Source organism: Streptomyces sp. BoleA5 (assembly GCF_000373665.1).
Lineage (GTDB): Bacteria > Actinomycetota > Actinomycetes > Streptomycetales > Streptomycetaceae > Actinacidiphila.
The window spans coordinates 226854-280479 of the sequence record NZ_KB892124.1; the positions used below are offsets into that span (position 1 = coordinate 226854).

General features: G+C 73.0%; 58 protein-coding genes and 1 pseudogene (1 of these 59 running past the window's edge). 23 read left to right on the forward strand and 36 right to left on the reverse strand.

Annotated features, from left to right (window positions below; translation table 11 throughout):
- The first annotated feature begins 337 nt into the window (after positions 1–337).
- On the forward strand, positions 338–790 hold the full coding sequence (locus B085_RS45975; RefSeq protein ID WP_018562474.1) for a hypothetical protein: 453 nt from the start codon (positions 338–340) through the stop codon (positions 788–790).
- Here the strand turns inward: B085_RS45975 and B085_RS0130875 are convergent.
- Positions 738–1052 (reverse strand): hypothetical protein, encoded by a 315-nt coding sequence (locus tag B085_RS0130875; protein WP_018562475.1) that lies wholly within the window; start codon positions 1050–1052, stop codon positions 738–740. The genes B085_RS45975 and B085_RS0130875 overlap by 53 nt on opposite strands.
- Before the next feature lie 82 nt (positions 1053–1134).
- On the opposite strand from B085_RS0130875, the gene B085_RS44320 reads away from it, so the two are divergent.
- Positions 1135–1470, forward strand: a complete 336-nt coding sequence (locus B085_RS44320; RefSeq protein WP_018562476.1) for a YkvA family protein — start codon at positions 1135–1137, stop codon at positions 1468–1470.
- A gap of 23 nt (positions 1471–1493) precedes the next feature.
- On the opposite strand, the gene B085_RS0130885 is transcribed toward B085_RS44320, so the two are convergent.
- The 3 genes from B085_RS0130885 to B085_RS0130895 all read right to left on the reverse strand — a co-directional run bounded on the left by B085_RS0130885 (position 1494) and on the right by B085_RS0130895 (position 5108).
- Positions 1494–2951, reverse strand: coding sequence for an ATP-binding protein (locus B085_RS0130885; protein ID WP_018562477.1), 1458 nt, complete (start codon positions 2949–2951; stop codon positions 1494–1496).
- Entirely contained in the window at positions 2948–4606 is a 1659-nt protein-coding gene (locus B085_RS0130890) for an FAD-dependent oxidoreductase (RefSeq protein WP_018562478.1), read from the reverse strand. Before B085_RS0130890 ends, B085_RS0130885 begins: the two co-directional genes overlap by 4 nt.
- A 145-nt stretch (positions 4607–4751) precedes the next feature.
- Positions 4752–5108: a DUF427 domain-containing protein gene (locus tag B085_RS0130895; RefSeq protein WP_018562479.1), complete on the reverse strand. Its 357-nt coding sequence runs from the start codon at positions 5106–5108 to the stop codon at positions 4752–4754.
- 173 nt (positions 5109–5281) lie between these two features.
- Between B085_RS0130895 and B085_RS0130900 the strand changes: the two genes are divergently transcribed.
- Positions 5282–5785 carry a helix-turn-helix transcriptional regulator gene (locus tag B085_RS0130900; RefSeq protein WP_026251624.1) on the forward strand — a complete coding sequence of 168 codons (504 nt, stop codon included), beginning with the start codon at positions 5282–5284 and terminating at the stop codon, positions 5783–5785.
- 414 nt (positions 5786–6199) lie between these two features.
- Here B085_RS0130900 and B085_RS0130905 read toward each other — a convergent pair whose 3' ends face one another.
- Positions 6200–6913, reverse strand: a complete 714-nt coding sequence (locus B085_RS0130905) for an SDR family oxidoreductase (protein WP_018562480.1) — start codon at positions 6911–6913, stop codon at positions 6200–6202.
- Positions 6914–6983: 70 nt separating this feature from the next.
- Between B085_RS0130905 and B085_RS0130910 the strand changes: the two genes are divergently transcribed.
- Positions 6984–7799 (forward strand): helix-turn-helix transcriptional regulator, encoded by an 816-nt coding sequence (locus tag B085_RS0130910; RefSeq protein ID WP_018562481.1) that lies wholly within the window; start codon positions 6984–6986, stop codon positions 7797–7799.
- Between the two features lie 331 nt (positions 7800–8130).
- Here the strand turns inward: B085_RS0130910 and B085_RS0130915 are convergent, their stop codons facing one another.
- From B085_RS0130915 to B085_RS0130930, 4 genes are all read right to left on the reverse strand, one after another.
- Complete coding sequence (locus tag B085_RS0130915) at positions 8131–8967, reverse strand: endo alpha-1,4 polygalactosaminidase (RefSeq protein WP_018562482.1); 837 nt, start codon at positions 8965–8967, stop codon at positions 8131–8133.
- Positions 8968–9055: 88 nt separating this feature from the next.
- On the reverse strand, positions 9056–9322 hold the full coding sequence (locus B085_RS44325) for a hypothetical protein (protein ID WP_018562483.1): 267 nt from the start codon (positions 9320–9322) through the stop codon (positions 9056–9058).
- 176 nt (positions 9323–9498) lie between these two features.
- A complete protein-coding gene (locus tag B085_RS50200) occupies positions 9499–9657 on the reverse strand; it encodes an MFS transporter small subunit (RefSeq protein WP_018562484.1) in 159 nt (52 codons plus the stop codon).
- Positions 9654–11045, reverse strand: a complete 1392-nt coding sequence (locus tag B085_RS0130930) for an OFA family MFS transporter (RefSeq protein WP_026251625.1) — start codon at positions 11043–11045, stop codon at positions 9654–9656. Before B085_RS0130930 ends, B085_RS50200 begins: the two co-directional genes overlap by 4 nt.
- Before the next feature lie 359 nt (positions 11046–11404).
- Here B085_RS0130930 and B085_RS0130935 point away from each other — a divergent pair, with 359 nt between their 5' ends.
- Both B085_RS0130935 and B085_RS0130940 read left to right on the forward strand, forming a co-directional pair.
- Positions 11405–12934, forward strand: a complete 1530-nt coding sequence (locus B085_RS0130935; RefSeq protein ID WP_018562486.1) for a GMC family oxidoreductase — start codon at positions 11405–11407, stop codon at positions 12932–12934.
- 46 nt (positions 12935–12980) lie between these two features.
- Positions 12981–13199: pseudogene (locus tag B085_RS0130940) on the forward strand (GNAT family N-acetyltransferase); the annotation flags it as partial.
- An 86-nt stretch (positions 13200–13285) separates the two neighbouring features.
- On the opposite strand, the gene B085_RS0130945 reads toward B085_RS0130940, so the two are convergent.
- Complete coding sequence (locus B085_RS0130945) at positions 13286–14149, reverse strand: chitosanase (RefSeq protein ID WP_018562488.1); 864 nt, start codon at positions 14147–14149, stop codon at positions 13286–13288.
- 241 nt (positions 14150–14390) lie between these two features.
- On the opposite strand from B085_RS0130945, the gene B085_RS0130950 reads away from it, so the two are divergent.
- A complete protein-coding gene (locus B085_RS0130950) occupies positions 14391–16538 on the forward strand; it encodes a SpoIIE family protein phosphatase (protein WP_018562489.1) in 2148 nt (715 codons plus the stop codon).
- A 66-nt stretch (positions 16539–16604) separates the two neighbouring features.
- Here the strand turns inward: B085_RS0130950 and ykgO are convergent, their stop codons facing one another.
- On the reverse strand, positions 16605–16727 hold the full coding sequence (gene ykgO, locus B085_RS0130955; protein WP_018562490.1) for a type B 50S ribosomal protein L36: 123 nt from the start codon (positions 16725–16727) through the stop codon (positions 16605–16607).
- Between the two features lie 117 nt (positions 16728–16844).
- On the opposite strand from ykgO, the gene B085_RS0130960 reads away from it, so the two are divergent.
- The gene (locus B085_RS0130960) at positions 16845–17363 is read left to right on the forward strand and encodes a DUF1003 domain-containing protein (protein WP_018562491.1); all 519 of its coding nucleotides are present in this window, start codon (positions 16845–16847) and stop codon (positions 17361–17363) included.
- On the opposite strand, the gene B085_RS0130965 is transcribed toward B085_RS0130960, so the two are convergent.
- Entirely contained in the window at positions 17358–17684 is a 327-nt protein-coding gene (locus B085_RS0130965) for a hypothetical protein (protein ID WP_018562492.1), read from the reverse strand. The genes B085_RS0130960 and B085_RS0130965 overlap by 6 nt on opposite strands.
- Before the next feature lie 23 nt (positions 17685–17707).
- The gene (locus B085_RS0130970; RefSeq protein ID WP_018562493.1) at positions 17708–17899 is read right to left on the reverse strand and encodes a hypothetical protein; all 192 of its coding nucleotides are present in this window, start codon (positions 17897–17899) and stop codon (positions 17708–17710) included.
- A 208-nt stretch (positions 17900–18107) separates the two neighbouring features.
- Between B085_RS0130970 and B085_RS0130975 the strand changes: the two genes are divergently transcribed.
- Positions 18108–19874, forward strand: coding sequence for an ABC transporter ATP-binding protein (locus tag B085_RS0130975; RefSeq protein WP_018562494.1), 1767 nt, complete (start codon positions 18108–18110; stop codon positions 19872–19874).
- An 82-nt stretch (positions 19875–19956) separates the two neighbouring features.
- On the opposite strand, the gene B085_RS0130980 is transcribed toward B085_RS0130975, so the two are convergent.
- Positions 19957–20193 (reverse strand): hypothetical protein, encoded by a 237-nt coding sequence (locus tag B085_RS0130980; RefSeq protein WP_018562495.1) that lies wholly within the window; start codon positions 20191–20193, stop codon positions 19957–19959.
- Between the two features lie 282 nt (positions 20194–20475).
- Between B085_RS0130980 and B085_RS0130985 the strand changes: the two genes are divergently transcribed.
- On the forward strand, positions 20476–21675 hold the full coding sequence (locus B085_RS0130985; protein ID WP_018562496.1) for a PP2C family protein-serine/threonine phosphatase: 1200 nt from the start codon (positions 20476–20478) through the stop codon (positions 21673–21675).
- Positions 21676–21910: 235 nt separating this feature from the next.
- On the forward strand, positions 21911–22069 hold the full coding sequence (locus B085_RS50205; RefSeq protein ID WP_179279708.1) for a hypothetical protein: 159 nt from the start codon (positions 21911–21913) through the stop codon (positions 22067–22069).
- Positions 22070–22192: 123 nt separating this feature from the next.
- On the opposite strand, the gene B085_RS52025 is transcribed toward B085_RS50205, so the two are convergent.
- Entirely contained in the window at positions 22193–22483 is a 291-nt protein-coding gene (locus tag B085_RS52025) for a DUF5990 family protein (protein WP_420706631.1), read from the reverse strand.
- 236 nt (positions 22484–22719) lie between these two features.
- Here B085_RS52025 and B085_RS44330 point away from each other — a divergent pair, with 236 nt between their 5' ends.
- Both B085_RS44330 and B085_RS44335 read left to right on the forward strand, forming a co-directional pair.
- On the forward strand, positions 22720–23628 hold the full coding sequence (locus B085_RS44330; protein WP_018562497.1) for a squalene/phytoene synthase family protein: 909 nt from the start codon (positions 22720–22722) through the stop codon (positions 23626–23628).
- Between the two features lie 296 nt (positions 23629–23924).
- Positions 23925–24827 (forward strand): MHYT domain-containing protein, encoded by a 903-nt coding sequence (locus B085_RS44335; RefSeq protein ID WP_018562498.1) that lies wholly within the window; start codon positions 23925–23927, stop codon positions 24825–24827.
- 56 nt (positions 24828–24883) lie between these two features.
- Here B085_RS44335 and B085_RS44340 read toward each other — a convergent pair whose 3' ends face one another.
- From B085_RS44340 to B085_RS0131025, 6 genes are read right to left on the reverse strand one after another with little or no spacing between them, the layout of a single operon-like run.
- On the reverse strand, positions 24884–26200 hold the full coding sequence (locus B085_RS44340; protein ID WP_018562499.1) for a vWA domain-containing protein: 1317 nt from the start codon (positions 26198–26200) through the stop codon (positions 24884–24886).
- Positions 26190–27092: an AAA family ATPase gene (locus B085_RS0131005; protein WP_018562500.1), complete on the reverse strand. Its 903-nt coding sequence runs from the start codon at positions 27090–27092 to the stop codon at positions 26190–26192. Before B085_RS0131005 ends, B085_RS44340 begins: the two co-directional genes overlap by 11 nt.
- Positions 27089–28045 (reverse strand): XdhC family protein, encoded by a 957-nt coding sequence (locus B085_RS0131010; RefSeq protein WP_018562501.1) that lies wholly within the window; start codon positions 28043–28045, stop codon positions 27089–27091. Before B085_RS0131010 ends, B085_RS0131005 begins: the two co-directional genes overlap by 4 nt.
- A complete protein-coding gene (locus tag B085_RS0131015) occupies positions 28042–30420 on the reverse strand; it encodes an aerobic carbon-monoxide dehydrogenase large subunit (RefSeq protein WP_018562502.1) in 2379 nt (792 codons plus the stop codon). Before B085_RS0131015 ends, B085_RS0131010 begins: the two co-directional genes overlap by 4 nt.
- Complete coding sequence (locus tag B085_RS0131020; protein ID WP_018562503.1) at positions 30417–30908, reverse strand: (2Fe-2S)-binding protein; 492 nt, start codon at positions 30906–30908, stop codon at positions 30417–30419. The genes B085_RS0131015 and B085_RS0131020 overlap by 4 nt, the downstream gene beginning before the upstream one ends.
- A gap of 5 nt (positions 30909–30913) precedes the next feature.
- Complete coding sequence (locus B085_RS0131025) at positions 30914–31804, reverse strand: FAD binding domain-containing protein (protein ID WP_018562504.1); 891 nt, start codon at positions 31802–31804, stop codon at positions 30914–30916.
- Positions 31805–31963: 159 nt separating this feature from the next.
- Between B085_RS0131025 and B085_RS0131030 the strand changes: the two genes are divergently transcribed.
- The 3 genes from B085_RS0131030 to B085_RS0131040 all read left to right on the forward strand — a co-directional run bounded on the left by B085_RS0131030 (position 31964) and on the right by B085_RS0131040 (position 35053).
- Positions 31964–32923, forward strand: a complete 960-nt coding sequence (locus B085_RS0131030; protein ID WP_018562505.1) for a LysR family transcriptional regulator — start codon at positions 31964–31966, stop codon at positions 32921–32923.
- A gap of 141 nt (positions 32924–33064) precedes the next feature.
- Entirely contained in the window at positions 33065–33907 is an 843-nt protein-coding gene (locus B085_RS0131035; protein ID WP_018562506.1) for an SRPBCC family protein, read from the forward strand.
- Between the two features lie 9 nt (positions 33908–33916).
- Entirely contained in the window at positions 33917–35053 is a 1137-nt protein-coding gene (locus B085_RS0131040) for an XdhC family protein (RefSeq protein WP_018562507.1), read from the forward strand.
- A 92-nt stretch (positions 35054–35145) separates the two neighbouring features.
- Here B085_RS0131040 and B085_RS51530 read toward each other — a convergent pair whose 3' ends face one another.
- The 6 genes from B085_RS51530 to B085_RS45980 all read right to left on the reverse strand — a co-directional run bounded on the left by B085_RS51530 (position 35146) and on the right by B085_RS45980 (position 40599).
- The gene (locus B085_RS51530; protein ID WP_018562508.1) at positions 35146–35277 is read right to left on the reverse strand and encodes a hypothetical protein; all 132 of its coding nucleotides are present in this window, start codon (positions 35275–35277) and stop codon (positions 35146–35148) included.
- A gap of 262 nt (positions 35278–35539) precedes the next feature.
- Positions 35540–36106, reverse strand: a complete 567-nt coding sequence (locus B085_RS0131050; RefSeq protein WP_018562509.1) for a cysteine hydrolase family protein — start codon at positions 36104–36106, stop codon at positions 35540–35542.
- Positions 36107–36318: 212 nt separating this feature from the next.
- On the reverse strand, positions 36319–38169 hold the full coding sequence (locus B085_RS0131055; RefSeq protein ID WP_018562510.1) for a CHAT domain-containing protein: 1851 nt from the start codon (positions 38167–38169) through the stop codon (positions 36319–36321).
- Positions 38166–38579, reverse strand: a complete 414-nt coding sequence (locus B085_RS0131060; RefSeq protein ID WP_018562511.1) for a hypothetical protein — start codon at positions 38577–38579, stop codon at positions 38166–38168. Before B085_RS0131060 ends, B085_RS0131055 begins: the two co-directional genes overlap by 4 nt.
- A 140-nt stretch (positions 38580–38719) precedes the next feature.
- On the reverse strand, positions 38720–39871 hold the full coding sequence (locus B085_RS0131065; protein ID WP_086020757.1) for a glycoside hydrolase family 64 protein: 1152 nt from the start codon (positions 39869–39871) through the stop codon (positions 38720–38722).
- A gap of 227 nt (positions 39872–40098) precedes the next feature.
- Positions 40099–40599 carry a GNAT family N-acetyltransferase gene (locus B085_RS45980; protein WP_018562513.1) on the reverse strand — a complete coding sequence of 167 codons (501 nt, stop codon included), beginning with the start codon at positions 40597–40599 and terminating at the stop codon, positions 40099–40101.
- Between the two features lie 642 nt (positions 40600–41241).
- Here B085_RS45980 and B085_RS0131075 point away from each other — a divergent pair.
- Positions 41242–42135, forward strand: a complete 894-nt coding sequence (locus B085_RS0131075; RefSeq protein ID WP_018562514.1) for an aminoglycoside phosphotransferase family protein — start codon at positions 41242–41244, stop codon at positions 42133–42135.
- A gap of 120 nt (positions 42136–42255) precedes the next feature.
- Here B085_RS0131075 and B085_RS47590 read toward each other — a convergent pair whose 3' ends face one another.
- The 3 genes from B085_RS47590 to B085_RS0131090 all read right to left on the reverse strand — a co-directional run bounded on the left by B085_RS47590 (position 42256) and on the right by B085_RS0131090 (position 44148).
- On the reverse strand, positions 42256–42549 hold the full coding sequence (locus B085_RS47590; protein WP_078620147.1) for a DUF4240 domain-containing protein: 294 nt from the start codon (positions 42547–42549) through the stop codon (positions 42256–42258).
- Positions 42550–42867: 318 nt separating this feature from the next.
- Positions 42868–43284, reverse strand: coding sequence for a hypothetical protein (locus B085_RS0131085; protein WP_037732844.1), 417 nt, complete (start codon positions 43282–43284; stop codon positions 42868–42870).
- Between the two features lie 627 nt (positions 43285–43911).
- Positions 43912–44148: a DUF5133 domain-containing protein gene (locus tag B085_RS0131090; protein WP_018562517.1), complete on the reverse strand. Its 237-nt coding sequence runs from the start codon at positions 44146–44148 to the stop codon at positions 43912–43914.
- Between the two features lie 119 nt (positions 44149–44267).
- On the opposite strand from B085_RS0131090, the gene B085_RS0131095 reads away from it, so the two are divergent.
- Positions 44268–44603 (forward strand): DUF3040 domain-containing protein, encoded by a 336-nt coding sequence (locus B085_RS0131095; protein ID WP_018562518.1) that lies wholly within the window; start codon positions 44268–44270, stop codon positions 44601–44603.
- A gap of 208 nt (positions 44604–44811) precedes the next feature.
- Here the strand turns inward: B085_RS0131095 and B085_RS0131100 are convergent, their stop codons facing one another.
- Positions 44812–45051, reverse strand: a complete 240-nt coding sequence (locus tag B085_RS0131100; protein WP_018562519.1) for a WhiB family transcriptional regulator — start codon at positions 45049–45051, stop codon at positions 44812–44814.
- 386 nt (positions 45052–45437) lie between these two features.
- Between B085_RS0131100 and B085_RS0131105 the strand changes: the two genes are divergently transcribed.
- On the forward strand, positions 45438–46217 hold the full coding sequence (locus B085_RS0131105) for an alpha/beta hydrolase family protein (protein WP_234018700.1): 780 nt from the start codon (positions 45438–45440) through the stop codon (positions 46215–46217).
- 50 nt (positions 46218–46267) lie between these two features.
- Here the strand turns inward: B085_RS0131105 and B085_RS51730 are convergent, their stop codons facing one another.
- Positions 46268–47203 carry a hypothetical protein gene (locus tag B085_RS51730; RefSeq protein WP_018562521.1) on the reverse strand — a complete coding sequence of 312 codons (936 nt, stop codon included), beginning with the start codon at positions 47201–47203 and terminating at the stop codon, positions 46268–46270.
- Between the two features lie 179 nt (positions 47204–47382).
- Here B085_RS51730 and B085_RS0131115 point away from each other — a divergent pair, with 179 nt between their 5' ends.
- The gene (locus B085_RS0131115) at positions 47383–48576 is read left to right on the forward strand and encodes a damage-control phosphatase ARMT1 family protein (protein ID WP_018562522.1); all 1194 of its coding nucleotides are present in this window, start codon (positions 47383–47385) and stop codon (positions 48574–48576) included.
- Between the two features lie 12 nt (positions 48577–48588).
- Here B085_RS0131115 and B085_RS0131120 read toward each other — a convergent pair whose 3' ends face one another.
- Together B085_RS0131120 and B085_RS0131125 are read right to left on the reverse strand one after the other, a co-directional pair.
- Positions 48589–48879 carry a DUF6295 family protein gene (locus B085_RS0131120; protein ID WP_018562523.1) on the reverse strand — a complete coding sequence of 97 codons (291 nt, stop codon included), beginning with the start codon at positions 48877–48879 and terminating at the stop codon, positions 48589–48591.
- Entirely contained in the window at positions 48879–49616 is a 738-nt protein-coding gene (locus B085_RS0131125) for a dienelactone hydrolase family protein (protein ID WP_018562524.1), read from the reverse strand. The genes B085_RS0131120 and B085_RS0131125 overlap by 1 nt, the downstream gene beginning before the upstream one ends.
- A 169-nt stretch (positions 49617–49785) precedes the next feature.
- Between B085_RS0131125 and B085_RS0131130 the strand changes: the two genes are divergently transcribed.
- Positions 49786–49983, forward strand: coding sequence for a hypothetical protein (locus B085_RS0131130; RefSeq protein ID WP_018562525.1), 198 nt, complete (start codon positions 49786–49788; stop codon positions 49981–49983).
- Positions 49984–49999: 16 nt separating this feature from the next.
- Here the strand turns inward: B085_RS0131130 and B085_RS0131135 are convergent, their stop codons facing one another.
- Complete coding sequence (locus B085_RS0131135; RefSeq protein ID WP_018562526.1) at positions 50000–50272, reverse strand: DUF1905 domain-containing protein; 273 nt, start codon at positions 50270–50272, stop codon at positions 50000–50002.
- A gap of 296 nt (positions 50273–50568) precedes the next feature.
- Between B085_RS0131135 and B085_RS0131140 the strand changes: the two genes are divergently transcribed.
- The gene (locus B085_RS0131140; protein ID WP_018562527.1) at positions 50569–51327 is read left to right on the forward strand and encodes an IclR family transcriptional regulator; all 759 of its coding nucleotides are present in this window, start codon (positions 50569–50571) and stop codon (positions 51325–51327) included.
- A 98-nt stretch (positions 51328–51425) separates the two neighbouring features.
- The gene (locus B085_RS0131145) at positions 51426–52562 is read left to right on the forward strand and encodes a PP2C family protein-serine/threonine phosphatase (protein ID WP_078620149.1); all 1137 of its coding nucleotides are present in this window, start codon (positions 51426–51428) and stop codon (positions 52560–52562) included.
- A gap of 47 nt (positions 52563–52609) precedes the next feature.
- Here the strand turns inward: B085_RS0131145 and B085_RS44355 are convergent, their stop codons facing one another.
- Positions 52610–53626 carry the 3' end of an ATP-binding SpoIIE family protein phosphatase gene (locus tag B085_RS44355; protein ID WP_063741104.1) on the reverse strand. 1422 nt of this gene lie beyond the right edge of the window, so only the last 1017 of its 2439 coding nucleotides appear in the window; its start codon lies off the right edge, out of view; it ends in the stop codon at positions 52610–52612.

Genomic DNA, 53626 nt, shown 5'->3' on the forward strand with positions numbered 1-53626 from the left:
TTTCCGAGGAGTCAACAGTTCGACGGGGGCTTCAGGTACTTGCGCCGCCGTGACCTGCGGGGAGTCGAATGTGTTCGGGACTTGAAGTGGACCGGCCTCATCCGGCCCCGCGATGCGTTCCGCACCGATCCTGACGTGAAGTCTTGACGGCACCGGGCCCGCTCGGTTGACTGCCGCCGCAGCGGCCGCAACCGGCTCGGGTACCGCGTCCGGCCGCTGCCGCCCGCATGCCCTCCGCCCCCTCGTGCCCCCCGTCCTCCGGCGTCCGGGCCCACGTCGAGCAGAAGGACCGACTCCACGGGTCCCCCAGATGATCTTCACGGGTTAGACTCCGCGGGTGTCCGAACTCCGCACACTGGTCCTCGGATTCCGGCAGGCGATCGTCGACTGCCCCGACCCGGGCCTGGTCTCCCTGGAGCGTTTCCCGCACGGCTCCTGCGGGGACGCCTCGATCCTCCTCGGCCAGTACCTGTACGAGAACGGGCAGGGGGTGTGGACGTACGTCAGCGGGTGGGAGGACCGTGCCACCCACGCGTGGATCGAGAAGAACGGCCTGCGCGTCGACATCACCGCCGACCAGTTCGACGGGGTCGACACCCCGGTGATCATCGCCTCGGGAGGCGGCTGGCACGACCGCTTCACGGTCGACCCCTCCGCCTCCCACGGCGCCCTCATCGACGTGCGCCAGGACTTCGCCCGACGCGAACTGCGCACTGCCTACGAGCGGTTGACGGCGGTCATCCGGCGGCATCGGCCGGGAGCGGATGGGGCGCCACCAGCCTGCGCATGACCGCGGGCTCCAGCGCCGGGTTCGCCGCCGCCCGGTGCGCGGGCGAGGAAGCTGCGGGTGTACCTGTCGGGGTGGCGGACGACGGCGTCGACCACGGCGTCCGGCAGCGCCCGGTCGCGGCACAGCACCATCCGTGCCGCCGGCGACCGTTGGTGAGCAGCCGCAGCAGGACGTCGTCGGGGGCCGCGGGATTGAGCGCCAGGCCGGCGAGCCGGCGTGCGGGCAGGCCTGCGGTCTCCCAGATCTCCTCGGGCGTGATCATGTAATCTGTGCTTCCTTTCCGCAGGGGCTGGGCACCGTTTCCGCGCACACCGGCCGGGTACACGGGATCGCAGGAGGCAGACATGGACCTGGGTGACTGGTCGACCACGGCCCTCGTGATCGCCGCGGTGGCGGTCGTGGTGATGCTCGTGGTGGCCGTCGTGCTCGTGGTGAAGATGGCGCGCATCCGTACCCTGCTGCGCAGCGCGGACGTACCGCGCTCGGGCAAACTGGCCTTCTGGGCGGGGCTCGTCTACCTGGTCTGCCCGGTGGACCTGCTGCCCGATCCGATCCTGATCGACGACATCGGTGTGCTGCTGCTGGCCCTGCGCTCGCTCAAGAGCGCGGCCGACGGGCAGCTGCCCGTCGGCCGAGACCGTGCGCGGACCCTTCCCAAGTCCAAGAGCCCGGTGGCCTGACCCCCCTCCGCCCGGGGGAGGGTTCAGCCCGTCAGTTCCGCGTCCCCCGGTTGCGTCTCGGGCTGTGCGACCGGCAGGCACACGGTGAACCGCGTGTCGCCGGGGGCGGACTCGACGCGGATGTCGCCGTGGTGCTTGTTGACCACGATGCGATACGAGATGTCCAGGCCCAGCCCCGTGCCCTCACCCACCGGCTTGGTGGTGAAGAACGGTTCGAAGATCCGCGGCCGGATCTCCGGCGAGATGCCGGGGCCGGTGTCGCCCACCTCCACCACCAGGCGGTCGGCGCCGTCCCAGGAGCTGCGCAGCGTCAGGGTGCCCGAACCGCCCATGGCGTCCAAGGCGTTGACGATGAGGTTGGTCCACACCTGGTTGAGCTCGGCACCGTACGCCTGGATCTGCGGCAGGCTGCGGTCGTACTCCTTGACGACCCGCACCCCACCGGGGATCTTCGCCTGGAGCATCGTGAGCGTCGCGTCGAGCAGCGCGTGGATGTCCACCGTCTGCTGCGGGGCGCGGTCGAGCTGCGAGTACTGCTTCGCGGCCCCCACCAGTCCGGAGATCCGGGTGACGGCGTCGTCGATCTCGCCCATGAGCAGTTCGGTGTCGAGGGTGTACGTGAGCCAGCGGATCGCCGCCTCCAGCCGTTCCTCACCGACCGTGTCGACCACGGAGTCCAGCCATTCGGCGTCCACACCGCCCGCTACCAGCGTCGAGGCGAGTTCCCAGGAGCCGTTGACGCTGTGGTCGTCGAGCCAGTCCGTCAGCTCGTCCTCGGCGTCGGCCGCGTCCAGCGCCGACCGCTCGGGCGCCGACGCCATGCGCTTGATCGCGGCGTCCTGCAGCTCGACCAGCTCGTGCAGCTGCCGGGTGTCGAGCCGGCCGTCCGCGATCATCGCCAGCTTGTGCCGCATGCCGGTCACCCGGTCGCGCAGCGCCGAGGTGGCCCGCACCGCGGCGGCTGCCGGGTTGTTCAGCTCGTGGGTGAGCCCGGCCGACAGCGAGCCCAGCGCCAGCAGCCGCTCGCGCTCCCCGATGATCGTGTTCTGCTTGCGGTAGCCGAAGAACGCCCCCTCCAGCAGGTGCACCGCCATCGGGAACCACCGGTGCATCGCCCCGGCGAACTCCTCGGCCGGGAGCAGGAAGAACTCGCAGTCGGTCACCGCCTTGAGCGAGTTGGGGTACGTCTGCTCGACGCGGTCCCCGAGGTACGCCTGCGTCGCACCGGCGTACACGCCCCGCTGGTCGGTGCGGTTGACCTCCACCACGTCGCCGTGGACGAGCCGGCCCAGCGACACCGTGCCGCTCAGCAGCACGTAGAAGCAGGTCGCCGGATCGCCCTCGGCGTAGACGGGGCTGTTCGCCGGGATCCGCTCCACCCGGCCCTGCTCGCTCAGCCAGCCCAGTTCCTTCTCGCCGAGCGACTCGAACAGGAACAGGGTCCGCAGCTGCTCGGGCCCGAGCCGGTCCGTCGTGGTCACTGCGCCTCCAGATAACGGTGCACCAGGGATACGGCCATCGCGCCCTCGCCGACCGCGGAGGCCACCCGCTTGACCGACTCCGCCCGTACGTCGCCGGCGGCGAAGACGCCCGGCACGCTGGCCTCCAGGTGGTACGGGTCGCGGGGGAGCGGCCAGCCCGCCGGCCGCCTGCCGCCGGCGATCAGGTCGGGGCCGGTGATCACGAAGCCGCGCCGGTCCCGCTCGACGACGCCCTCCAGCCAGTCCGTGCGGGGTTCGGCGCCGATGAAGACGAACAGGAACGAGGCGTCCACGGTGCTCACGTCGCCGGTCTTCGCGTCGCGGAGCATCAGCTGTTCCAAGTGGTCGCCGCCCTTGCCGCCGACGACCTCCGTGCAGGGGCGGACCTCGATGTTGCCGATGGCGGCGATCTGGTCGATCAGGTACTGCGACATCGAGCGCTGCAGGTCGGCGCCCCGGATCAGCAGATGCACCCTGCACGCGTTGCGGGAGAAGTAGACGGCGGCCTGCCCGGCCGAGTTGGCCCCGCCGACGATGTATACCTCCTGGCCCGTGCAGTTCATGGCCTCGGTCATGGCCGAGCCGTAGAACACCCCGGCGCCGGTGAACTCCGCGAGCCCCGGCGCTTCGAGCCGGCGGTAGGACACCCCGGTCGCCAGTACCACCGTGTGCGCCGCGATGGACGTCCTGTCGCCGAAGGACAGCACCCTTCCGCTGCCCGCCGCCTGCAGCGCGACGACCTCCCGGGTGCTGAGGATCTCCGCTCCGAACTTCGTCGCCTGGCGGCGCGCCCGGTCGGTCAGCTGGGCGCCGGAGACGCCGTCCGGGAAGCCGAGGTAGTTCTCGATGCGGCTGCTCTGCCCCGCCTGGCCGCCGGTCGCCCGGCGCTCCACCAGGACCGTGCGCAGGCCCTCGGACGCGCCGTACACCGCCGCGCCCAGCCCCGCGGGACCGCCGCCGACCACCACCAGGTCGTAGAAGTCGGAAGCCGGAACCGTACTCAGCCCCACGTGGGCGGCGAGCTCGGCCTCCGTGGGCCGCAGCAGCGTCGTCCCGTCGCCGGTCACCACCAGCGGCACGTCGGCGGAGGTCAGCCCCGCCGCGTTCAGCAGCTGCTCGGCCTCGGGCTCCTCCGCGGGCAGCCAGCGGTAGGGCACCAGGTTGCGGGTGAGGAAGTCGCGCACCTTGAACGAGGGTGCCGACCAGCGGTGGCCGACCACGCGGGTCTCGGACGCCGTCGGGTCGGGCGTGGCGATCCACGTGTCGAGCAGGGTGTCGATCACCGGGTAGAGGTTCTCCTCCGGCGGGCTCCACGGCTTCAGCAGGTAGTGGTCGAGGTCGACGATGTTGATCGCGTCGATGGCCGCGCTGGTGTCCGCGTACGCCGTGAGCAGCACACGGCGGGCGAGCGGGAACAGGTCCATCGCCGCCTCGAGGAACTCCACCCCGTTCATCTGCGGCATACGGTAGTCGGCGAGCATCACCGCGAGCTGTTCCCCTCGCAGCTTGATCTCCCGCAGCGCGCTCAGGGCCTCGTCCCCCGAGGTGGCGCGCACCACCCGGTAGCGGTCCCCGTACCTGCGGCGAATGTCCCGGGCCACGGCACGGGAGACTGCGGGATCGTCGTCGACGGTCAGGATCGTCGGATTCGCCATGTGACCATCATTGCTCCCCGGCGGCCGTCGTGCGCAGCAAACCGAACAGTCGTGCCTCAAGTGGGGCATGGGGCGCCGGCACATGCCCCGGGCATGGTCGTCGATGTGGTGACGGACGGTGCGCCGACGCGCACCGTCCGGCCGGTCAGGCCTCCTCGACCGCGACCTCGGCCACGGTGTCGTAGAAGGAGAGATGACCGGCGATCTCCGGCACCGACGGCAGCGGCTCCTCGTAGAACCAGGCGACGTCGTTGCGGTCGCCGTACGACCAGTAGGAGGCGACGCCCTTGTAGGGGCAGGTGGTGTTGGTGTCGCTGCCGCGGAAGAGCGCGAGGTCCACGTCCTGCGGCGGGATGTAGTAGCGCACCGGCAGTCCGGTCTCGTGGACCAGGACCGGCCGCCGGGTCTCGGCCACCACCTTCCCGTCGATCCTGACCGTCACGTGCTGCGTGCCGGGTACCGCGTCGACGCGGTGACCGCGCCGGTTGTCCGTGGGGGGCATGGGCTTCCCTTCCTCGGGTCCGTCCGGACCCCTTGCAACGGCGGCGGTGCCGCCGCACATTCCCCTCGCGCCCCTCCGGTGACGACGGGGGTCCCCCGCATGCACGCATCTGCGTGACTCCGGCGGCGGTCCCCCGTTGGCCCTTCAAGATCACAGTGAAGGAGGACCGCCCGATGAGCACCCGCCGTCACCAGAAGGGCCGCAAGCACCGCACGGTCAATCGCACGCCGAGGCCCGTCGCCCCCGTCGGAACCGCCGTGACGGGCGCCACGGCCACCCCGCCGGCCTCGCCCGACTCGCCCGCCCCGTCCCGCACCGCGGCAACCGTTCCCGTCCCCGCTCCGGCCGCGCCCCCGGCGACGTCCCCGGACCGGTCGGCCGCGGTCCCGACGGTCCCGCCCCCGGCTGTCGCCCCGGCGCCTGCCGCGGCCGCCGTGCCGCCTCCCGCCGGGCCCCGCCCCGATGTGTCGGGCCCGGAGGAGTCCGGCCTCGCCCGTACGGCTCTCAAGACCCTCCAGCAGCTTCGCGCGGCCGGCCGCGACGGGACGACCATCGACGCCCTCAGCGCCAGCGTCGGCTACCAGCCCGCCACCATCGTGCGGCACATCGACAGCCTCGCCGCGCACCACCTGGTCCACCAGCGCGACGGCCGCTGGTACGCCGTGACGACCTCATGACCCCGGGCGTGGCGGGCGGCCGGTGGCCTGTTCCCCGCGGACCGGGCGCCCCCGGTCGTCCCGGGGGTCCACCACGGTGAACCCCCGGCTCCGGTGGAGCCGGTCGCCGCCGTCCGCCCCGCCCGCAACGACCGTGCCGGCGCGTCCGCGGCCCTGGACCAGGCCGTTTCTTTCGGATCACCTCGCCGAGAGGATGAAGATGGCCGCGACGTGGAGTCCGGTCAGGTAGATGGCGGCGGTCTTGTCATGGCGAGTGGCCGGACCGCGCCATTGCTTGAGGCTTTGATGTACCGCTCGACGGTGTTGCGGTGCTTGCAGGCGTCGCGGTCGAAGCCTGGCGGCGGCCCGCCGCCTCGGCTGCCGCGGCGTTTGTGGTTCGCGGCTGGGACACCCGTCCTCGGCGCCGCCAATGACTCACCAGGGCACGGGCGTTCCGTCCCAGGAGAAGAAGCCACCGGTGGGGCCGTCGTCCGGCAGCAGGGCCAGGCGGAGGGCACCCTGCGCGGCCTCGGCCGGGTCACCGCCGGCAGCGGCGGCCCGGGGGTTGAGATCAGTGGCCCGCAGGCCGGGGGCGAGCGCGTTGACCTTGAAGCCGTCCTCGGCCAGCGTCTGGGCGTAGAGGACGGTGAGGGCATTGAGAGCGGCCTTGGACGACCGGTAGGCGGCGGCGCCGCTTCCCGGGGTGAACTGGGGGTTGGGGGTGGTGCTCCAGTTCAGCGACGCGGTGCCACTGGAGATGTTGACTATGCGCGGACTCGGGGACCGGCGCAGGGCGGGCAGGAAGGCATTGGTCACTGCCACCACCCCGAACACATTGGTCTCGTATGTGCGCCGGTACTCCTCGACGCCGGTGTCGGTCGGGGGAGCGAGTGACGGCGAGATGCCGGCGTTGTTGACCAGCACGTCCAAACGGTCCATCCGAGCCGCGGCCTGTGCGACGGCGGCGGGATCTGTCACGTCCAGGACCAGCAGACGGGCCCCGGCTCCGATCTCCTCGACGGCCCGCTGCCCGCGCCCGCGGTCACGGGAGCCCACGTACACGGTGAGGCCCTCGGCAGCGAGCAGCTGGGCGATACACTTACCGATGCCCTTGTTTGCACCGGTGACCAGAGCTGTGCGTTCGTTCATGGCAACCACACTTCCCTGGTCGTGGGTGCCCTGCCAGGGACAGCCTGTACCAGGCAGTGGAGGAGGCGACATGGCGCGGCAGGAGCTGGCGCACTACCTGCGGGACCGCCGGGCGGCCCTGCGTCCATGCGAGATCGGCCTGGCGGAGACGGGCACCGACCGCCGCACGCCGGGTCTGCGCCGCGAAGAGGTGGCGGAGCTCGCCCACATGTCGGTCGACTACTACACGCGGCTGGAGCAGGCCCGGGGGCCGCGGCCATCGGCCCGGATCCTGGACGCGCTGGCCCGCGCGCTGCGGCTCACGCCGGCCGAGCGCAGCCATCTGTTCCGCCTGGCGGGTTCGAGCGCGCCGCCTGGCATCAGCGCCGTGCGGCGGGTGCGCCCGCACGTGGCCCGGATGCTGGAGCGGCTGCCGGAGACCGGTGCCATCGTCACTGACGCGGCGTACGACGTCGTCACCTGGAACCCCCTGGCCCGAGCACTGCTCGGCGCCGACCTTGGAGGCGGGACGACGAACCTGGCCCGACGCCGCTTCCTGGGCCAGGGGCGGACGTACGAGAGCTCCAGCGCCGAGGAATTCGGGCACATCGTGGTGGCGCGGCTGCGCCGGGCCGCGGACCGCTACCCGCATGACCCGCTGCTGGCCGCGCTGCTGGCCGAACTGCACGCCGGCAGTGAGGAGTTCCGGCAGATCTGGGAGGCGCGCCCGGTCCACGCTCCCGGGCATCGCACCAAGACCCTTGACCATCCAGAGGTCGGTGCGCTGCGGTTGAACTGCGACGTCCTGCTCGTGCCCGAGGATGACCAGGAAGTCGTCCTGATGACGGCCGACCCCGGATCACCTGCCGTGCGGGCCCTGCGCAGGCTGGCCACGCAGGCGACCTGAAACGAAGGATGCGCACAGGTCCCACCAACGCCTCACAGAGCATCGCAACTCAAGATTCACCGGGCCTGTGCCCACCTTGCTGCCGAGGCTTTCCACGCCGCTTGTTCGCGCGGGCTCCAAGGCGAACTCGACTGCGCTGTCGCGGTCGACTCCACGATCGTCCGGGCTCATCAGCACGCCGCCGGGGCACGTCGAAAGGGGCTCTCCCGGCGAGCCGAATCCGAGCCCCCGGACGGTCTTGCGCCGGTCGCGGCCATCTTCATCAACGGCCTGGCCAGGGCGGGAGCCTCGCCGCCCCGGCCGGTCCCGCTGCGGGGCCGCCTCGCTCCGGTCAGCAGGTACGGAAGAGGTGGCCCGGCTCCCCGGCGGGCGCGACGTCGCGGTCGCGGAGCACGACCGCGAGGCGGGCGCCCCAGCGGCGGCAGGTCGCCGTGAAGTCGGCCGCGTCGTAGGCCACGACGAGGACGCGGTCGTCGTACGCGGCGGCGTACCGCCCGCACTCGTCGAACTCGCCGCACTCCTCGGCGACCGCGAAGTCGAAGCCGATGGCGGACCGCTGGGGGAGGAGTTCGGTGGTGTTCTTCTGCCCGACGGCCAGCCCCGCGGCGTGGGCGCGTGAGGCGAGCAGCCGGGCGAACGCGGCGTTGTCGGCGGACGTGAGCAGCCCGTCGGAGCGCTCGAAGGAGTCGAGGTTGTCCGGCTCGACCGCCCGGAACCCGCGCTCCGCGCAGTCGTCGATCCACCCGCCGACGACCTCCGCCAGTGCCTCGCGCTTGGCGGCGGTGGAGGTGTCCAGCAGGGCCTCGTCCCACTCGTCGTCCACGACCAGTCCGCCGTCCTCGTCACGCAGCAGCAGGCCGGGGTCCCGGGCGCGCCACGTGGACAGCTCGCCGGGCTGGGCCTGGAAGGCGTTGACGTAGCAGACGGAGTACACGCCCGGGGCGGGCTTGTCCGTGCGGTCGCGGGAGACCACCCGCACACCGCCGGGCGGCGGGTAGCCGCCGCCGATCTGGTAGTCGAAGGAGGCCCCGGCCCGCGGCGGCACGACGCGCGGGCCCGCGGACGAGCCGTCGCCGCTGCCGCATCCCGCCGCCGGAGCGAGGGCCGCCACGACCGCGAGCAGGGCGGCGACGGCACGCGGCGCCGGAGACGGGTCGGAGAGGGGCACACGCGCTCCTGGACGGCGGAGGCCGGACGGGGGACCGCCATCCTCCCGTCCGGCCTCGCGGTGCCGTCGACCGGGTCCGCGCCGCGGCTCACATGAACCCGCCGCCGTCCCAGTGGGCGCCGGTGAGCCAGAGGAAGGCGATGAGGGTGTCGATCGCGCCCAGCACGACGGTGATCAGCGGGAACACCCGCCTGGCGCCCCGGGGCGTGCGGCGCATGGCGAGCCGGCCGCACACGACGGCGGCCGGGCCGAGGACGATGCCGAGGACGAAGAATCCGGCGACCGCGCAGATCAGGCCGACGGCGCCCAGGGTGCGGGGGCTCGCGCCGGTACGGGTAGGGCTGTTGTCGGGCATGGTTCCTCACTCCATGGGCCGGTGCCCGTCCCGCGGCGCGGTACGGGCGGTTCTCGGCGACCCGGACACGCCCGTGCGGTGCGTCCGGAGGCCGTCCGCACGCGGGACCGCCACGGGCCGCCGGGTCCATCAGGACGGGGCGGCCCGTGGCGGGCGCCGGGGTTCCGGTCAGTCGGTCAGCCGGTGAACAACTGCTTGAGCTTCAGTACGAGTTCGTAGACGCCGTAGGCGAAGGGCGCGCCGACCCACAGCCAGGCGACGGCCATCAGCGGGAGCCGGCCGTTCCCGGCGGGGGACTCGGTGGCCTCGGCGGGCGCGGGGTTCGAAGCGGTCATCGGACGGCTCCTTCCGACTCGGGTCCGACGGTCGCCTTCGTCCCGGCGGACGGTCCGTCATGGTGCCGCGGATGGACCGGGCGTACCAGTTCGTTGGCGACGAAGCCGATCACCAGCAGCACCATCATGATGACGAAGGACGTGGAGTAGAGGTCGGGTCCCGTCCGGCCCGCCGACTTCTCGTGGTCGGCGATCGCGTTGACGATCAGCGGCCCGAGCACGCCCGCGGTGGACCAGGCGGTCAGCAGCCGCCCGTGGATGGCGCCCACCTCGTACGTCCCGAAGAGGTCCTTGAGGTAGGCGGGGACGGTGGCGAACCCGCCGCCGTAGAAGGACAGGATGACGGCGGCCGCGATGATGAACAGCGGCTTGGAGTCGTCGCCGACCAGGGCGATCAGCAGGTAGAGCAGCGCCCCGGCGCCGAGGTAGAGGCGGTAGATGTTCTTCCGCCCGACCAGGTCGGAGGTGGAGGACCAGGTGATCCGGCCGAGCATGTTGCCGAGCGACAGCAGGCCGACGAATCCGGCCGCGGCCGTGGCCGTCACCGGCGTGGAGGTTTCGGCGAAGAAGTCGGTGATCATCGGCGCGGCCTTCTCCAGGATGCCGATGCCCGCCGTCACGTTCATGCAGAGCACCACCCACAGGCACCAGAACTGCGGGGTGCGCAGCGCGTTGTGTGCGGACACCTGCGCGTTGGTGACGAGCGGGCGCGCGGCCGTGGCCGACGGGTTCCAGCCGGGGGGCCGCCAGTCGTCCGCGGGGACCCGGACGAGCAGCACCCCGAAGGTCATGAAGACCGCGTAGACCAGGCCCATGACCAGGAAGGTCTGCCCGATGCCGGAGGAGTCGGCGCCGAAGGAGGAGAGCAGCTCCGTCGACCAGGGGGAGGCGATGAGCGCGCCGCCGCCGAAGCCCATGATGGCGATGCCGGTGGCGAGTCCCGGCCGGTCGGGGAACCACTTGATGAGCGTGGAGACCGGCGAGATGTAGCCGATGCCGAGGCCTATGCCGCCGACGAGTCCGTAACCGACGACGATCAGCCAGTACTGGCTCGTGGCGGCGCCGAGGGCCGAGATGAGGAAGCCGGAGGCGAAGCAGAGGGCCGAGACGCACATGGCCCACCGGGGGCCGTTGCGCTCGACGAGGGTTCCGCCGAACGCGGCCGACAGCCCGAGCATGACGATCGCGAGCTGGAACGGCAGCGCGGACTGGGTGCCGCTCAGCCCGAGCGAGGACTCCAGCGGGGGCTTGAACACGCTCCAGGCGTACGCCTGCCCGATGGCGAGGTGGATGGAGAGTGCGGCCGGCGGTACCAGCCAGCGGCTCCAGCCCGGCGGTGCGACGGTGCGGGCACGGGTGAGGACGTCGGGTACGCCCATTGACGCCATGGCGAGTACCTCCGTGAGGGGACATGATCCCGTGGACCGTACAACTTTCATCCATCCCTGGGTAGGGCGTTTGGCGATGAACTTGCCCGAGCGGAAGGGGTGTCCGGGATTCGCGAGGCATGCGCCCGCCTTCGGCGGGGCGCACGTCCGCGCACGCGTCCCGGGATCGAGGGGGTTCGGGACGCCTCCGGGGGTCCGGGACGCCTGCGGTGGTTCGCTGGGTTTCGTCCCTATTCATTGGTGGTGGCGGCAATAACGAACGATCTGTTCGATTAGTGGTGGTTGGGGTTATGGTGTCCGGTGTTAGCCGGTCAGGGCTATCACTGGAAACGCCGGACGTGGCCGGTCAGAGGTGATCCATGCATGCGATAACGGACAGCTACGACTTCGTGGTCGTCGGCGGCGGCACCGCGGGCAGTGTGCTCGCCGCGCGCCTCTCCGAGCCGGACGGCGCACGCGTGCTCCTGCTGGAGGCGGGGGGCGACGGGCCGCCGGCCGCGGCGGCGACGCCGTCCGCCTGGCCGACGCTGCTGGGGACGCCCGCGAACTGGGGCGACACCACCGTCCGGCAGTCGGCCACGGGCACCACCACACCCCTCGCGCGCGGTCGCGGCCTGGGCGGAGGGTCGGCCATCAACGCCATGACCTTCGTGCGGGGTCACCACTCCGGCTACGGTGCGTGGACCGCCGGCGGCGCCAAGGGCTGGGGCTACGACGACCTGCTCCCGTACTTCAAGCGCAGCGAGAACGCCCCCGGGCGCGACCCCGCCCTCCGCGGTGTCGGCGGCCCCCTGACCGTCGGGCCGGCGAGCCCGCCCCACCCCGTCGTGGCCGCGCTCCTCACGGCGGCGACCCAGACCGGCTACCGGCGGGCGGCCGACATCGCCGCCGGTCTGGAGGAGGGCTTCGGCTGGAGCGACCTCAACATCGTCGGTGGCCGGCGGCAGAGCGCCGCCGACGCCTACCTCACCCCCGCCCGCCACCGCCGCAACCTCACCGTGGTGACGGGTGCCCTGGTCCACCGCCTGCTCCTGCGCGACCGGCGGTGCGCCGGGGTGGAGTACGGGCACGCCGGCCGCCCCGGCACCGTCGCGATCGGCTGCCACGGCGAGGTCGTGCTCACCGCGGGCACCATCGGGACGCCGCAACTGCTGATGCTCTCCGGCATCGGGCCGCGGGCGCACCTGCGGGACAAGGGCATCGACGTCGCCTTCGACCGGCCTGGCGTGGGGGCGAACCTGCAGGACCACCCGGTGGCCGCCGTCGTCCACCGCGCGGCCCGGCCCGTTCCGCCCGGGGCCAACAACCACGGCGAGGCCATCGGCCTGGTGCGCAGCCGGCTCGGCATCTGCGACCCCGACGTGCAGGTGCTCCTGTCCGACACCCCGGGATGCCGGACGCCCGCGGCCGACCTGCCGGACGGTCAGGGATACCGGATCGCGGTCTCCCCGATGCGCCCGCACAGCCGCGGCACCGTCAGGCTCGCGAGTGCCGAACCGGGCGCCCTGCCCCTGGTCGACCCCGACTACTACGGTGACGACCGCGACCTGGCCACGATGGTCGAAGCGCTGTTCCTGGCACGGGAGATCGGCCAGGCGCGCGCCCTCGACGGATGGCGCGCCCACGAGGTCCTGCCCGGCCCCGACGTGAAGGACGACGCCGGACTGCGGGCGTACGCACGCCGCACCCTGGCCTCCCGCATGCACCCCGTCGGCACGTGCCGGACCGGCGTCGACGACCTCGCCGTCGTCGACACGGACCTGCGCCTCCACGGCGTCGACGGCCTGCGGGTCGCCGACGCCTCGGTGATGCCCGCCATCCCCTCGGGCGACATCGCCGCCACGGTCTACGCCATCGCGGAACGCGCGGCGGACCTCCTCGGGCGCTGACCCCCTCGGCCCGGCTCCGGCCCCCACCGCCGGATCCGGGGGGCCGTCCCGCGTGGGACCGCTGTACGCCTCGTCGGGGAAGGTCGCCCTCGCGCTGCTCATGGGGCTCGCACGGACCGCGCCGGGGGAGCCCAACGAGGCCGCCGTGCGCCTGGTGGAGCACCTCGGCCTGACGCCCTCGTTCGAGGCCGCGCGCATGTACACGGGCCCGGTCCCGGACGTCGACCTGGCGGGCATGTACGGCGTCACCAGCCTGGAACTCGGCTGGCTAGGCCCCGCATCCCGGGCCCGGCGCCGTTCCGGGCGGCTCCCCGGTCAGGGAGGCCGCCCGGAACGCCGTTGGGCGGGGGGCTACTGGTTGATGGTGTAACTGTCCCCGTAGACCTTCCACTTGAGCGGAGGGTTGAGGTCGAGGTTGCCGTTGTTCAGGAAGACGCGCTGCTCCGTGTCGACCCGGCTGGTGTCGCTGTGCGCCTCCTCGGTCTTCATCGCCGCCTTGCGCGCGTCGAGGAAGGCGTTGATGTACGCCGTCTCGTCGCCGCCCTGCGCGGGGCTCTTGGCCTTGGACAGGGCGGTCTTGCGGATGCCGCCGAAGCTGACCTTGTCCTCGCCGGGGCCGTGCATCACGATCGCGTCGTAGTAGGCGAACTGGCCCAGTGCGCGCAGCCCGTCGGCCTTGGCCTGCTTGACCGAGGGGTCGAAGTAGACGCGGTCGCGCTCGTCGTTCTGCGCCTGCTGGAACGCGGTGTCGGCGGCGGCGCTGCGCCATGCGCTCTCGAAGCCGGAGCCGAGGCCGCTGTGCGAGTCGGTCCCGTTGACCCGGCGCAGTGCGGGCAGGTAGCGGGCGAGGGGGTTGCCCGGCTCGCGGTCGGTGTAGAGCTCGACGAGTTCGAGCATGTCACCGGTGCCCGAACAGAAGCCGATGATGCCCGCGGTGTAGCCGCGGCCGTCGCCGATGTCCTCGATGTACTTGTACTGGGCCTTCCAGTCCAGTGAGGAGTTCTCGGCGCTGGACACCAGCTGCATGGCGATGTCCTTCTTGTGCGCGTCGTCGAGCCCGACGCCGGCCGCCGCGGCGGCCGGCTGCCCCGGCGCGGCCGAGGCCAGGGTGCCGGCGCCGGCGGCCAGGACGCCCGCGGTCAGGGCGGCGGTCGCGTAGAGGACGACGCGTCGGCGGGGGAGGGAGCGTGCATGACGGTGTGGGGGGATCTGCACGGGTGACTCCGTGGGTCAGAGGTTAGGAAACCTTCCTAACAGCGCCACATTGAAGCACCGGGCCAGTCGAACGCCAAGAGGTTCGAACAAAAACGCCGCATGTGATCTGCTCGAAGAATCAGGGGAGTTGGCGGCAACCTCCCGAACGCAGCCCGCGCCCTCCCGACCTCGCGGGCCCCCGCATGCGCGGTCCGCCGCCCGGATGCAGTCTGGACGGGAAGAGACCGAGGAGGTGGTACCCGTGCCGGACGGGCCCCCTCCCGCACCGTCCCACCCCGATGCCGGGGAGTGGACGGACGAAAGCCTGCTGGCGCCCGCGCTGTTCGCGATGATGGACGGTGTGCGGGCGCACGCGGGCGGGATCTACCTCCTCGCGCCGGGCGAGCCGGTGCTGGAGATGGCCGTGATGGCCGGTCTGCCGCGCGCCTTCGCCGCGCCATGGGAACGGGTAGGACTGGGCGCCCCGATCCCCGTCGCGGAGGCACTGCGCGAACGCCGGCTCGTCTGGGTCGGCGGCGAGGAGGAGATGGCGCGCCGGTACCCGCGGATCGCGCTCGTCCTGCCCTATCCGTTCACCCTCGCCGCGCTGCCCGTCGCGACCGCCGCCACCGCCTTCGGCTCGGTGTTCGTCACCTGGCCGGGCGCCCATCCGCCCGAGCTGTCCGACTGGGAGCGCGAGCGCCTGCTCACCGCCGGCGGGGAGCTCGCCCGCAGCCTGGAGCGGCGGACCGCCGAGGGCAGGCCGGTCCGGCGCGGGCGGGACGTGGAGATCGGCGCCCCCGTCGCCGGGGTCTCCTCGGCAGTCGAGGCGGTGCGCATGGTGGGCCGGCTGCCGGACGGCCTGTGCTCCCTCGACCTCGACGGGCGGGTCACCTACGCCAACGGCGCGGCGTCCCGCCGACTGGGCGTGCCGGTGCGCAAGCTGCTCGGTCACCCGTTGTGGCGGACGCTGCCGTGGCTGGAGGACCCCGTGCACCAGGAGCGGCACCGTGCGGCGCTGATCAGCAGGCAGCCCACCTCGTTCACCGCGCTGCGGCCGCCCGGCGACTGGCTCACCTTCCAGCTCCATCCCAGCAGCAACGGCGTCAGCGTCCGCATCTCACCGGCCCGCGGCCCGGCGGCGGAGGCTCCCGTACCCGAAGCCGTGCGCGCCGCGGCGCCGCCCGCGGTCGGGCTGGTGGCCATCTCCCACCTCGTGAACCTGTCCGGGGCGCTCACGGAGGCCGTCTGCGTCCAGGACGTGATCGACCTGGTCGCCGACGAGATCATGCCCGCGGTCGGCAGCCGGGTACTGGCCGTCGTCGCCCCGGAGGCAGGGCGGATGCGCGTCCTCGGCCACCGCGGCTACCGCGATCCGGCGATCGTCGACCGGTGCGACGGCATGGCGATGTCGTCGCCGACCCCCGCCGCCCAGGTGCTGGCCAGCGGTGCGCCCGCGTTCCTGGAGTCCGAGCAGGAGATGCGGGAGTGCTTCCCCGACCGCCCGCCGGTCTCCGACGGCATGGCGGCCTGGGCCTACCTCCCGCTGATCGCCTCCGGTCGCCCGGTCGGCACCTGCGTACTCGGATACCCGCAACCGCACCGCTTCGGGGCCGACGAGCGGGCCCTGCTGACCAGCCTCGGCGGACTGGTCGCCCAGGCCCTGGAGCGGGCGCGGCTCTACGACGCCAAGCACCGGCTGGCCCACGGCCTCCAGTCGGCGCTGCTCCCGCGGACCCTGCCGGAGCTCCCCGGCCTCGAGGCGGCCGCGCGGTACCTCGCGGGCACCGAGGGCATGGACATCGGCGGCGACTTCTACGACCTGCTCCGCGTGGGGGACCGGCCCGCCGCCGTGATCGGCGACGTGCAGGGCCACAACGTCACCGCGGCCGGCCTGATGGGCCAGGTCCGCACGGCGGTCCGGGCGTACTCCGCCGTCGGGCAGTCGCCCGGCCAGGTGATGGAGTGCACCAACCGGCTGCTGCTGGACCTGGACGTGGAGCTGCTCGCCAGCTGCGTCTACCTCCACCTCGACCCGGACGGGAAACGGCTGATGGCGGCGGGCGCGGGCCATCCGCAGCCGCTGCTGCGGGAGCCGGACGGCCGTGTGCGGCCGCTCGACCTCGCCCAGGGCCCGCTGCTGGGCATCGACGCGGAGGCGGTTTACCGCACCGTCGAGTTCCCGTTCCCCCCGGGATCGGTGCTCATGCTCTACACGGACGGCCTGGTCGAGTGTCCGGGGACGGACGTCGACGCGGAACTGGCCGCCCTCTCGGACCACCTCGGCGCCGCCGGCGGGCTGCCGCTCGACCGGGTCGCCGACGGCGTGCTCGCCCTCACCTCCGAGCGCCGGCTGCGCACCGACGACATCGCGCTGCTCCTGCTGCGCTCCCGGAGCCGGTCCCGGTGACGGGTGCGCGAACGGGCGCCGCGCGCCGTCCTGGGACGGTGCGCGGCGCCCGTGGTGTTCCGCGGGTCAGCCCTGGCGGGCCTTGAAGCGGGGGTCCCTCTTGTTGATCACGTAGACACGGCCGCGACGGCGGACGATCTGCGAGCCGGGGGCGTTCTTGAGGGAACGCAGCGAGGCACGTACCTTCACCGGTCGCCTCCTTTCGGGCGGTTCTTGATCCGCCCATGCCAACGCGGGGAGGGCGCGGTTTCTTCCCGCCGCTTCCCGGTGCCGTGGCCGCGCGGGGCCGGGGGCAGGATGAGGCCCATGAGTTCCCTCGCCGACGGCCCCGCCGTCCCCTCGCCGCCGCACCCGCTGGTCCGCTCCCCGCACGAGCGGGTCCTCTTCGCCCGCGGGAGGGGCGCGCAGGACCGGGTCGCGGACGCGATCACCGCCTTCGCCGGCTCGATGGCCTTCGTCTACGTGCACATCCTCTGGTTCGCGGTCTGGATCCTGCTGAACCAGGGGCTCGCGGGGCCCGGCGGAATCTTCGACCCCTACCCGTTCGGGCTGCTCACCATGATCGTCAGCTTGGAGGCGATCTTCCTCTCGACCTTCGTCATGGTCAGCCAGAACCGGCAGGCCGCACGCGACAACATCCGCGCCGACCTCGCCTTCGAGACGAACGTGCGCTCCGAGGTCTGGTCCTCGCACATAGGCCGGGCCCTCGGCCTCGACCCCGAGGAGGTCGAGCGGAACGTCCAGCAGCTCGTCGCCGAGAGCCGGGCCCGCATGGGCGTCACCTCCCCGGCCGCGCCACCGGCCGCGAAGCCGCCCGCCTCATGAGCCCTCGTTGTCCCGGTCCGCGTCGCGCGGCGGGCCCGGGCTGGTGAAGTCCGGGCTGGAGTACCCGGGCCCGCGGAAACCCGGCGACTCGAAACCGGGAGACTCGAAACCCGGCGACTCGAATCCGGGTTCCGCGATGTCCGCGACCTCCGGCTCCGGGACCTCGTACTCCGGGATCCGCGGGGGCGGCGGAACCGCCGCGCCGTCCCCGGCGCCGGGTTCCGGGCCGGGGCCGTCGGCGGACGTGGAGAACCCGGGACTGCTGAAGCCCGGGTGGTGCGTCGGCGCGTCCTCGCGCGGGCGGTCCGGACGGTCCGTCATGGCCCTTCCCCTCCCCGCAGACCTCAGCGCCGTCGCCCGCGGTACCCCGACCAGCGGGCGCCCGCGCCCGAGCCGACCCCGCCGAGGTGCGCGGCGAGCAGCGTCAGCCCGACCAGCAGCAGGCTCGTCGGGGTGAAAACGGCCTCCGTCGACGTCCCGGTGGCGTTGATGATGAACGCGACCGCGAAGACGACGGCCGCAACGATGGCCAGCATCGGCCCTCCCAAGGGTCCGGGGGCGCGCTCTCCTGCCGCCCCTTCCCCCACCGTCTGCCCCCGGACCGCCACCCCAGTCGGCCGGGACCGGTCAGGAACCCCCGGGCCGTGTCCGTGGGGGCGCTCGCGGCCTAGGATTCCGCGGTGACCGGACGATGAGCCAATGCCGTCTCATCACCCCGCGCCCTCGTGCACCCGGAGTTCCCGCATGGCGTCGCCGCACGGCCCGCTCGACCACCGCTACCGCGGTGAGCACCCGATCCGCACCCTCGCCTACCTCTTCCGCCACGACCGCGGCCGACTGGCCCTGGCCGTGCTGGCTTTCATGGTCAAGCACACTCCGATCTGGCTGACCCCGCTGGTCACCGCACAGGTCATCGACGTCATCGTGCAGCACCGACCGCTCTCGGGCATGCTGCTCGGCACCGGTGTGCTGCTGCTGATGCTGGTCCTCAACTACCCCTTCCACCTGCTGTACGTGCGCTGCTGGTACGGCAGCGCACGCCGTACCGGCACCCGGTTGCGCTCCGCGCTCTGCCAGCGCATGCAGCAGCTCTCCATCGGCTACCACACGAAGGTCAATTCCGCCGTCCTGCAGACCAAGGTCATCCGTGACGTCGAGGCCATCGAGCAGGCGGTCCAGCAGACCGGCGACATGGGGCTGTCGGCCCTCGCCACGCTGCTGGGCGCGCTGGTGGTGATCGCCGTGCAGGCGCCGTCCTTCCTGCCGGTCTTCCTGGTCGTCGTGCCCGCGACGTCGGCGCTGGTGATGTGGCTGCGGGGGCGGCTGCGCGAGTCCAACGAATCGTTCCGCCAGGAGGTGGAACAACTCTCCTCCCGCGTCACCGAGATGACCACCCTCATCCCCATCACCCGCGCCCACGGCCTGGAGTCCACCGCGCTGCGCCGTGTCGACGGCACGCTCAGCCAGGTCCTCACCGCGGGGCTGCGCCTGGACCGGCTCAACGGGCGCTTCGGCTCACTGGCCTGGATCGTCCTCAACGTCCTCGGCGTCTGCTGCCTGCTCGGGTCCGCGCTCGCCGCGTACCACGGCTGGCTGGGCGTGACCCCCGGCGACGTCGTCATGCTGACCACCTACTTCTCCGCCCTCACCGCCGCCGTGACGACCCTGCTCAGCCTCACCCCCGTGGTCAGCAAGGGACTGGAGTCGGTGCGCTCGGTCGGCGAGGTGCTGCAGGCGCCCGACCTCGAGCAGAACGCGGGGAAGACCGAGATGGCCGCCGTCCGGGGACGGGTGGACTTCGAGGGTGTCGGCTTCGCCTACGACGACGCCGCCGACCACTCGGTGCGCGACTTCTCCCTCTCCGTCCGCCCGGGCGAGACCATCGCGCTGGTGGGCACCTCGGGGGCCGGCAAATCCACCCTCCTCAACCTCGTCATCGGCTTCCTGCGCCCCACCGAGGGCCGGATCCTGCTGGACGGTGCGGACATGGAGACCCTGGACCTGCGCAGCTACCGCCGCTTCGTGTCCGTCGTGCCCCAGGAGTCCATCCTCTTCGAGGGCACCATCCGGGAGAACGTCGGCTACGGCATGCCGGGCGTTCCCGAGGAGGCGGTACGGGAGGCGCTGCGGGCCGCCAACGCCCTGGAGTTCGTGGAACGCCTCCCCGCCGGCCTCGCCACGGTCGTCGGCGAGCGGGGCGCGCGGCTGTCGGGTGGGCAGAAGCAGCGGCTGGCCATCGCCCGGGCGCTGATCCGCGACCCGCGTGTGCTGGTGCTGGACGAGGCCACCTCCGCCCTCGACTCCCGCTCCGAGGCCCTCGTCCAGCAGGCGCTGGAACGCCTGGTGCGCAACCGCACCGTCTTCGTGGTGGCCCACCGGCTGTCCACCATCCGCAACGCCGACCGCATCGTCGTCATGGAGGGCGGGAGGATCACCGAGGTCGGCTCGCACGAGCAACTGCTGCGCGCCGGCGGCCCGTACACCGCCCTTCGCAGCGCGCAGACCGCCTGAGCCCCCCGCCCGCACGCGCCCGGGGGCGCCCGCCGCGTCGGCGGAGCGGCGCCCCCGGGGACCGCGCGGATCGGGCCGCGAGTCAGCGGCGGTGGTGGTTGACGACGTGGTGGTGGTGACGGTGGTGGCGGTGACCGTGCCAGCGGTTGTGGTGACGCTTGCCGTGGTGACTGTGGTGGCCGCGGCCGTGGTCGCCGTGCGTGGCGTGCGTGCCGGGGGTGCGGACGGACTCCGGTGTGACGGCACCGGCACCCGCCGCACCGCCCAGGACGACGGCGACGGCCACACCGACCGCGGCCACGAAACGGGAAACGCGCATGGATCGACTCCTGTCTCCGCGGGTGCCGCCGGCACCCGCTCGGGTGGAACACGAGAAGCGTCCTGCCCCGGCATGTCCGTCGAGGTGTGCCACGCCCGTATTGGCACACGATTTGCTGGAATATGACGTTCTGAGGAACCGGCGGCTGTGGGCGATCCGGGGAGGTCCGCGCCGCCGTCGCGGCGCAGACGAGGCCGGGGGTGGTGCGATGTTTCGGCCTCGGTGTCCGGGGCAGGCGCCGGTTGTCCCGGCCCCGCGCCGGGGTCGGCGCACCGACAGGTGATGGTGACGGTGGACGACACCGGCTTTGGCGCCCTGCTGAGCGGCCTCCTGCAGCGCTCGCACGAGGTCGCCCCGAAGGACTGGGGCGCGGCCCTCGAGCGTGCCGCGCACGAGGTGGGCCTGGACGACGTGACGGTCCTGCTCGCCGACGTCCGGCAGGTCAGGCTCGTCCCGCTGCCGGGCGATCCGGCCTCCCGCGCCCGCGGGGCCGTGGCCGTCGACGGCACGCCGGCGGGCGCCGCCTACCGGACGGCGTCCCTGCGCCTGAGCGAGCGCGACGACCGGATCACGATGTGGCTGCCGCTCGTCGACGGCGTGGAGCGGGTCGGCGTCATGGAGGTCACCGCCCACCGGATCGACCCCGAACTCCTCTCCCGCTGCCGCGCGCTCGCCGACGTCACGACCTTGACGATCGTCTCCGGGGCGGGGTCCAGTGACGATCTGCTGCGGCTCGTCCGCAGCCGCCCCATGACCACCGCGGCGGAACTCGTGTGGGCCTTCCTGCCCCGGCGGACCATCGGTACGACCGAGGTGACCTCCAGCGCCGTGCTGGAACCCGCCTACGAGATCGGCGGTGACGCCTTCGACCACAGCCTCCAGGACGACCACCTGCACCTGGCGGTGGTCGACGCGATGGGCCACGACCTCGCCTCGGGGCTCACGGCGGCCGTGGCGCTGGCCGGCTGCCGGGGCGCCCGGCGAGCCGGCGCCGACCTGGGCGAGATCGTCAAGACCGTGGACGAGACCCTCGCCGAATGGATCCCGGACCGGTTCGCCACCGCGGTCTTCGCCGACCTCGACGTCAGCAGCGGGCAGTTCGCGTGGGCGAACTGCGGGCACCCCCCGCCCCGGCTGATCCGCGGCCGGCACGTCGTCCCCGGCGCCCTCGAGCGCGACGCGGACCTGCCCCTCGGCCTCGGTTCCGGCTACGGTGACCGGCCGCGCTCCGTCCACTCCACGCGTCTGGAGCCCGGTGACCGGATCCTCGTCCATACCGACGGTGTGACCGAGTCCCGCGCCGAGGGCGGCGACGAGTTCGGCGAGCGGCGCCTCACCGAGTACGTCGTGCACGCCGCCGCGTTCGGCGACCCCGCCGCGGAGGTCCTTCGGCGGCTGGTCCACACCATCCTGGCGCACCGGCACGGGCGCCTCGACGACGACGCCACCGTGCTCCTCGCGGAGTGGCACCCCACGCGCTGAGCCCGGCCGGCCGAGGTGGTTTCCACCGCGCGGCCCAGGGCAGCCGAAGCCTGGGGTCTGCGACCTGCCCGCGCGGCGCGAACACGGCCGGTGCCGGGCCCGGCGCGCAGCGCGACACCCGTCGGGTGCCGGGCGGATGCCTGCGGTAAATCTGTCCTGATCAGGAATGTCTTGTTGTGTAAATCACGTTCGAATGGGTATGCGGTGTCGAGAAGACATGAGGAGGCGCCCAGCCGTGGACACACGCAACGGCCACCCGACCAGCACCCGCATCCCCCGAGATCAGCAGATACGCACATGCAGGCCTGCTGTCGTGAAGGAGGGCCGGGGCAATCCGCCGCAGCGGGAGCCCGACAGCGGCAAGGAATGGAACATCGTCAGGGGAGAGGACTGAGGGACCCGTACCCCTGCGTGACCGAGCGGGACCACTGCCCGGCGCCGGTGGGAAGGCGTAAGCGGTCGTGCGGACCGTGGGCGCGCCCACCGGCGGGGTGGTGGTCCCGTTCACGTTCCGTCGTCAGCCCCTGGCGTCCGGTGTCCCCGCCGACCACGTGACGAGCGGCGGCCGCACGGCGGCGCAGAGCGGGCCGCCCCTGACGTCGGTGAGGCCCAGCCGTCCGAGGAGCGTCCCGGAGCGGACGGCCGCGCGCAGCGTCCCGGGATCGACCCCGCCCCGCCGAGCAGCCCGGCGCGGAGGAGGCCGGAGAGCAGACCCGCCATGAAGGCGGCACCGGCGCCGATCGTGTCGACGACGCGCACCCGTTCGTCGCCGCGCATGGCCGCACCTCCCTCGTCCCGGTTCCGTCATGGCCGTTCGGGCATCGGCCGCCCGTTTCCGCCCGTCCGGGATTTATACCGCCGGGGACAGCGGGGCGGTCAGCCCGTACAAGGGCGGAGTCCGCCCGTTTCTGCCCGTTTCCGTGAGGGTGGTGGCGCAGGTCAGCGATGGTCCGGTGGGATCACGCCCGTGAGTTTGCGGGTTTTTCTGCGTTTGGGTGATCATCGGTGGCGTCCGGCCGGTGCGACGACGGGAGCGGTGCGGCGATGACCAGGTGGCGGAAGACCCTCGACCGAGCCGGCATCACCGACCCCGCGCTCCGCGAGGCGTACACCGCGCAACGCCGCCTGGTCGCGGGCTTCGACCGGGCCTCCTACGCCGCGGTGCGGCTGCTGCTGCCGGCGCCGGTCGTCCCCGACGCCCTCGCGGCCACCGCCTTCATGCACCACGGCGACAACCTCCTGGACCGGGGCCCGGACGGCCGCCGTGCCTTCGCCGAATGGGAGGGCCGGGTCCGGGCGGCCCTCGCCGGCGCCCCGGCGGACCCCCTGACGCGTGCCCTCGCCCACACCGTCACCCGGCGGCCGGTGCTGCGCGCCATCGTCGCGGACTACCTGGTCGCCGCCCCCGCCGACGCGCAGTGGCGCGGCTTCGCCACCGAGGCCGACTTCCAGGCCTACGTCGACGCGTACTCGCTGCCCGCCTTCCTCCTCGTCGCGGGACTGCTCGCGCCGCCGGCCGGCTTCGACGCCTACCGCGCCGCCTGCCGCACCTTCATCGAGGCCGCCCAGCGCCTGGACTTCCTGGAGGACATGGCGGAGGACCTCGCGGACGGGCGGCTGGGCGTCACCGAGGACGCCCTCGCCCGCCACGGCCTGAGCCGGACGGCCATGGAGAAGGACCCCGATCCGAGGTCGGTGGCCGCCCTCGTCGGGGACCAGGCCGGGCTGGTCCGGGCGGGCCTCGCCGGAGCGCGGCAACTGGTGGACCTCGTACCGGAGCCCAACCGGCCCATGGTCCGGGCCCTCGTCACGCTCCAGGGGCACCGGTTGCGCAGCGCGGAGCGCGCCGGCGCGACGCTGGCCCGGCGGCACGCCCCGCGTCCGCTCGGTCCCGCTCTGCTCACCCTGCTCCGCGCGTACGCGGGCACCTTCCGCCACCGCGCGCGGCCCTGAAGGTCCGCTCCCCGTGAAGCGGACCAATGTCCTTATTCCAGCGGGGAGTTCGCCGCATTCCTGGTCGGCGGGAATTCTCCGCGGGGGAACGTGACGTTTCCGCTTTCGTGGTTGTGCGGCCTCGTGAAATCCTTAGTATAAGGTTCAAGCATCGGTCGCGGGGTCCGACAGGCGATACCTGCGGGATCGTCCGGTGCCGCATTCGTCACGGCGCGCCGGCGAGGACAGCAGGCAAAGGTGCCGGCCCGATCCGCGTCCATCGTGCTCGCCGTCTGTGCCAGGTGGGGAGTTCATTCGTGGGGCACCAGCAGCATCTGTATTCGCATGCCTTCTATCCCCTGCTCGCCTACGTGATGGCAGCGGTGGGCTCGGGGCTCGGGCTCGCCTGCGCCGCCCGATTCCACGCGCGGGGCCTCGCCAAGGGGTGGCCGTGGCTGGCCGCCGGGGCGCTGACCCTCGGGTCGGGCATCTGGGGCATGCACTTCATCGCCATGCTCGGCTTCTCGGTCGACCGTGTGCAGCTCCGCTACGACGTGCCGCTGACCGTGCTCAGCCTGCTCGTGGCGGTCGTCATCGCGGGCTCCGGCATGCTGGTGGCGGGCCTGAGGCGCACTTGGGCGGGGCTGCTCGTCGGCGGCGTCGGCGCGGGGATCGGCGTCGCCGCCATGCACTACCTCGGCATGGCCGCCCTGCGTTTCCCGGGCACCTTCGACTACACGACCTCGCTCGTGGTGCTCTCCCTGGTCATCGCGGTGGTGGCCGCCACCGCGGCGCTGTGGTTCACCCTGCGTGTGACGGGGGCGCGCGCGACGGTGGGCGCCTCGCTGGTGATGGCGATCGCCATCAGCGGAATGCACTACACGGGGATGTCGGCCGTCAGCGTGCGAAGCGTGTCGGGGCTCGCGAGCGAGGAGGGCGTCGCCGGACTCACCCTCGTCGCGCCGCTCATCATCGGCCTGGGCATCGAGGTGCTGCTCGTCCTCTTCGCCGTCCTGGTGAATCCCGTCGTCGTCGAGGGGAACGCGGCGGCACCGCGGGAGGAGACCACCTCCCTGCCGTACGTGAACCGCCCCGTCCCCGAGGCCGCGCCGCACACGACGTCGACGAGCTATCACGTGCCCGCCCCCGCCTCGCGCTTCGAGGCATTCGGAGGCGAGCAGGCCGACCCGTACCGCGATTCCCGCGAATACCGGAGCTGAAATCCCGGAAAACGAAGGCGAGGAGAGGGGGCGGGGCTGCCGGGACTCAATTCCCGTCAGTCCCGTCTCCTTCCGTTTCGCATTTCCCCTCTCCTTCCGCTTCCTCTTCCGGTTCCGCTTCCGGTTCCTCTTCCATCCGCGCCTTTGCCGATCGCCTCGGCCACTTCCGCGAGCGCGGCGAAGGTGTGGCCGCTCACGAACTCGTCGCAATGGGGGAGTGCCGCCGCCATGCCGCCCGCGAGCGGCAGGAAACCCGGCGCCGCCTTGCGCGGGTTGACCCACACCACACGGTGGGCCAGCCGCCGCAGCCGGGCCGCCTCGCGTCCCACGGCCCGCGGGTCCTCGCCCTCCCACCCGTCGGAGAAGATCACCACGACGGCGCCGCGCGCCATGCCCCGGCGCCCGAAGCGGTCGTTGAACTCCGCCAGCGCGTGGCCGATCCGGGTGCCGCCCGACCAGTCCGACGCGACGGCCCCCACCCGGCGCAGCGCCGCGTCCACCCCGTACCGCCCCGAGTGACGCAGCACCGGGGTGAGGCGGGTCAGGCGCGTGGCGAAGACGAAGACCTCGGCGGACAGACCCACCGCCGCCGCGCGGGGGAAGAGCCTGAGGTAGGCACGGGCGTACGGCTCCATCGAACCGGAGACGTCGCAGAGCAGCACCAGCGGGCGGCGCCGCAACCGGTGGCGCGACCGGGCCAGACGCACGGGCTCCAGACCCGTCCCGCGGATCGCGCGCAGCGTACGCCGCGGGTCCACGCGGGGGCCGTGCGGGTCGGCGTCGCGGCGCCGGGTCCTGCGCAGCGGGGTGCGCAACGCGATCAGCTCCATCAGCCGGTCCAGGTCGGCCAGTTCCGCGGCCTCCAGAGCGGCGAAGTCCCTGTGGGCGACGACCTCCGCGGTGCTGCCCGCCGTCGGCACCGTCCCCGCGGGGCCGTCCGCCTCCTCCCCGGAGCGGGGCGCGGCAGCCGCCCGTACCGGACCCGCACCGGCCGGGGCCCGGCCCGGTGCCGTGCGGGCGCCGGGGGCCGGGGCCCGTATCTGTTCCTCGTCGGCGCCCGGCGGTGCGGCGGTACGGTCGCCGCGCTCCGCGGGGACGCCCCCGGGACCGCCGAACACGGCCTCGAAGACCCGCTCGAAGGGCGAGATCAGTTCCCGGTCGGTGACGAAGGCCAGCCGCGCGGTCCAGTACAGGGCCTCGCGGTCCACCGGGGGCGCCAGCCGCAGGGACCGCAGGAAACACACCGTCCGCTCGGGGGTGACCGGCAGACCGGCGCGGCGCAGCGCCCCGCCGAGCCGGCCGCCGAACTCGGCCGTGTCGAACAGGGGCAGGGGCAGGGGCGGAGGCGGCGCGGGCGACCGCTCAGGCGTCACGGCCGCTGCCCACCAGCCACTCCAGGCCGCGTTCCCGCGCCAGTTCCTGGTCCTCCCGGTACTTGAGCAGTGTGCCCAGGGTCGCCCCGGCGGCCTCCGCGTCCAGCCGCCGTACGCCGAGCAGGGCGAGCGCCGCGAGCCAGTCGATGCTCTCGGCGATCCCCGGGGCTTTCTGGATCTCCAGGGTGCGCAGCCGCCGTACCGCCGCCGAGATCGCCTCCGCGAGTTCCGCCGACGTCCCAGGCACCCGGCGGCGGACGATCCGCACCAGGCGCTCGGGGTCCGGGTAGTCGATCCAGTGGTAGAGGCAACGCCGCTTCAGGGCGTCGTGGAGATCACGGGTCCGGTTCGAGGTGAGCACCACGACCGGTGGCACCACGGCACGGATCGTGCCGACCTCCGGGATCGTCACCGCCGCCTCGGCCAGCACCTCGAGCAGGAACGCCTCGAAGTCGTCGTCCGCCCGGTCGATCTCGTCGATCAGCAGCACCGCCGGCTCCGGTCCGGGGTGGGTGAGCGCGGTCAGCACGGGCCGCCGCAGCAGGTACTCCTCCGTGAACAGGTCCGCCTCGGCGAGACGTTCGCCGCGGGACTCGGCGAGCCGGATGCCCAGCAGCTGGCGGGCGTGGTTCCACTCGTACAGCGCCTCGGCCGCGTCGAGGCCGTCGTAGCACTGCAGGCGCACCAGAGGGCCGCCCAGCACGTCGGCCAGGGCCTTCGCGGCCTCCGTCTTGCCGACCCCGGCCTCGCCCTCCAGCAGCAGCGGCTGCGGCAGCCGCAGCGCCAGGAACAGCGCCGTGACCAGCCCGGGGTCGGCGAGGTAGCCGCGCTCGTCGAGCGCCCGGCGCAGACCGGCGGGGTCGGGGACGCGCTCCTGCGTGAACGTGCTCACCGCGCCTCCGCGTAACGGCCGGGCTCGGCCTCGAACGCCGTGCGGCAGCCCTCGCAGCAGAACCAGCGGCGCTCGCCCCCGGCGTCGGAGTACGGGGTGCCCGGTACGGCGGCCACCGTCATCCCGCACACCGGGTCCGGCGCGGTGCGCGGTTCGGGCCGACCCGTGGCGGCCGGCCCGCCCACCGGGGCCGCGCTCCGCGCCCCGTCCCGGCCCCGCACCGAGGCGACCACCTCGGCGAGGATGGACAGCGCGATCTCGCCCGGCGTGCGGGCGCCGATCCACAGGCCCGCCGGCGTGCGGACCGCGTCCCGCTGCTCCCGCGTCAGGTCCAGCCCGCCGACCACCGCCGCGCCGCGCCGCGGACTGGCCACCAGCCCGACGTACGGCACGCCCGCGCGCACCGCCGCCGTCAGCGCGGCCTCCTCGTCCCGGCCGTGCGAGGCCACGACGACCGCGTGCACCCCGGCCAGCGACTCGGCGGCGAACCCGCCGGCGGGCGGCCCGGCCACCTCGTAGCCGAGGCCGGGCCCCAAGCCCGTCAGCGCCCGGGCGATGGGCGTCTCGCCCAGCACCAGGACCCGCGGGACGGGGCGCCGGGGCTCGAGGAAGATCTCCAGCTCCCCGCCCGACAGGCACGGGTTGCGCAGGCTCAGCGCCCCCTCGACCGCCTCCGCCTCCCCGGCGGCGCCCCCCTCGGCCGCCTCCGGGGAGATCCGCAGCAGCACCGCCTCTCCGCTCGCCAGCGTCCGCAGCGCCTGCGCGCGGACCGTGGCCTGCGCGCAGACGCCGCCGACGAACCCCTCGATCCGGCCGTCCTCCAGCACCACGGCGGTGTCCCCGGGGCGCGCGATCGCCGGCCGGCGAGCGCGCACCACGGTCGCACGGACGAACGGGACGTGGCGCGCGGTGAGTTCGGCGATCCGCGCGTCCGGCACGGGGACCTGGCTCACTGCGGCGCCTCGACCTGGCCGTGCCGCATCGCCTGCCACACCCGGCCGGGTGTGAGCGGCATGTCGGCGTGGCGCACGCCGATCGCGTCCAGCACCGCGTTGACCACCGCCGGGGGCGAACCGACGGTCGCGGACTCGCCGATGCCCTTGGCGCCGATCGGGTGGTGCGGCGACGGGGTGACGGTGTGCCCCAGTTCCCAGGCGGGCACCTCCAGCGCGGTCGGCAGCAGGTAGTCCATGAAGGAGCCGGACAGGCAGTTGCCGTCCTCGTCGAAGCCGATGAACTCCATCAGTGCCATGCCGACCCCGTCCGCGAGGCCGCCGTGCACCTGCCCCTCGATGATCATGGGGTTGATGCGCGTCCCGCAGTCGTCCACCGCGATGAAGCGCCGCACCTCGACCGCGCCCGTGCCCGGGTCGACGTCGACCACGCAGACGTACGCCCCGAAGGGGTACGTGAGATTGGGCGGGTTGTAGACCGTGGTGGCCTCCAGATGGCCCTCCACGCCCTCCGGCAGCTCCAGCGCGCCGTGCGCGGCCAGGGCGATCTCCTGGATCGTCCGGGTCATCGCCGGGTCGCCCTTGACCGACCACCGGCCCTTGGTCCACTCCAGGTCCTCCGGGGACACCTCCAGCATCGCCCCCGCGATGATCCGCGCCTTGTCCCGCACTTTGCGGGCCACCAGCGCGGCGGCCGCCCCCGACACCGGCGTGGACCGGGAGCCGTAGGTGCCGAGCCCGAAGGGCGTCTGGTCGGTGTCGCCGTGCACGACGTCGATGTCCTCGGGCGGGATGCCCAGTTCCTCGGCGACGATCTGCGCGAACGTCGTCTCGTGGCCCTGCCCCTGCGTCTGCACGCTCAGCCGCACCACGGCCTTGCCGGTCGGATGGACGCGCAGCTCGCAGCCGTCGGCCATGCCCAGGCCCAGGATGTCCATGTGCTTGCGCGGACCCGCGCCGACCGTCTCGGTGAAGAACGACAGCCCGATGCCCATGAGTTCGCCGCGCTCGCGCTTCTCCGCCTGCTCGCGGCGCAGTTCCTCGTAGCCCGCGAGGTCCATGGCCTTGCGCAGACACGCCGGGTAGTCGCCGGAGTCGTACTCCCATCCCGTCTTGTTCTGGTACGGGAACTGCTCGGGCCGCAGCAGGTTGCGCATCCGCAGCTCCGCCGGGTCGGCGCCGAGTTCGGCCGCGAGGCAGTCCACCATGCGCTCGATCAGGTAGACGGCCTCGGTGACGCGGAAGGAGCAGGCGTAGGCGACGCCGCCTGGCGCCTTGTTGGTGTAGACGCCGGTGACCTCGCAGTGCGCGGCCTCGATGTCGTACGAGCCGGTGAAGATGTGGAAGAAGCCCGCCGGGTACTTCGTCGGCTGCGCCGTGGAGTTGAAGGCACCGTGGTCGGCGAGGACCTTGACGCGCACCCCGAGGATGCGGCCCTCCGCGGTCGCCGCGATCTGCCCGGTCATGTGGTAGTCGCGGGCGAAGGAGGTGCTCATGAGGTTCTCCGAGCGGTCCTCCACCCACTTGACCGGCTTCCCCGTGACGATCGAGCCGACGACCGCGCACACGTATCCGGGGTAGATGCCCACCTTGTTGCCGAAGCCGCCGCCGATGTCCGGGGCGATGACCCGGATCTTGTGCTCGGGCAGCCCCGCGACCATCGCGTAGAGCGTGCGGTGCGCGTGCGGCGCCTGGGTGGTCGTCCAGAGCGTCAGCTTGCCGTCGACGGGGTCCATGGAGGCCACCGCGCCGCACGTCTCCAGCGGCGCTGGGTGCACGCGCGGGTAGAGCATCGTCTGCTCGACGACGACGTCGGCGCGGGAGAAGACCTCGTCCGTGGCGGCCCGGTCGCCGGCCTCCCAGTCGAAGATGTGGTTGTCGGTACGCCCCTCCAGGTCGTCGCGGATGACCGGCGCGGCGGGGTCGAGGGCGCGGCGGGCGTCGACGACGGGGTCGAGCGGCTCGTAGTCCACGTCGATCAGCTCGATCGCGTCACGGGCCGCGTAGTGGTCCTCGGCGACGACGAAGGCCACCTCCTGGCCCTGGAAGCGCACCTTGTCGGTGGCGAGCACCGCCTGGGTGTCCATCGACAGCGTCGGCATCCACGCCAGGCCGAGCCCGGCCAGCGTCTCCCCGGTGATGACCGCCTTCACCTTGGGGTGCGCCTCGGCGGCGGAGGTGTCGATGGACACGATCCGGGCGTGCGCGAAGGGGCTGCGCAGCACCGCGCCGTGGAGCATGCCCGGCAGCTTGACGTCGTCCACGTAACGGCCCTTGCCGCGGACGAAGCGCGGGTCCTCCTTGCGCTTCATCCGGCCGAAGCCGATCGGCCGCTCCTCGGCGGCGGGGGCGGCGGGTTCCTCGACGGTGGTCATGCCTGGGTCCCCGCTTCCTCACGGCCCGCGGACTCGTGGGCGGCGGCCCACCGGATCGCCTTGACGATGTTGAGATAGCCCGTGCACCGGCACAGTTGCCCCGAGATGGCCTCGCGGACCTCGTCCTCGGACGGGTCGGGGTTGCGGTCCAGCAGCGCCCGGCCGCTGAGCATCATCCCCGGGGTGCAGAAGCCGCACTGCAGCCCGTGCTCCTCGATGAAGCCCTGCTGCACCGGGTCGAGCCGGTCGCCGTCGGCCATCCCCTCGACGGTGCGGATCTCGTGGCCCTCGGCCATGGCGGCCAGGACCGTGCAGCTCTTGACCGGCTCGCCGTCCATCAGCACCACGCAGGTGCCGCAGTTGCTCGTGTCGCAGCCCCAGTGCGTCCCGGTCAGCTCCAGGTCGTCGCGGAGGAACCGGACCAGCAGGTGGCGGGCCTCCACCTCGCGGGTGTGGTCCTCGCCGTTGACGTTCACCGTGATCCGCACGTCCGTCAACCCTCCTTCACGGCCGCGGCCGGGGCGGCGGCCCGGGCGACAGCGCGCCGCAGGGCCCGCTTGGTCAGTTCTCCGGCCAGATGCCGCTTGTAGTCGGCCGGCCCGCGGCTGTCGGTGACGGGCGAGCAGCTCGCCGACGCCACCCGCCCGGCCTCCTCGAAGAGTTCCGGCGACGGCTCACCGCCCTCGAGCAGTTCCTGCACCGCCTCCGCGTGCAGCCCGCCGGCGCCGACCGCCGCCAGACCCACGCCCACGTGCGTCATGCGCCCGTCCTCCAGGCAGAGCGCCACCCCGGCCGCCGCCACCGCCCAGTCGCCGGCCTTGCGCTCCAGCTTCTCGTAGGCGCTGCCGGAGCCCGGCCGGACCGGGAAGCGCACCTCGGTGAGCATCTCGCCGGCGCCGACCGCCGTCTCGTACGGGCCGCGGTGGAAGTCGGTCATGGCGACGCTGCGTTCGCCGTCCGCGCCGCGGATCACGGCCACCGCGTGCAGCGCCGCGCACACCGCCGACAGGTCCTCGGACGGATCGGCCTGGCACAGCGAGCCGCCGATGGTGCCCCGGTTGCGGACTGGGGGATCGGCGATCACCCGCTCGGCGTCGTGGATGATCGGGAAGTGCCGTCCGACCAGCGGCGACTCCAGCAGGGTGCGGTGCCGGGTGAGGGCCCCCACCCGCAGCTCGCCGCCGGTCTCTTCGATGTGGTCGAGTTCGGTGAGGTCGTTGATGTCGACGAGCACCTCCGGCCCGGCCAGACGCAGCTTCATCATGGGGAGCAGGCTGTGCCCTCCCGCGAGGACCCTGGCCTCCTCGCCGAAGCGCCCCAGCAGTTCCAGGGCCTCCTCCACGCTCTGCGCCCGCTGGTACTCGAACGAAGCGGGTACCTGCACGGCACCCTCCTTCCCTGCCCGGACGGTGGACGATATGGGTCGTTGCGGGGTGCATGTGGGGGGAACACTCGCGCCGTGGAGGGGACCGGTCAACGGCAACTGAAGAGAATGGTTAATACGGACTGCGACAGTTGACGCTCGAACAGATGTAATGTCCTCATGACGCTCACGCAGTTGAGGGCCTTCGTCGCCGTGGCCCGACTGGGATCGGTGAAGGCCGCCGCCGAGTCGCTGGGCGTCACCGAGCCCGCGGTGTCCGGGGCCGTCGCGGCGCTCCGCCGCGAACTGGGCGACGTCCTCTTCATCCGCGCGGGCGGCGGCATCAGCCTCACCCCGGGCGGACAGCGCCTCGCCGCGGGGGCAGCCGAGATCGTCGGCCTCGCGGAGGAGACCCGCCACCGGGTGCGGCAGGCCAGCGCCGGCACCGCCCAGCTGCGGGTGGCGTCCACCGAGACCGGCGCCGAGCAGGTGCTCCCCGCCCTGCTCGCGGCCTTCGGGCGGCGCCAGCCCGAACTGGACGCGGACACCCTGGCGGTACCCGTCGGCGTGTTCGGAGAACTTCTGCGGGACCGCAGGGCCGACGTGACGATCGGGCCCGCGCCCGCCCCGCACCCGGCGATCGAGTCCGTGCCCTTCCTCCGCTTCCAACTGGTCGTCGTCGCCGCGCCCGGTCACCCCCTGCGGCAGCAGTCACGCATCGTCCCCGCCCTGCTCAGCCGCGAACCGTGGCTCTTCGGCCCCGCCGGGATGGATCCCGACACACTCGCCGGCGCCTTCCTCGCCCGCATCGGCGTCGACCCCGCCAAGGCCACCGCCTTCCCCAGCGTCACCGCCGCGCTCAACGCCGTCGCGGCGGGCGACGGGGTGACGCTGGCCCTGCTGCACGTCGTACGCGAGGAACTGCGGCGCTCCCACCTCGTCGTCCTCGACGTCCTCGGCATGCCGGTCAACGGCATGCTCTACGCGAGTACGCTCGCCCCCGACCGCCGCTCCTCGGTCGCGGCCGCGCTCTGCCGGTTCGTCACCACCCCCGCCGCCACCCAGGCCCTGCTGGCCCGCTCCAACGGCGTGCCGCTGACGGAGTTCCGGCCGCCCGTGCACGTCACGCTCTGGAGCTGACCCGCCGGACGCGGTCGCGATGCCGGCGGTATTAAGCGAACGCTGAACTGTGCGTTGACGGGGCGCGACGGCAGGCCCAAGGTGTGGGCACCCGTCCGGGACCGCCGATGACGTCACGACCGGAAGAGAGGTCAGCTCCCGATGGACTTCACCAACGAGTTCCGAGTGAGCCTGCCGCCGGACCAGGCGTGGGCACTGCTCACGGACGTCGAGCGGATCGCGCCGTGCATGCCGGGCGCGCAGCTGACCGGGCGGGACGGCGACACCTACAACGGCCTCGTGAAGGTGAAGGTCGGCCCCGTGACCGTCCAGTACAAGGGCACCGCCGCCTTCGAGGAGCAGGACGCCGGGAGCCGCACCGCGGTGCTGCGGGCGCGCGGCCGCGACGCCCGGGGCCAGGGCAACGCCGACGCGCGGATCACCGCGCGGCTGGTCCCCGAGGGCGACGCGACGATGGTGACGGTCGAGACCCGCCTGACGATCACCGGCAAGATCGCGCAGTTCGGCAAGGGCATGATCGAGGAGGTCAGCAGGAAGCTGCTGGGCCGGTTCGTGGAGGCCCTGGAGCGGCAACTGGCCGAGGAGCGGGCGCCCGAGCCCGCCGCGGTCGGCGGGGGCGGCGTGGACACCAGGGCCGGCGAGGGCGGCAGCGAGCTCTCGGCCGCGGCAGCGGTACAGGCCCCGGCGGCGGCGCCGTCCGAGGCCCCGGCAGCGGAGAACGCCGGAGCCGGAGCCGGAGCCGGAGCCGCGGAGGCTGTCGCGGAGGAGACGTCGCAGGGCGGGACGGAAGCAGACGTGTCAGACCCGGCGGCTGGTGTCGAACCGGCGCCCGCCGTCGAGCGGGCGCCCGCCCCGGTGCGGCCCACGCCCGAGCCCGAGCCGATCGACCTCATGGGCGTCGCCAGGGGCGCCGTGCTCAAGCGGGCGATCCCGGCAGCCGTCGCGGTCGTCGTGGTCGTCCTGCTCGTCGTCTGGCTCGTCTGAGGCCTCGCGATGCGTGACATCGAGGTCCCGATCCGCGCCTGGTACGCGGCGGGACGCACCTTCGGACTCGCCACCGTCGTCGGCGCCTACCGCAGCGCGCCCCGGCCCCCGGGCGCGGTGATGGCCGTGTCCGCCGAGGGCGAGGTCGCCGGGAGCGTGTCCGGCGGGTGCGTCGAAGCCGCCGTGTACGAGGTGGCGCGCGAGGTCGTCCGTACCATGACGCCGCAGCTGCACCAGTACGGGATCAGCGACGACGACGCCTTCGCCGTCGGCCTCACCTGCGGCGGCACCATCGACGTACACGTCGAGCCGGTCTCCCCGGCCGGCTTCCCCGAACTGCCGGGCGTCCTCGACGACCTGGCGGCGGGCCGAGCCGTCGCCGTGGCCACCGTGGTCGCCGGGCCCGGCGCCGGAACCCGCATGGTGGTGCGCCCCGGGGAACGCTCGGGCCGCCTCGGCTCCGCCGAACTGGACGACGCCGTGACCGAGGACGCCCGCGCGATGCTGGCCCGCGGCACGAGCGCGCAGCGCCGCTACGGCGACCTGCGGGTCTTCGTCCGCTCCTACGCCCCGCCGCCCCGCCTGCTGGTCTTCGGCGCCACCGACTTCGCCTCCGCCCTCGCCCGCCAGGGCGCGCTCCTCGGCCACCGGGTCACGGTCTGCGACGCGCGCCCCGTGTTCACCACCGCGGCCCGCTTCCCCGACGCCCACGAGGTCGTCGTCGAATGGCCGCACCGCTACCTCGCCGCGGAGTCCGCGGCGGGCCGTGTCGACGCCCGCACGATGGTGGCCGTCCTCACCCACGACCCGAAGTTCGACGTGCCGCTGCTGGCGGTGGCCCTGCGGCTCCCGTTCCTGGGGTTCGTCGGGGCGATGGGCTCCCGGCGCACCCACGAGGACCGCCTCGATCGGCTCCGGCGCGCGGGCCTGACCGAGTCCGAACTCGCCCGTCTCAGCTCGCCGATCGGCCTCGACATCGGCGCCCTGACCCCGCAGGAGACGGCCGTCTCGATCGCCGCCGAGATCATCGCCGGTCGGCGCGGCGGCTCCGGATCCCCGCTCCGCGGCACGGCGGGGCCGATCCACGCCGCCAGCGCCACGCCCGCGCTCACGGGAGTTTCCGGACCGACCTTCGACGGGCCGTGATCTGCCGGATGGCGAAGCCCGCGGGATCCGCGGCCCCACCACTCGCGGAGCGCGGTGTGACCCCGGTCATCCGGCGGCTCCCGGGGGTCGCTTCAGCCCCCTGGGGTCAGCGCGGTCAGCGCGGAGACCAGCAGGGCGAACGCCCCGAAGCCCGTGCAGAGCCGGCCGGAGACCAGATAGGCGAGGCGCAGCCGCGCGACGGCGCCCGCGGGGCGTCCGATCACGGGCGGTTCCTGGGCGAGTTGCCGACGTCGGTGGAGTAGGAAGAGCCCCGGTGGCAGGAAGCCGACCGCGATACCGAGGAGATGAGCCGGCGAAGGATTGCCGCTCTGTTGCGCGGCGCTGTACATGCCGATGATTCCGGCCACCCGACCCGATACACCCACCTGATGATGATCACCCTATCGAAGCGCAGACGGGCCGGCCGCCGTCCCGCCCGGCCGAGGCCGTCACAGCCGGGCGGACCGGTCGCCGACTCCGGACGGCTCAGTTCTCCTCGGCAGCCGCGAAGGAGACCTCGGCCGTGTCGACGGTGCCACCGCGGCGCCCGGGAGCGCTCTGGAACTTCCAGTACAGGTTGGTGTGCGCGATCACCAGCTCCGGGCTTGGCGCCCCGTACGGGCTGAGGTCCTCCGTGGTGTGCGCGTCACCGACGAGCGTGACGTCGTAGCCGCGGACGAGCCCCCCGTGCAGCGTCGAGCGGATGCAGGCGTCCGTCTGGGCGCCCGTGACGACGAGGCGGCCCACGCCGCGGTCGGAGAGCACTGCCTCCAGCTCGGTGTCCTCGAAGGAGTCGCCGTAGAGCTTGTGGATCAGCGGCTCCGCCTCCTCGCGCACCAGCTCCGGCACGTACTGCCAGCTCTCGCTGCCCTTCGGGAGGTCCTCGTCCGAGTGCTGCACCCAGATCACCGGCACGTCCTCGGCCCGTGCCTTGCCGATCAGGGTGTTGATGTTCGCGATGACGTCGTCCCGGTTGTGGGAGCCGGTCACCACCCCGTTCTGGACGTCGATGACGAGCAGCGCGGTGTTCGGACGGTCGGAAAGGGTCGTCATGGGACTTCCAGTCTCTCGTCGCGGTTCCAGTGTCGCCCTCACCCTAGGCCGGGCCACTGACAATCGGTCCTGAGCGGGACGTGCACCTGTGGTGGCCTCGCGGAACGCCGGCCTGCTCGACGGCCGTCCCAGGACGGTCCGGGACGGCACGCCCGCACACGTCTTCCCGATACCGATGGCGATGGCGATACCGGGCCCCGGGCATCGCTCTGTCATGCGCCGAAGCAGGCGAAGGAGGCCCAGGCCGAGGGGGGGACCCCCTGAGCGTGCGCTTCGCCGATCGCCCGGCCCAGGGCTCTCGTGGCGGACGATGCGGCCAGGGCTCGATGCGTCTTCGTCATCAGGGTCACGGTCGCCTCGGTGTCGGGAACGGGCCACAACGCGCCGATGACGGAACGCGCGCCCACGGCGAGCAGTGCGGCCGGAAAGCCCAACTGCTCGTCCGGGAGGTCACCGGTGATGCTCCCCAATTCGCATGCGGACAGTACGACGGTGGCCCCTGGGCGCAGATTGGTCCGCAACACGCTCGCAAGAGGCAGCTTTCCGCCCAGGAGCAGCGAGGAAGCCAGTGGGTCGTCGGAGCGCAGTTCGCCGTGGCAGGCGAGATGCACCACCGACGCCTCGGCTATGCGGTCCGCGATGTCGGGCGGTGCCGGGCCTGTTTCGCTCGTCGCGGGTATCTCCTGGGCCGTGCCGCGGGTCGTACGCAGCAGGTCGGGGCCGTCGGCCGGTCCCTCACGCGGTGGAGGCTCCGGCGCGTGGAGCACCTGCTCCCGGAGGATCCTCGGCTCCACGCCGTGCACTGCCGCGACCGCCCGCGCCTCGGGAACGGTCCGGGGGATCGACCGAAGGCCGCCTCCGTCCACCCACGGATCGGCGGCGACAAGGACTCTTCCGGCCTGCGGCTGCCAACCCGCGGCCAGGAAGAGGGCGCGCCCGGAAGGCACCATGGTCACGTCCAGCACCGAGCAGGCCGGTGCCCCGCCCACAAGGGCCGTGTAGAAGGGGAGCAGGGCGGACTCCGCCAGGGGGGCCAAGGCAAGGGGAACGTCCCGCAGTTCGGGCCATTCGGTCAGCAGGGGGTCCCAGAATGCCGAGGTCACCGTGTCGAGGGCGGTGCGTATGAGCCTGGCCAGACCCTTCTTGCCGAGTTCACCGCGTTGGGCGGCCCCGTAGCCGTCCCGGACCTGCTCGACCAACGTGCGCACGGAGCCGAAATCAAGTGCGGGAAGTTCGATGCTCTCGCACATCTCGCGTTCGGACTCGGGGGAGTTGATCCGAAGTGCTGCCGCGCTGCGCGGCGCGGGGGCGATGTAGACGAGGGTCCGCCCGCTGGAGAGGGCTGCTCGCGCGGATGCGAGGGCGTTGGGCGACATGGCCAGTCTGTGGGCGCCCTCGGCCGTGGTCAGCGTCGCGAGGTCCGTCAGGAACTGCTGATTCACGGCTTCCTGGAGACTGAGGCCGACATGCGGGGAGCGCTTCGCCATGGAGCGTGTCGCCCGCATCTCCCGGGCGGCCGTCCTCTGCATGCCGGTCAGTTGCCGTTGGAGTGCGGCCAGGCCGTTGTCGGTGACGGTGGCCGTACTCTCGCGGGCCACCATCCGGTCGCCCAGTGACAGGGAGGTGATCGCCTCCGCGGCCATGACGCCGGCGAGGGGCACCCCGCATCGGTGCGCCGCGTAAGCCGACGTCGGCGCCATGCGCTGCATTTCGCGCAGGAGGCCCTCGGGCATGGGCTCGTCGTCCTGGCTTCGCGACACGTCGATGACGCAGCACGCGGTCGAGAACGCGAGTCCGGACGTGGTCGCGCGGCTCCAGTCCGCGCCTGTACTGAACTCGATCAGGAATGACAGGCGGGCGGCGGAGAAGAGCGGGCCCGCCACCGAGGTACGACCCTGGGCAAGGTCCTGGGACAGCTTCCGCTGCAGGTCCCAGACGTCGTCGCGGACGCTTTCCAGGCGCCCGCTGTCCTGTCCGACAGCATTGAAGCGGTCCTGAATACTCTTGTAGGCCTCAGCCGCGCCCCGGTAGCGCGAGGCCTCGGACCGGCCGAAGAGCTTCATCCAGCCTGCCCCCGACCCCGGTCTCCGTTCATCGCCGAGTTCAGCAGCCGGGCCAGCATCTCGGCGTCGACCTCGGCCGTCCCCGTGCGAGTGATGGCCACGGTGGTCTCTCCGTCGCCGGTGCGCAGGGTCAGGCTCACCGCGGCGGCGCCGGCGGCTCCTTCCGCCCCGCGCCGGCGGCCGACCCATCGCTGTACCTGCTCGAGAAACGAGGCGATGGCATCCCGCCCCAGGATCACGGTGACGAGATTCGCCCCCATGCCGAGCCCTCCGTCGGCCACGGCGACAACGGCGTGAGCGGCGTCGGCCCACTGATCGGCCCCTCGGAACGAATCGACCGAGTCGAAGTCGGCCTCATCGAGGTACTGCCAGAGGTCGTCAGGAACCATCACGTGCAGTTGAGCACCCATGAGCAGACCGTAACAGGACGGATCGCCCGAGCAGGGAAGTTCCGGCAACCCGCGTCATCGCCCCGGTCAATGCCGGTGCGCGGAGCCACTCTTGATCCGGCGAGGATGACGCAGGCGCCGGAGGATCTGCATTCTCGACGCTAGTCGAGCGGATCCAGCGTGATGTACGCCTGTTGCGGGTCGGCGTCGTTGACCAGGGACTCGTGGTGGCCGACGTCGTCGAAGGCGAACGCGTACCCCTTCCCGTCGGCCGTCCGCGCGTGGATCTCGCGGGCGTAGTGGTTCGTCACGGGGTCCTGGTAGAAGCCGGCCGCGCCGGTGTCCGGCTGCGCCGGGTTGGTGAGCAGGGTCGAGCGGTTGAAGCCGGCGCACAGGGTGCGCGAAATCGGCCCGCGCACCAGGTCGTTGGGCGCGTCCAGCAACTTGTGGCAGCCGAAGACGCTGTCGGCGTCCGGCTTCTGGAACGAGGTGACGACGGACCCCGAGGCGTCGGTGAAGCGCATGACGCCGTCGGCGACCCGCCCGTAGTACTTCGTGCCGGGCCGGTCGCCGAAGGGCGTCACCGTCAGCGTCGCCGCGGAGTACTTCTGCCAGACGCGGTTGACGTAGTCGTCCATGACGGTGCGCGGGAGCGCGCCCGTCTCGGTCCCGTGGCCGGGGGAGAGCGCGCGGAGCACCGTCCCGTCGGAGCGGGTCTGTACGAGGTCCGCCCAGCCGCCCGTCCGGCCGCGCAGGGCGGCGAAGAAGCCGTTCCAGCCGCCCGGCACGAGGTGCCCGGTGGTAGTGGTGCTGCCGTCGGCGCGCTTGAGGCCGACGGCGTACGGGGCGGAGAACATGTCCACCTGGGTGCTGTTGATCCACAGTCCGGCTTCGTTCAGCGTGTACTCGGACCAGTTGAAGAGGATGTCCCGGTTGGGGTCGGAGGGGTTCTGCACCGCGGGCTGCACCAGGCCCCCCGTGGTCAGCCTGAAGTCCAGTTTCCGGCCGTAGGAGAAGTAGATGCGGCCGGAGAACCTGGGGATGCGGATGGTGACGGACCTCCCGTTGGCGGGGCCGGGGATCGAGGCGTCCGGCGCCGGTGTCGGCGGGTTGCCACCGGCCGGCCAGGGGTGGAAGGTGCCGCTCGCGTCGGCCCAGCCCTGGCGGCCCGTGGCGAGTTCGGTGCCCAGGTCGTAGAGGTAGACGGGTTCGTCGCGGCCGGAGTTGTTGGTGAGCGTCAGCGGGATGGTGGCGGGGACGGCGGCCTCGGCGCGGGGGGACCAGGTGCCGAGGACGGTGAGGCCGACCGTCATCAGCAGAGCGGTCAGCAGAGCGGTCAGCAGGGCGGCCGGCAGGGACGCGACGGGGATGCGTCGGATGTGCACGCGCTTCCTCCTCGTGTGGGGGGTGGAGGGACGCCGGGGTGGCGGAAAGTGCGTGAGAGCGCTCTCAAGCGTCAACGCGTGAGGCGGACATGTCAACGCGTCCCGTCGGAGTGGTCGACGGCGCACACGTGCCCTCGGCCCTCGGCGGCGCTGTGTCAGTTCGCGTGCCGCAGCCAGAGGTACGCGACCGGCTGCGGCACGTTCCACTCGGCCGCCTGCTCCGCGGGGACCGGGGCGAAGCCCGCCCCCAGGTAGCAGTGCAGCGCGGCGTCGTTGTCGGGGTGCACGCGCAGGAAGACCTCCGCCAGGCCGGTGAGCCGGGCCCGCGCGGTCAGCCCGGTGATCAGACGCCGCCCGAGGCCGCGCCCGCGGGCCGAGGGCGCGACGATGACGCGGGCCAGTTCGACCTCGTCCTCCTCGGCGTCCAGCCAGAGTTCGCCGTAGCCGACGAGTTCGGGTCCGTCGTACAGCAGGTACGCCTCGACGTCCTCCGCGTCGCGCCAGCCCGCGACCACCGCGCCCGCCAGCGGGTGCTCGTGCCGCCCGCACCACAGGGCGACCTCCCGTGCCGTCACGGGCCAGCCCGCGACCGCGCCGGCGTACGTCGCGTCTCCACCGTGCGGCCCGCCCGCGTCGTCGGACCGGAGCAGCTCCATCGTTCCTCCGCCTCTCGTGTCCGGGCGCCGTCGGGCAGGGCGGCGGCCCGAGCGGTCAGCGTACGGGCCCCGCCGAAGAACGGGATCGTCGCCTCCGGATCGATGCACGTGGGGTCATCCGCGGGCGCCGAGGCGCCGGTCGAGCCGGCCGCGCAGGCGAGAGGAAGCCCCTCGGAAGGTCCCGAGTCGGCGCACCTCTTCCGCCTCGATCTCCGTACGTCCTGCAAGCGTGAGCACGGCGGCATGCGGTCGTTCGCCCTCGGCGAGCTTCGCCGCCACGGCAGCGTGGACCGCTGGCAGGACCGCGCTGTCGGCGCTGGGATGGCCCGCAAGCAGACACAGGAGCCTGTTGTCGTTGCATACGACCGCGACTCGGTTCGGCTCATGATCTGGCAGGACGCCTTGACGCCGTTTCCAGTTGCACGTGCCGCAGCCGAGATGACCGGGGAGTGCCCGAGGACCCTCCGAGGCCGCGGCTGTGGCCTGGGGCCGGCCGGAACGGGTGAGACGCCTGGGTGTCCGAGAATTCCAGTTGATCCAGACCGCGGCGCATGAATACTGGCTGTCGTCTCCATTGATCCGGCCTGTCTGCGGCGCTTCGCATGGGACTGTTCACCTCGGACTCGGAGAGGCCCCGCGAGAATGACCATGCACGACGACCAGGTCGACGTCACCACCGACATCGTTGCGGCCCTGATCCGGGAGCAGTTCCCTCAGTGGAGCGGCAAGGCGATCCGACTCCAGTCGTCGACCGGGACGGTCAACGCCATCTTCCGCATCGGGGACGACCTCTCCGCGCGGTTCCCGCTGCGTCTGACCGATGCCGCGGAGGCGCTGGCGGTCCTGGAACGGGAAGCCCAGGCGAGCGCGGAGCTGGCGCAGGTGTCCCGGTTCCCCGTTCCGGAACCCGTCGCCCTGGGAAAGCCCGGAGCCGGTTGCCCCATGCCGTGGTCGGTCCAGACGTGGCTGCCGGGAACGGTCGCCTTCGACGCCGACCCCAGTGGGTCGGACGCTTTCGCCGAGGACCTCGCGGCCTTCATCGCGGCCCTGCGGGATGCCGAGACGCGGGGTCGGCGTTTCGACGGCGACAACCGTGGCGGCGTTCTCGCTCACCACGACGACTGGATGGCGAAGTGCTTCGAGGAGAGCGAGGACCTGCTCGACGTACCCCGGCTGCGCCAAGTGTGGTCTCGGCTGCGGGAGTTGCCACGCACGGCTGCCGATGTGATGAGCCACGGTGACCTGATCCCCGGCAACGTACTGGTCGCGGGAGACCGGCTCAGCGGCGTACTCGACACCGGCGGCTTCGGCCCGGCCGACCCGGCGCTGGATCTGGTCAGCGCCTGGCACCTGTTGCAACCGGGCCCACGGGAAGTGCTCCGGCGGACATTGGCCTGCGACGATCTGGAGTGGGAGCGCGGCAAGGCATGGGCCTTCGAACAGGCGATGGGTCTTGTCTGGTACTACGTCGAGAGCAATCCGACGATGAGCGCAATGGGACGCCGTACCCTCGACCGCATTCTGGAGTCGACGTAGTGACGTCGCCCCGATCGCAGCCGACTTGAGACTGCACATACAGGTCGGGTGCCATCGGCTGGAGTCCACTTGCGCCGTCACTTCGCCAACTGGGTTCGCGTGTAGCAGAGCTGAGGGGCTCTAGGAGTCAGCCCAGCCTGCGGTGTTGGAGTAGGACTCGCAGGAGTAGCGCGTCCAGCGTCCCCACTCCTCGCCAGTGACGTGCTCATAAGCTCGATCTGGAACGTTGAGCAAGCTTTCGGCCCATACGCCGCCAGTGGCGAACGGCTCGAACTCCGCCGGATCCTGTAGGACGCGGTCGTACGTTTCTCGGCCAGCGGCAGCTACAGCGGCTCGGGTGTACAGGAAAGCGTCACCCGACAGGGCGTGCCCGTAGTCCCTGCGATCCAGGGCGGCGTGCCACAGCCGTGCCACATCAGGCGGTCAGCCACGGCCAACGACGGTCGCCACCCCACGCATGGCAAGAGCCCAGAGCATCCAGCATGAATCCGGAAACCGGGCCTTGATCTTTTACCGCCTGTGGTGGCCGCCGTGCCACTCAAGTGCCAGAAAGTCCAGCGGAATCCATGTCGGGACCGGTCCCGTGACCCGCCGGCTCTGGTTGTCCACGTAGATCAGTGCGGCCCTCACCGGGTGCCCCATGCGGTGCATCAGGAACTTGCTCCAGCCTCCGCGCCCGGGGTACTCGCTGCCCCGCACGCCGGCGCAACGTGTACGACTTGGTGCCAGCCGTTACGGGCGTCGAGTCGTCGCCTGAACGCCTGCCTGGCGTAGCCGGTGGGCGAGGAACGCCATTTCGGTCAGCGTCCCCGTTTGCGTTCCCGCGCGTACTCGATGCGCCATGGCCTTCGCCTGGATCAAGTCGAGTCCCAGTTCGGCACGTATCACCCTCATGAGTACGACGGCACTGGACGACGGGTCGCAGAGCTGCAGTCGCGCCGGACCATGCTCGGACAGCAGCCGTTCCCGCAGATCTCCCGGCACATCCGATCGACCACAGGCGATCACGTACATGCCGCAGGCTGCACAGCTCCTTGCGATGTCCCAGCGCACTTCACCGTCAACCAGGCCCTCACCGCCGTCACACTCCGCCACGGCGCCGCAGGTCTCGCATACGGACGGATACCTGACCGACTCACCGACCGCCATCGCCTCCACCCCCGAATCGCTTGCCGTAGCGGGCTCTCGGCCAGAGGCTAAACGGCATAGGACCTCATGCCACAGCCGCATCTCCGGACGTGGTGTCGACCTCGTCAGACTCCGCCCGCCGTCTCGGCTGGCATCAACCGCTGACATCAACGCCAACGCACTCATCACTGCGGACCGTTGGCGACCGTCTCGGAGCCCACGGTCCGCCACGACATGCGGGGGCTGACCCGAACCCCGGCGTTGCGGGCCGGTCGTGCTCGCCGTGGCGGACGGGGCCGTGCGTCTTCCGCGGCCGCGGTTCGTCTTCCTCAGGTCGCGGGCTGCGGAGCGGGTCCCGGTGACGGGAGCGGCCCCGGTTCGGGTCCGGGGCCCGGCGGCGTGGGGTCCGGGGGAACGGGGTCCGGCCCGTGGGGCGGGGGCGTCGGCGGCAGCGGGTCCGGGCCGCCCGGCGGGAGGGGCCCGGGTGCGGGGCCCGGCTCCGGTCCCGTGGGGCCGGGCGACGGCGTGGGGCTCGGGGGCACCGGATCGTTGGGGGGCGTGGCGTTCGTCGTCATGCGTTCCTCCCGGTTCGGGCCGTCTGCGCTGAGGGGCGCGTACCCGGGAGTCGGCCACTCACGCGGGCCGACTTCAGGAACCGGGAACGGCGCCGTCCGCCGGCCGCGCTCTCGGCACCCTGCCGCGGGCGGCCGCGAGCGCGGCCTCCAGGTCCGTGGTCCCGGTGGCCACACACAGCGTGTACGCCGCGTCCTCCAGCCGTCGGCGCGCCTCGGGGCCGTCGCTCCCACCGGTTACGGCCTCCGCCGCCCGCAGCGCCTCGTACTGCTCGACCAGCATGTGCAGAACCACGGGATGGGCCATCAACATGATCGGGATCCCTCCGTCACGACGCGGGCACATTCTGCGACTCCGCGACCGGGTACCCCTCATCCCTTCCGCCATTCGGGGTAAGTGACTGGCATGGGCGGGTGGTGGAGGGGGCGGTGATGGAGGGTTCGGGGCTCACGGAGCGCGAACGGCGTGCGCTGGCGGAGATCGAGGACCTGATGCGCGACGACGACGTGCTCGAACGTCAGTTGCGCACCATGCGGCTGGACCCGGAGCCGGACGCACACCCGGGTCCGGCCGACCTTTTGCGGCGGCCACGCGCCCTGCTGCTGGCGCTGCTGGCGATCGTGTGCCTGGGGCTGCTGATCGCCGCGACCGTGACGACCCTGCTGGCCGTCGTCTGCGCCTTCGTGGTGACGTGGCTCGTCACGCTGGTCGTGGCCGTACGCCTCCCGGGCACGGCCCGTCGGCGCCGCACCCGCCGTCGGCGCTGATCCGGTCCCGGCGCCGGATCAGCGACGACGACCGCGCCACGCCCGCGAGCGCACCTCGGCGGCCCCTGCCGGACAGGCGAGGGGCCGTCGTCGAGGTGGGGTCCCGGCCCCGGGTGCCGGGCCGCGGGGAGAGCCCGAGGTCTTCGCCGTCGGCGCCCGCGGGCGCCGACCCCCGCCCCGTCACACCGGGACCGGGTCCGCGGGGCGCTCACCCGGCGCGGGCGGCGCGGCGGTGTACGGCGCGGCGCTCCTCCTCGGACGTGCCGCCCCAAATACCCGCGGACTGCCCGGTGGCGAGTGCCCATTCAAGGCAGTCGCCCACCACCGGGCACCTCTCGCAGACCGCCTTGGCGCGGGCCTCCTGCCCCGCACCCGGGCCCGACGAGCCGACCGGGAAGAACAGTTCCGGATCCTCTTGTGCGCAAGCGGCGCTTCGCCACCAGCCCATCGTCTCGACTCCTTCCGGAGGAAGCGTTCGGGGGTGTCACGGACAATGCCGTGATGCCGCGCCTACCCGATGTGCCGGAGCCGATGCCGCCCGATTCGCGGCGGATGCGCGAACGGCCGAAAGGACCCGCCACCGGAGCGTCTTGGGCCCGGTGAAAGGATCCGCTGGGAAACCGACCCCGGAGGCGAGGGCCCATGACGCAGCACGACCATGCCGCCTGGGAGGAGGCCGTCCCGGCGGCCTGACGCCACGAGGCCGCGCGCCTGAGCGGCCGGGCCGGCTCCCTAGGACGGCGTCATGGCGATCTCCGGGCCCGAACAGCCGCTGGTAGGCGTCCTGTACGACGAGTCCCGCCGCCACTGGGGGTGCCGGCCCGTCCGCGCCCGGTGCGGATCCACCTGGGGGAGCCGGACGCACCGCCGGCCGGGCCCGCCCCGCTGGTCGTCGTCTCGCACGGCACCGGAGGCTCGGGCGGCGACATGGAGTGGCTGGTGCGTCCGCTGCGCGCGGCGGGTCCGCGGGTACTGGCCCGGGACCACCACGGCAACGACTGCGTGGACGGATACGAGCCGGAGGGCTTCCTCCCCGTGTGGGAGCGGCCGCGGGACGTCTCCTTCGCCCTCGACGCACTCGCCCGGGAACGACAACTGGGACCGGTCGGGGCGGCGGGCTTCTCGCCTGGCACCCACACGGCGGTGGCGCTCGCCGGGGCCCGCCTCGCCATGGACGTGCTGTGGGCCGTGCTGTCGGGCGCCGCCCCGCTGCCGGACATATCCGAGTTCCCCGGTGTGCTCGAGGCGTACCGCGAGAAGTACCCCGACGCCCTCTCGGTACGGCGGGCGCTCGACGGCGCGGGGGCGGATCTCTCGGACGCACGGGTGCGGGCGGTCTTCCAAGTGGCCCCCGGCGTGGGCGGATTTGTCACGCCGGGGAGCCTGGCGGCGGTCCGGGTGCCCGTGGGCATTCGCTGGGGAGGTGCCGACACGGTCAACCCGTACGAGGCCGACACCAGGCCCTACCTGGAGCACATCCCCACGGCGAGCGGCCGCTGCGTCGGTGCCCACGTCCGACATGACGACTTCCCCGGGCCGGAGCCCGCCGACCCGGCGGTCCGTCACCGCGTCGGCGGGGAGGCGGCCGACTTCTTCGCGCGGCACCTGCGCTGACCGCGCTGAACCGTGCTGACTACTGACCGCGCCGCCGCCGCCTCCGCCCCTCAGAAGCCGCCCGGTCCGGGCCCCAGGGCGGCGGGGCTCCCCACGCCCCGGGCCACGGGGAACGCCGTGTGGAAGGCCAGGCGCCGGTCTGCGTCGGCGGCGACCTCGCCGAGGAATCCGTCCAGCGCCAGGAACACCTCCCAGCGCTCGTCGCCGGTCGCCCCGGCCAGCCGGTCGACGACCAGGTCCTCCAGCTCCGTGACGCGTCTGCCCTTCCAGACCTTGTCGGCCATGCTCACCAGCAGGTCCTCCATGGTGACGGCCCCGTCCGTCCACGACCCGTGCGTGGCCGCGAAGCGCGCCAGGCGCGGCGCGACGCCCCGCGCCAGCAGCAGCGCGCGGCCCGCCCCCTCGTGGGCGCTGCCCGGCCCCGACGACTCGCCGACGTGCAGCGCCTTTCCGATGTCGTGGGTGGCCGCGCCGAAGAGCACGGCCTCGCGGTCGACGACCAGGTCCGGGCTGTACTGACGGACCCACTCCACCAGTTCGCAGGCCACGTCGTGCACGAGCCGCAGGTGGGCCGCGAGCCGCGGCGGAGCGCCGACGTCCCGCAGCAGCCGTTCGACCTCGGGCGGCAGCGGCCGCTCCCGTCCCTGCGTGAGGGCCCGGTCGAGGTCCGACACCCGCACGGGACTTCGGGCCCCGGCGGGACTTCCGGCTCCGGCAAGGCCGGAGGACCCGCCGAGCCACCCGATCTCCGCGGTGGCCCCGGCGGCGCGCAGTGTGGCCACGGCCGCCTCGGCATGCTCCTCCGGCACGTCGCGCAGTACCGCCACCGGCACCCGGCCCGTGAGGAACCGGCAGTGCTCCTCGCCCCGTCCCGTCAGCCGGCCCAGCACGGCCACGACGTCCGTCACCCGCGGCCCCGCCTCCACAAGCACCACCGTCGCAGGCGGCGCGCCGCCGTCCGCCCCCACCTCACGCACCATGGCCATGGGCCCTCCCCGTCGCTCCCCGTCTCCCCGCCGCGGACAGAGTGCCCCACACAGCGCCGCAGGGGAACCGCGCGTGCCGCGCGTCCGCGCACGGCCTGGGTGCCCCACTTCGCCTCCGCTTCCTGTGAGAATGCCCGCGGACGCTGCCCCCGCCCCCGACCGCTGGAGGACGACGACGCATGGGTGGACACCCCGAAGGCCTCCCCGGCCCCGCGCTCCCGCCGGCACCGCCGATCACCTGTGACGAGCCCGGGTCCTTCGCCCGGAGCGTCTTCCAGGACCGGCACCCCGTGCTGGTCGGCCGCATCCTGGACGCCGTCCCGTACGGGCCGGAGCGCCGCCGGGCCTTCGCGGCGCTGCTGGAGGAGTCGCGCTCCGGCACGGTCGCCGGGCTGCCGCGGGAGGCGCCGGACCGGGCGGCGTGGGAGGAGTGGGGCGAAGGGCGTTTCGGGCGGCCGTGGGCCGAACTGCCCTTCCTGTGGTCGGAGTCGTACTTCTACCGCCGGCTGCTCGACCCTGCCGGCTACCTCGCCCCCGGGGCGTGGCACGGCGTCGACCTGTTCGCGCCGTTCAAGGACGCCGAACTGGACGGTCCCGGCTTCGCCGCCGACCTCGCCGCCCTCGACGAGCTGCCCGGGCTCGCCCCCGACGACCGCGAACACGTCCTGCTCGCGGCCGCGGTGTGGGGCAACCAGGCGGACCTCGGGTTCACCATGGTGGCCGAGGCGGCCGCCCCCGAGGCCTCCGGGACGTTCGTCGCCGACGAGTCGGTGCGGCTGTGGTCCCTGCTGGACGGCGGCACGGTCGTCGTGGTCACCGACAACAGCGCCCGCGAGATCCTGGCCGACCTCGCCCTCGTCGACGACCTCCTCGCGAGCGGACGCGCCCGCGAGGTCGACCTGCTCGTCAAACCCCGCCCCTACTACGTCTCCGACGCCACCACCCAGGACGTCCTGTCCTGCCTGCGCCGGATGACCGCCGCCTCCGGTGAGGCGGCCCGCACCGGCGGGCGGCTGCTCGCCGCGCTGCGCGAGGGGCGGCTCACGCTGACCGCGCACCCCTTCGCGTGCGCGCCGCTCGGCTACCGCGACATGCCGGACGACCTGCGGGAACGTTTCGCGGCCGCGCGGCTGACGGTGATGAAGGGCGACCTCAACTACCGGCGCCTGGTGGACGACCGGCTCTGGCCCCCGACCGTGCCGTTCGCGGACGTCACCACCTGGTTCCCGGGGCCGGTCGCCACCCTGCGTACCCTCAAGTCCGACACCGTCGCGGGGCTCGCCCCCGAGACCGTGGCCCGGCTGGACGCCGGCGGCACCGCGTGGCGCACCAGCGGCACGCACGCCCTGATCCAGGTCACGGTCCCGGGGTGACGGCCCGTTCCGTCAGTGTGCCGCCGGCGCGGCCTGCCCGGAGGAGGCCAGCCCGGGCGGGGCCGCCGCCAGCGCGGAGCGGATCGCGTCGACCAGGGCCAGTGCCGCCTCCTCGGTGAGCTCGACGGCGACCCGGGCCGAGGCCCCCAGCGCCGGGTTGAGGAAGTCGATGTTGACGGTGTGCTCGTACGGCGCGTGCTGCGGGTGGTCGACGTAGACCATGGCCTCGGTCAGCCCGAAGTAGCCCTGGGCGCCCTTGCCGCTGCCGTCGACGCGGATCTTCTCGGTGAGGTACGTGCACATCAGAGGTGCTCCCTGAAGAAGGCCAGGACCTTCGACCAGCCGTCGACCGCCGCCTCGTTGCGGTAGCTCGGACGGTTCACAGCGAAGAAGGCGTGGCCGGCGTTCTCGTAGGTGTGGAACTCGTACGGCTTGCCTTGCGCCTTGAGCTCGGCCTCCAGCTCGGCGACGTGCTCGGGGGAGGGGTAGCTGTCCTCCGCGCCGAACAGCCCCAGCAGCGGGCCGTGCAGGTCCTTCGTCAGGTGGACGACGGGCTCGACCTGGAGCGGGAATCCCTCCGGCGGCCGGCCCGCGACGAAGGCGCCGTAGCAGTCCACGCCGGCCTGCACGTCCAGCGAGGCCAGGGCGAGGAAGGCCTGGCGCCCGCCGGAGCAGTAACCGATCACGCCGACCTTGCCGTTGGACGACGGCAGGCCCCGCAGGTACGCGGCGGCGCCCGCGGCGTCCCCCAGGAACCGCTCGTCGGGCACGCCGCCCCGCGCGCGTGCCGCCGCGGCCGCGTCGTCCGGCGACGCGCCGGGCGCCTCACGGCTGTAGAGGTTCGGGCAGACGGCCGCGAAGCCCTCCGCGGCGAACCGCCGGGTGATCTCCTTGGTGGGGTCGTCGTAGCCGGGCATGTGGTGGATCACCACGACGCCGCCGAGGGGACCGGGGGCCATGGGGCGGGCGGAGTACGCCTCGATCAGGTCGCCGCCGTGGCCGGTGACGGTCACGGTCTCGGCGAGGAGTGCGTCATACATGCACGTCGATCCTTCCAGGGGGACGGATGATCAGCACTCTATGCCGCGTCCGCCTTCCCCCGGCCGCCGCCCCGCCCTGGACCCGGGCGGAACCCACTTCGTAGGGTCGCCGTATGAGAGGACGGCCCGAAGGGATCGGCGAGCCGGAGCTGGGTGACGCGCTGCGTACGTGGGGGATCGACGTGGCTACGCGGTCGGCCGCCGCCCGGATCCCGAAGGCCTCGCCCTCCACGGACTGCGCCGGCGGTTTGCGGACGTCGCCGCCTTCCTCGGCGACTTCCGCTCCCCGCACGCCGCCACGCCCGGCTCAGCCCTGGCCTGGCGGTCCCTGGCCGGCACGGTGCGCGCCCTGGCGGAGACGGGCTGAACGGGCCGCACGCCCCTCAGCGGTCCAGCCGTTCCTCCAGGCGCACGGTGACGGTGTCCCCCTCGCCCTTGCCGATCGCCCTGCGGATCCCGGCGTTCACCGGAAGCTTGTGGGTGCCGTCGCCCAGGGCCATGAACGAACTGCGGAACGGCTGCCCGTCGATCGTGCCCCGTACCTTGACCAGCCCGCGGGTGCCGAAGAACTCCGCGGCCTCGGGCCATACGACGTAGGTCCAGCCGCCCTTGGCCGGGCTCCTCCGCAACACGGCGGTGAACTGCTTGTCGATCATCGAACGCCTCCGGTGGTGTCGCCCTCACCCTTGATGACGGAGCGGGCCCCCGGAACTCATCGCCGCGGCGGGTGCGGGGGGTGCCTGGAGGTCGAGGGTGGCGGTCTCGATGTCCTGCCCGGAGGGGGGTGGCGGTGACGCCGCCCTGTCCGAAGGCCGTCTCCGGGCCGAGGGGCGGGCCGCGCGCCGGGCGGGCCGGGCCAGGGCGCGACCGGCCGGCCGGATGCCGCCGTCGAGGACGATCCCGGCGTTCCCCGGCGCTTGCCCGGGCCCCGCGGGGGGCGCAGGCTGGAGGCATGGCTGCTCAGGGCGGACCGACGCTCATCACGTCCGTCCAGCGGGCCTTCCGCCTGCTGGAGGCGGTGGGCGCACACGAGTCCGGCGCGCCGGCGAAGCAGCTGGCGCGCGAGACGGAACTACCGCTCGCCACCGCCTACCACCTGCTGCGGACCCTCACCCACGACGGATATGTGCGCAAGCTCGACGACGGCTGCTTCGCCCTCGGCGAGAAGCTCGATGCCCTGCATGCCGCCAGCCGTCCGCAGATGCCGCTCAGCCGCGTCCGGCCGGCGCTGGCCGCGCTGCGGGACGACCTGTCGGCCGCCGCCTATCTGACCTTCTACGAGGACGGCGAGATCCGGGTGGCGGACATCGTCGACGGGCCCCGCACCCCGCGGGTCGACCTCTGGGTGGGCTTCGACGACGCGGGACACGCCACCGCGCTCGGCAAGTGCGTGCTGCGCGAGCTGGACGAGGAGTCCCGCGAGGACTACCTCTCCCGCCACCCGCTGGCCGATCTGACCCCGCGCACGATCACCCGCCGCACCGAACTGCTGCGGCGGCTGGAGGACGTACCGGCCCCGCCCGCCGTCATGGACCTGGAGGAGTACGCCCTCGGCACCGTCTGCGTCGCGGTGCCCGTCTACAGCGGCGGCACCCTGGGCTCGCTCGGTGTCTCGCTCCGCGCGGACCGGGTCGCCGCGCGCGACGAGGTGCGCGCCAAGCTGCTCGCGACGGCGAGCCGCGTGACCCGGGGGCTGTCGCTCACTATCTGAAATCCCCGCCCTTGTGGCCGGGCCGCGTACACCCATTAACTGGTCGAAACGGACGGCAGTGGTGTGACGCCTCACACAGGCAGGGATTGCGGACGAACATGAGTCAAGCCCCGGACCAGCGGCGCGGCGGCCGGCCGGTGTGGCACGCCGCCTCGGGAACGCCCTTTCTGATCATCTGCGCGGTGGCCCTCGTCGCCTTCGTCAGCGGCAGCGGCCCGGACTGGCTGCCGCTGCTCGCCGTCGGCCCGGCGCTCGCCGCGGCCGTCGGAGGCCCCTGGCGCGTGCTGCGAGCCGGTGTGCTCGCCGTGGCGCTGGCCGCCGTCCTCGGCGCCTACAACGACACGCCCGGCGAGAAGCTGGCCATCGTGCTGGGCGCGCTGACCGCGGTCACCCTGGCGAGCGGGCTGGGCGCGGCGCTCCGCAAGCGCCGCGAACGCGTGCTCGCGGCCGTCCGCTCGGTCGCCGAGGCCGCGCAGCAGGCACTGCTGCTGCCCGTCCCGGAGACGGTCGGCCCCTTCCAGGTCGCCGTGCGCTACAGCGCGGCCGCGGCGGAGGCCCGGATCGGCGGCGACCTGTACGCCCTGGTGCCCACGCCCTACGGGGTGCGGCTGATCGTGGGCGACGTCCGCGGCAAGGGACTGCCGGCGGTGAGCACCGCAGCCCTGGTGCTGGGCGTGTTCCGCGAGGCGGCGTACGACGAGCCCGACCTGCTCGACGTCGTCGACCGGATCGAGCGCAGTCTGGCCCGCAACCTCGGCCCGGACGACTTCGTCACCGCCGTCGTCGTCGGGCACCCCCGCCCGGGCCGCATGGAGGTCGTCAACTGCGGCCACGCCCACCCGCTGCTGCTGCGCGGAGGCGACGTTGTCGCCGTCGAGTCCTCCGGCCACGTCCCGCCGCTCGGGCTGCGCGCGCTGGCCGGGGAGGAGCCGGAGCTCCAGGTACTGCCGTTCTACGAGGGCGACCAGTTGCTGCTGTACACCGACGGTGTCGTCGAGGCCCGCGACCACGGCCGCCGCTTCTACCCCCTGGACGAACGCGTCGCGCGGCATCTGACCGACGAACCGGCGCGCACCCTGGCCGCGCTCCACGAGGACCTGCTGCACCACGTCGGCGGCAGGCTGCACGACGACGCGGCGCTGCTCCTGCTGCGCAGCACCTCAGGTGTCGCGCCCGTCACCGAGCAGCCCGTCCCCGCCGTCACCGGTGGCGTGTGCGGGACCGGGGCCGCCTGACCCGCCGGCCGTCTGACCGTCGGCGGCGCCGCCTGACCCACCGGCGGTCAGAGGTCGTCCGGCGTCCCGTCCGGTGCGGGCAGCGGCTGCTCGGCCCAGAGGGTCTTGCCACGGGCGTGGTAGCGCGTGCCCCAGAGCGAAGCGAGCTGCGAGACGAGGTACAGCCCGCGCCCGCCCTCGTCCGTCTCCAGGGCGCGACGGACGTGCGGCGAGGTGCTGCTGCCGTCCCCGACCTCGCAGATCAGCCGGCGGTCGCGGATCAGCCGCAGCCGCACCGGCGGCGAGCCGTAGCGGATCGCGTTCGTGACCAGCTCGCTGACCAGCAGCTCGGTGGTGAACTCCAGCTCCGCCAGGTCCCATTCGGTGAGTTTCCGGGTCACCAGCCCGCGCGCCCGCCCGACCGACTCCGGCGCGTCCGGCAGGTCCCAGGTCGCGTACCGGTCCGGCGGCAGCCGGTGCAGTCGCGCCACCAGCAGCGACACGTCCTCCCCGGGCTGCCCGCCGGGCACCAGCCTGCGCAGGGTCTCGTCGGCGACCTCGCCGGGCTCGCTCCCGGCGGAGGCACCGGCACCGGCCAGCGCCTCGCCCAGCCGCACCACCGCCCCGCCCCCGGACTCCGGGGCGAGCAGCCCGTAGGTGTACAGGGCGAGGAGGTCGCCGTCGGTGTGGGCCATCTCCGCGCACTCGAACGGCACGCCACCGGTGCCCAGCGCGGGGGTCGCCGGGGTCCCGCCCACCGACACCTCGCCGTCGGGGCTCAGCCGCGCCGGCATCGCGTGTCCGGCGCTCGCCATCACGGAGCGCATGGTGATCGGGTCGAAGATCGCGTAGAGGCAGGTCGGGGCCGTGGCCCCGGGCGTGGGCCCGCCCTGTTCGTCCTGGAAGCGCTTGACCTGGTCGCTCAGATGCGTCAGCAGTTCCTCGGGTGCCATGTCCAGGTCCGCCAGCGTCCGCACCGCCGTCCGCAGCCGGCCCATCGACACCGCCGAGTGCAGCCCGCGCCCGCCCGCCTCGCCGATGACCAGGGCGGTGCGCGCGCCGGAGAGCGGGATGACGTCGAACCA

What these genes read in the sequence shown, in the direction of transcription:
- B085_RS0130875 (WP_018562475.1), bottom strand. Translation starts at nt 1,052, where the DNA reads ATGATCACGCCCGAGGAGATCTGGGAGACCGCAGGCCTGCCCGCACGC.
- B085_RS44320 (WP_018562476.1), top strand. Translation starts at nt 1,135, where the DNA reads ATGGACCTGGGTGACTGGTCGACCACGGCCCTCGTGATCGCCGCGGTG.
- B085_RS0130890 (WP_018562478.1), bottom strand. Translation starts at nt 4,606, where the DNA reads ATGGCGAATCCGACGATCCTGACCGTCGACGACGATCCCGCAGTCTCC.
- B085_RS0130895 (WP_018562479.1), bottom strand. Translation starts at nt 5,108, where the DNA reads ATGCCCCCCACGGACAACCGGCGCGGTCACCGCGTCGACGCGGTACCC.
- B085_RS0130900 (WP_026251624.1), top strand. Translation starts at nt 5,282, where the DNA reads ATGAGCACCCGCCGTCACCAGAAGGGCCGCAAGCACCGCACGGTCAAT.
- B085_RS0130905 (WP_018562480.1), bottom strand. Translation starts at nt 6,913, where the DNA reads ATGAACGAACGCACAGCTCTGGTCACCGGTGCAAACAAGGGCATCGGT.
- B085_RS0130910 (WP_018562481.1), top strand. Translation starts at nt 6,984, where the DNA reads ATGGCGCGGCAGGAGCTGGCGCACTACCTGCGGGACCGCCGGGCGGCC.
- B085_RS44325 (WP_018562483.1), bottom strand. Translation starts at nt 9,322, where the DNA reads ATGCCCGACAACAGCCCTACCCGTACCGGCGCGAGCCCCCGCACCCTG.
- B085_RS50200 (WP_018562484.1), bottom strand. Translation starts at nt 9,657, where the DNA reads ATGACCGCTTCGAACCCCGCGCCCGCCGAGGCCACCGAGTCCCCCGCC.
- B085_RS0130930 (WP_026251625.1), bottom strand. Translation starts at nt 11,045, where the DNA reads ATGGCGTCAATGGGCGTACCCGACGTCCTCACCCGTGCCCGCACCGTC.
- B085_RS0130935 (WP_018562486.1), top strand. Translation starts at nt 11,405, where the DNA reads ATGCATGCGATAACGGACAGCTACGACTTCGTGGTCGTCGGCGGCGGC.
- B085_RS0130960 (WP_018562491.1), top strand. Translation starts at nt 16,845, where the DNA reads ATGAGTTCCCTCGCCGACGGCCCCGCCGTCCCCTCGCCGCCGCACCCG.
- B085_RS0130965 (WP_018562492.1), bottom strand. Translation starts at nt 17,684, where the DNA reads ATGACGGACCGTCCGGACCGCCCGCGCGAGGACGCGCCGACGCACCAC.
- B085_RS0130970 (WP_018562493.1), bottom strand. Translation starts at nt 17,899, where the DNA reads ATGCTGGCCATCGTTGCGGCCGTCGTCTTCGCGGTCGCGTTCATCATC.
- B085_RS0130975 (WP_018562494.1), top strand. Translation starts at nt 18,108, where the DNA reads ATGGCGTCGCCGCACGGCCCGCTCGACCACCGCTACCGCGGTGAGCAC.
- B085_RS0130980 (WP_018562495.1), bottom strand. Translation starts at nt 20,193, where the DNA reads ATGCGCGTTTCCCGTTTCGTGGCCGCGGTCGGTGTGGCCGTCGCCGTC.
- B085_RS0130985 (WP_018562496.1), top strand. Translation starts at nt 20,476, where the DNA reads ATGGTGACGGTGGACGACACCGGCTTTGGCGCCCTGCTGAGCGGCCTC.
- B085_RS52025 (WP_420706631.1), bottom strand. Translation starts at nt 22,483, where the DNA reads ATGACGGAACCGGGACGAGGGAGGTGCGGCCATGCGCGGCGACGAACG.
- B085_RS44330 (WP_018562497.1), top strand. Translation starts at nt 22,720, where the DNA reads ATGACCAGGTGGCGGAAGACCCTCGACCGAGCCGGCATCACCGACCCC.
- B085_RS0131015 (WP_018562502.1), bottom strand. Translation starts at nt 30,420, where the DNA reads ATGACCACCGTCGAGGAACCCGCCGCCCCCGCCGCCGAGGAGCGGCCG.
- B085_RS0131030 (WP_018562505.1), top strand. Translation starts at nt 31,964, where the DNA reads ATGACGCTCACGCAGTTGAGGGCCTTCGTCGCCGTGGCCCGACTGGGA.
- B085_RS0131035 (WP_018562506.1), top strand. Translation starts at nt 33,065, where the DNA reads ATGGACTTCACCAACGAGTTCCGAGTGAGCCTGCCGCCGGACCAGGCG.
- B085_RS0131040 (WP_018562507.1), top strand. Translation starts at nt 33,917, where the DNA reads ATGCGTGACATCGAGGTCCCGATCCGCGCCTGGTACGCGGCGGGACGC.
- B085_RS0131050 (WP_018562509.1), bottom strand. Translation starts at nt 36,106, where the DNA reads ATGACGACCCTTTCCGACCGTCCGAACACCGCGCTGCTCGTCATCGAC.
- B085_RS0131055 (WP_018562510.1), bottom strand. Translation starts at nt 38,169, where the DNA reads ATGAAGCTCTTCGGCCGGTCCGAGGCCTCGCGCTACCGGGGCGCGGCT.
- B085_RS0131060 (WP_018562511.1), bottom strand. Translation starts at nt 38,579, where the DNA reads ATGGGTGCTCAACTGCACGTGATGGTTCCTGACGACCTCTGGCAGTAC.
- B085_RS0131065 (WP_086020757.1), bottom strand. Translation starts at nt 39,871, where the DNA reads ATGACGGTCGGCCTCACCGTCCTCGGCACCTGGTCCCCCCGCGCCGAG.
- B085_RS45980 (WP_018562513.1), bottom strand. Translation starts at nt 40,599, where the DNA reads ATGGAGCTGCTCCGGTCCGACGACGCGGGCGGGCCGCACGGTGGAGAC.
- B085_RS0131075 (WP_018562514.1), top strand. Translation starts at nt 41,242, where the DNA reads ATGACCATGCACGACGACCAGGTCGACGTCACCACCGACATCGTTGCG.
- B085_RS0131085 (WP_037732844.1), bottom strand. Translation starts at nt 43,284, where the DNA reads ATGGCGGTCGGTGAGTCGGTCAGGTATCCGTCCGTATGCGAGACCTGC.
- B085_RS0131090 (WP_018562517.1), bottom strand. Translation starts at nt 44,148, where the DNA reads ATGTTGATGGCCCATCCCGTGGTTCTGCACATGCTGGTCGAGCAGTAC.
- B085_RS0131095 (WP_018562518.1), top strand. Translation starts at nt 44,268, where the DNA reads ATGGAGGGTTCGGGGCTCACGGAGCGCGAACGGCGTGCGCTGGCGGAG.
- B085_RS0131100 (WP_018562519.1), bottom strand. Translation starts at nt 45,051, where the DNA reads ATGGGCTGGTGGCGAAGCGCCGCTTGCGCACAAGAGGATCCGGAACTG.
- B085_RS51730 (WP_018562521.1), bottom strand. Translation starts at nt 47,203, where the DNA reads ATGGCCATGGTGCGTGAGGTGGGGGCGGACGGCGGCGCGCCGCCTGCG.
- B085_RS0131115 (WP_018562522.1), top strand. Translation starts at nt 47,383, where the DNA reads ATGGGTGGACACCCCGAAGGCCTCCCCGGCCCCGCGCTCCCGCCGGCA.
- B085_RS0131120 (WP_018562523.1), bottom strand. Translation starts at nt 48,879, where the DNA reads ATGTGCACGTACCTCACCGAGAAGATCCGCGTCGACGGCAGCGGCAAG.
- B085_RS0131125 (WP_018562524.1), bottom strand. Translation starts at nt 49,616, where the DNA reads ATGTATGACGCACTCCTCGCCGAGACCGTGACCGTCACCGGCCACGGC.
- B085_RS0131135 (WP_018562526.1), bottom strand. Translation starts at nt 50,272, where the DNA reads ATGATCGACAAGCAGTTCACCGCCGTGTTGCGGAGGAGCCCGGCCAAG.
- B085_RS0131140 (WP_018562527.1), top strand. Translation starts at nt 50,569, where the DNA reads ATGGCTGCTCAGGGCGGACCGACGCTCATCACGTCCGTCCAGCGGGCC.
- B085_RS0131145 (WP_078620149.1), top strand. Translation starts at nt 51,426, where the DNA reads ATGAGTCAAGCCCCGGACCAGCGGCGCGGCGGCCGGCCGGTGTGGCAC.